Annotated in this window: 58 protein-coding genes and 2 tRNA genes (2 of these 60 only partly in view); 21 read left to right on the top strand and 39 right to left on the bottom strand. The window is 42.5% G+C overall.

Annotated features, from left to right (window positions below; genetic code table 11):
- Positions 1-866: the 5' portion of an FtsK/SpoIIIE family DNA translocase gene (locus AC5WJX_RS04600; RefSeq protein ID WP_494483550.1), read on the bottom strand. The gene continues 1,786 nt to the left of window position 1, outside the view; only the first 866 of its 2,652 coding nucleotides appear in the window; it begins with the start codon at positions 864-866; its stop codon lies beyond the left edge, outside the window.
- A 75-nt stretch (positions 867-941) separates the two neighbouring features.
- Positions 942-1,163 carry a PspC domain-containing protein gene (locus AC5WJX_RS04605; RefSeq protein ID WP_440430458.1) on the bottom strand — a complete coding sequence of 74 codons (222 nt, stop codon included), beginning with the start codon at positions 1,161-1,163 and terminating at the stop codon, positions 942-944.
- A gap of 483 nt (positions 1,164-1,646) precedes the next feature.
- On the opposite strand from AC5WJX_RS04605, the gene AC5WJX_RS04610 reads away from it, so the two are divergent.
- Entirely contained in the window at positions 1,647-2,087 is a 441-nt protein-coding gene (locus AC5WJX_RS04610; protein WP_440430457.1) for a GreA/GreB family elongation factor, read from the top strand.
- Positions 2,088-2,213: 126 nt separating this feature from the next.
- Here the strand turns inward: AC5WJX_RS04610 and AC5WJX_RS04615 are convergent, their stop codons facing one another.
- From AC5WJX_RS04615 to pyrF, 3 genes are read right to left on the bottom strand one after another with little or no spacing between them, the layout of a single operon-like run.
- On the bottom strand, positions 2,214-3,497 hold the full coding sequence (locus AC5WJX_RS04615; protein ID WP_494483551.1) for a DUF2851 family protein: 1,284 nt from the start codon (positions 3,495-3,497) through the stop codon (positions 2,214-2,216).
- A gap of 40 nt (positions 3,498-3,537) precedes the next feature.
- Entirely contained in the window at positions 3,538-4,440 is a 903-nt protein-coding gene (locus tag AC5WJX_RS04620) for a DMT family transporter (protein WP_440430455.1), read from the bottom strand.
- On the bottom strand, positions 4,437-5,267 hold the full coding sequence (gene pyrF / locus AC5WJX_RS04625; protein WP_494483552.1) for an orotidine-5'-phosphate decarboxylase: 831 nt from the start codon (positions 5,265-5,267) through the stop codon (positions 4,437-4,439). The genes AC5WJX_RS04620 and pyrF overlap by 4 nt, the downstream gene beginning before the upstream one ends.
- Before the next feature lie 269 nt (positions 5,268-5,536).
- On the opposite strand from pyrF, the gene rho reads away from it, so the two are divergent.
- The 3 genes from rho to purS are packed head-to-tail and all read left to right on the top strand — an operon-like array spanning position 5,537 to position 8,193.
- Entirely contained in the window at positions 5,537-7,228 is a 1,692-nt protein-coding gene (gene rho / locus AC5WJX_RS04630) for a transcription termination factor Rho (RefSeq protein WP_494483553.1), read from the top strand.
- A 5-nt stretch (positions 7,229-7,233) separates the two neighbouring features.
- On the top strand, positions 7,234-7,920 hold the full coding sequence (pssA, locus tag AC5WJX_RS04635; protein ID WP_440430452.1) for a CDP-diacylglycerol--serine O-phosphatidyltransferase: 687 nt from the start codon (positions 7,234-7,236) through the stop codon (positions 7,918-7,920).
- Positions 7,921-7,941: 21 nt separating this feature from the next.
- The gene (purS, locus tag AC5WJX_RS04640) at positions 7,942-8,193 is read left to right on the top strand and encodes a phosphoribosylformylglycinamidine synthase subunit PurS (RefSeq protein WP_440430451.1); all 252 of its coding nucleotides are present in this window, start codon (positions 7,942-7,944) and stop codon (positions 8,191-8,193) included.
- Here purS and AC5WJX_RS04645 read toward each other — a convergent pair.
- Together AC5WJX_RS04645 and folK are read right to left on the bottom strand one after the other, a co-directional pair.
- Positions 8,190-8,567 carry an Hpt domain-containing protein gene (locus AC5WJX_RS04645; RefSeq protein ID WP_494483554.1) on the bottom strand — a complete coding sequence of 126 codons (378 nt, stop codon included), beginning with the start codon at positions 8,565-8,567 and terminating at the stop codon, positions 8,190-8,192. The two genes, purS and AC5WJX_RS04645, sit on opposite strands and share 4 nt — an antisense overlap.
- Before the next feature lie 16 nt (positions 8,568-8,583).
- Entirely contained in the window at positions 8,584-9,078 is a 495-nt protein-coding gene (gene folK / locus AC5WJX_RS04650) for a 2-amino-4-hydroxy-6-hydroxymethyldihydropteridine diphosphokinase (protein WP_494483555.1), read from the bottom strand.
- 53 nt (positions 9,079-9,131) lie between these two features.
- On the opposite strand from folK, the gene sppA reads away from it, so the two are divergent.
- The 7 genes from sppA to AC5WJX_RS04685 all read left to right on the top strand — a co-directional run bounded on the left by sppA (position 9,132) and on the right by AC5WJX_RS04685 (position 16,682).
- The gene (gene sppA, locus AC5WJX_RS04655; RefSeq protein WP_494483556.1) at positions 9,132-10,901 is read left to right on the top strand and encodes a signal peptide peptidase SppA; all 1,770 of its coding nucleotides are present in this window, start codon (positions 9,132-9,134) and stop codon (positions 10,899-10,901) included.
- Positions 10,902-10,980: 79 nt separating this feature from the next.
- Positions 10,981-12,666 carry a helix-hairpin-helix domain-containing protein gene (locus AC5WJX_RS04660; protein ID WP_494483557.1) on the top strand — a complete coding sequence of 562 codons (1,686 nt, stop codon included), beginning with the start codon at positions 10,981-10,983 and terminating at the stop codon, positions 12,664-12,666.
- A gap of 218 nt (positions 12,667-12,884) precedes the next feature.
- Entirely contained in the window at positions 12,885-13,868 is a 984-nt protein-coding gene (gene rfaE1 / locus AC5WJX_RS04665; protein ID WP_494483558.1) for a D-glycero-beta-D-manno-heptose-7-phosphate kinase, read from the top strand.
- The gene (gene gmhA, locus AC5WJX_RS04670) at positions 13,868-14,422 is read left to right on the top strand and encodes a D-sedoheptulose 7-phosphate isomerase (protein ID WP_494483559.1); all 555 of its coding nucleotides are present in this window, start codon (positions 13,868-13,870) and stop codon (positions 14,420-14,422) included. The genes rfaE1 and gmhA overlap by 1 nt, the downstream gene beginning before the upstream one ends.
- Positions 14,423-14,574: 152 nt before the next feature.
- Positions 14,575-15,066 (top strand): D-glycero-beta-D-manno-heptose 1-phosphate adenylyltransferase, encoded by a 492-nt coding sequence (gene rfaE2, locus AC5WJX_RS04675; RefSeq protein ID WP_494483560.1) that lies wholly within the window; start codon positions 14,575-14,577, stop codon positions 15,064-15,066.
- An 82-nt stretch (positions 15,067-15,148) separates the two neighbouring features.
- Entirely contained in the window at positions 15,149-16,129 is a 981-nt protein-coding gene (locus AC5WJX_RS04680; RefSeq protein ID WP_494483561.1) for a glycosyltransferase family 9 protein, read from the top strand.
- 49 nt (positions 16,130-16,178) lie between these two features.
- Positions 16,179-16,682 (top strand): SixA phosphatase family protein, encoded by a 504-nt coding sequence (locus AC5WJX_RS04685; protein ID WP_494483562.1) that lies wholly within the window; start codon positions 16,179-16,181, stop codon positions 16,680-16,682.
- 70 nt (positions 16,683-16,752) lie between these two features.
- On the opposite strand, the gene AC5WJX_RS04690 is transcribed toward AC5WJX_RS04685, so the two are convergent.
- The 10 genes from AC5WJX_RS04690 to AC5WJX_RS04735 all read right to left on the bottom strand — a co-directional run bounded on the left by AC5WJX_RS04690 (position 16,753) and on the right by AC5WJX_RS04735 (position 26,951).
- A complete protein-coding gene (locus AC5WJX_RS04690; protein WP_494483563.1) occupies positions 16,753-17,613 on the bottom strand; it encodes an AMP nucleosidase in 861 nt (286 codons plus the stop codon).
- A 68-nt stretch (positions 17,614-17,681) separates the two neighbouring features.
- Positions 17,682-18,923 (bottom strand): ATP-dependent Clp protease ATP-binding subunit ClpX, encoded by a 1,242-nt coding sequence (clpX, locus tag AC5WJX_RS04695; protein ID WP_494483564.1) that lies wholly within the window; start codon positions 18,921-18,923, stop codon positions 17,682-17,684.
- Positions 18,924-18,927: 4 nt separating this feature from the next.
- Positions 18,928-19,617 carry an ATP-dependent Clp endopeptidase proteolytic subunit ClpP gene (gene clpP / locus AC5WJX_RS04700; protein ID WP_440430439.1) on the bottom strand — a complete coding sequence of 230 codons (690 nt, stop codon included), beginning with the start codon at positions 19,615-19,617 and terminating at the stop codon, positions 18,928-18,930.
- 158 nt (positions 19,618-19,775) lie between these two features.
- On the bottom strand, positions 19,776-21,122 hold the full coding sequence (gene tig / locus AC5WJX_RS04705; protein WP_494483565.1) for a trigger factor: 1,347 nt from the start codon (positions 21,120-21,122) through the stop codon (positions 19,776-19,778).
- Between the two features lie 71 nt (positions 21,123-21,193).
- A tRNA-Leu gene (locus AC5WJX_RS04710) sits at positions 21,194-21,275 on the bottom strand.
- A gap of 297 nt (positions 21,276-21,572) precedes the next feature.
- Complete coding sequence (locus AC5WJX_RS04715; RefSeq protein ID WP_494483566.1) at positions 21,573-22,475, bottom strand: glycosyltransferase family 8 protein; 903 nt, start codon at positions 22,473-22,475, stop codon at positions 21,573-21,575.
- An 84-nt stretch (positions 22,476-22,559) separates the two neighbouring features.
- Positions 22,560-23,357, bottom strand: a complete 798-nt coding sequence (locus AC5WJX_RS04720; protein WP_494483567.1) for an ABC transporter substrate-binding protein — start codon at positions 23,355-23,357, stop codon at positions 22,560-22,562.
- Between the two features lie 71 nt (positions 23,358-23,428).
- Positions 23,429-24,700 carry a glucose-1-phosphate adenylyltransferase gene (locus AC5WJX_RS04725; RefSeq protein WP_440430436.1) on the bottom strand — a complete coding sequence of 424 codons (1,272 nt, stop codon included), beginning with the start codon at positions 24,698-24,700 and terminating at the stop codon, positions 23,429-23,431.
- 10 nt (positions 24,701-24,710) lie between these two features.
- Positions 24,711-26,117 (bottom strand): glycogen synthase, encoded by a 1,407-nt coding sequence (locus AC5WJX_RS04730; RefSeq protein ID WP_494483568.1) that lies wholly within the window; start codon positions 26,115-26,117, stop codon positions 24,711-24,713.
- A 3-nt stretch (positions 26,118-26,120) separates the two neighbouring features.
- Positions 26,121-26,951 (bottom strand): alpha/beta hydrolase, encoded by an 831-nt coding sequence (locus AC5WJX_RS04735; RefSeq protein WP_494483569.1) that lies wholly within the window; start codon positions 26,949-26,951, stop codon positions 26,121-26,123.
- 181 nt (positions 26,952-27,132) lie between these two features.
- Here AC5WJX_RS04735 and AC5WJX_RS04740 point away from each other — a divergent pair, with 181 nt between their 5' ends.
- Complete coding sequence (locus tag AC5WJX_RS04740) at positions 27,133-27,957, top strand: hypothetical protein (RefSeq protein WP_494483570.1); 825 nt, start codon at positions 27,133-27,135, stop codon at positions 27,955-27,957.
- 2 nt (positions 27,958-27,959) lie between these two features.
- Here AC5WJX_RS04740 and AC5WJX_RS04745 read toward each other — a convergent pair whose 3' ends face one another.
- The 7 genes from AC5WJX_RS04745 to AC5WJX_RS04775 all read right to left on the bottom strand — a co-directional run bounded on the left by AC5WJX_RS04745 (position 27,960) and on the right by AC5WJX_RS04775 (position 32,451).
- Complete coding sequence (locus AC5WJX_RS04745) at positions 27,960-28,427, bottom strand: hypothetical protein (protein WP_494483571.1); 468 nt, start codon at positions 28,425-28,427, stop codon at positions 27,960-27,962.
- Positions 28,417-29,142 (bottom strand): DUF3891 family protein, encoded by a 726-nt coding sequence (locus AC5WJX_RS04750; RefSeq protein ID WP_494483572.1) that lies wholly within the window; start codon positions 29,140-29,142, stop codon positions 28,417-28,419. The genes AC5WJX_RS04745 and AC5WJX_RS04750 overlap by 11 nt, the downstream gene beginning before the upstream one ends.
- 65 nt (positions 29,143-29,207) lie before the next feature.
- Positions 29,208-29,456: a hypothetical protein gene (locus AC5WJX_RS04755; protein ID WP_440430430.1), complete on the bottom strand. Its 249-nt coding sequence runs from the start codon at positions 29,454-29,456 to the stop codon at positions 29,208-29,210.
- Positions 29,457-29,597: 141 nt separating this feature from the next.
- A complete protein-coding gene (locus tag AC5WJX_RS04760) occupies positions 29,598-29,801 on the bottom strand; it encodes a hypothetical protein (RefSeq protein ID WP_440430429.1) in 204 nt (67 codons plus the stop codon).
- A gap of 72 nt (positions 29,802-29,873) precedes the next feature.
- Positions 29,874-31,328, bottom strand: a complete 1,455-nt coding sequence (locus AC5WJX_RS04765) for an RtcB family protein (protein WP_494483573.1) — start codon at positions 31,326-31,328, stop codon at positions 29,874-29,876.
- Positions 31,329-31,439: 111 nt separating this feature from the next.
- Positions 31,440-31,757 carry an Mpo1-like protein gene (locus tag AC5WJX_RS04770; protein ID WP_440430427.1) on the bottom strand — a complete coding sequence of 106 codons (318 nt, stop codon included), beginning with the start codon at positions 31,755-31,757 and terminating at the stop codon, positions 31,440-31,442.
- 58 nt (positions 31,758-31,815) lie between these two features.
- Positions 31,816-32,451: an HAD family hydrolase gene (locus tag AC5WJX_RS04775; RefSeq protein WP_494483574.1), complete on the bottom strand. Its 636-nt coding sequence runs from the start codon at positions 32,449-32,451 to the stop codon at positions 31,816-31,818.
- 69 nt (positions 32,452-32,520) lie between these two features.
- Between AC5WJX_RS04775 and AC5WJX_RS04780 the strand changes: the two genes are divergently transcribed.
- Positions 32,521-32,594 (top strand) — tRNA-Ile (locus AC5WJX_RS04780).
- Between the two features lie 46 nt (positions 32,595-32,640).
- Here AC5WJX_RS04780 and AC5WJX_RS04785 read toward each other — a convergent pair.
- The 3 genes from AC5WJX_RS04785 to AC5WJX_RS04795 form a co-directional block, all read right to left on the bottom strand.
- Positions 32,641-33,363, bottom strand: coding sequence for a LytR/AlgR family response regulator transcription factor (locus tag AC5WJX_RS04785; protein WP_494483575.1), 723 nt, complete (start codon positions 33,361-33,363; stop codon positions 32,641-32,643).
- Positions 33,364-33,365: 2 nt separating this feature from the next.
- Complete coding sequence (locus tag AC5WJX_RS04790; RefSeq protein WP_494483576.1) at positions 33,366-34,385, bottom strand: sensor histidine kinase; 1,020 nt, start codon at positions 34,383-34,385, stop codon at positions 33,366-33,368.
- 252 nt (positions 34,386-34,637) lie between these two features.
- Positions 34,638-35,081: a winged helix-turn-helix transcriptional regulator gene (locus AC5WJX_RS04795; RefSeq protein WP_494483577.1), complete on the bottom strand. Its 444-nt coding sequence runs from the start codon at positions 35,079-35,081 to the stop codon at positions 34,638-34,640.
- Between the two features lie 94 nt (positions 35,082-35,175).
- Here AC5WJX_RS04795 and AC5WJX_RS04800 point away from each other — a divergent pair, with 94 nt between their 5' ends.
- The 3 genes from AC5WJX_RS04800 (at position 35,176) to AC5WJX_RS04810 (ending at position 39,318) form a co-directional block, all read left to right on the top strand.
- Complete coding sequence (locus tag AC5WJX_RS04800) at positions 35,176-35,919, top strand: SDR family oxidoreductase (protein ID WP_494483578.1); 744 nt, start codon at positions 35,176-35,178, stop codon at positions 35,917-35,919.
- Between the two features lie 173 nt (positions 35,920-36,092).
- Positions 36,093-38,468, top strand: coding sequence for a TonB-dependent receptor (locus AC5WJX_RS04805; protein WP_494483579.1), 2,376 nt, complete (start codon positions 36,093-36,095; stop codon positions 38,466-38,468).
- A 28-nt stretch (positions 38,469-38,496) separates the two neighbouring features.
- The gene (locus tag AC5WJX_RS04810; protein ID WP_494483580.1) at positions 38,497-39,318 is read left to right on the top strand and encodes a DUF4249 domain-containing protein; all 822 of its coding nucleotides are present in this window, start codon (positions 38,497-38,499) and stop codon (positions 39,316-39,318) included.
- Between the two features lie 274 nt (positions 39,319-39,592).
- Here AC5WJX_RS04810 and AC5WJX_RS04815 read toward each other — a convergent pair whose 3' ends face one another.
- Both AC5WJX_RS04815 and AC5WJX_RS04820 read right to left on the bottom strand, forming a co-directional pair.
- Entirely contained in the window at positions 39,593-40,201 is a 609-nt protein-coding gene (locus AC5WJX_RS04815; RefSeq protein ID WP_494483581.1) for a RagB/SusD family nutrient uptake outer membrane protein, read from the bottom strand.
- A 210-nt stretch (positions 40,202-40,411) separates the two neighbouring features.
- On the bottom strand, positions 40,412-41,470 hold the full coding sequence (locus AC5WJX_RS04820) for a bifunctional transcriptional activator/DNA repair enzyme AdaA (protein WP_494483582.1): 1,059 nt from the start codon (positions 41,468-41,470) through the stop codon (positions 40,412-40,414).
- 228 nt (positions 41,471-41,698) lie between these two features.
- Between AC5WJX_RS04820 and AC5WJX_RS04825 the strand changes: the two genes are divergently transcribed.
- Genes AC5WJX_RS04825 through AC5WJX_RS04835 form a run of 3 tightly spaced genes read left to right on the top strand, consistent with a single transcriptional unit; the run spans position 41,699 to position 43,110 of the window.
- Complete coding sequence (locus tag AC5WJX_RS04825; RefSeq protein WP_494483583.1) at positions 41,699-42,286, top strand: TetR family transcriptional regulator; 588 nt, start codon at positions 41,699-41,701, stop codon at positions 42,284-42,286.
- Between the two features lie 38 nt (positions 42,287-42,324).
- On the top strand, positions 42,325-42,780 hold the full coding sequence (locus AC5WJX_RS04830; protein ID WP_494483584.1) for a hypothetical protein: 456 nt from the start codon (positions 42,325-42,327) through the stop codon (positions 42,778-42,780).
- A 21-nt stretch (positions 42,781-42,801) separates the two neighbouring features.
- A complete protein-coding gene (locus AC5WJX_RS04835) occupies positions 42,802-43,110 on the top strand; it encodes a DUF3817 domain-containing protein (RefSeq protein WP_440430421.1) in 309 nt (102 codons plus the stop codon).
- Positions 43,111-43,580: 470 nt separating this feature from the next.
- Here AC5WJX_RS04835 and AC5WJX_RS04840 read toward each other — a convergent pair whose 3' ends face one another.
- Positions 43,581-44,381: an alpha/beta fold hydrolase gene (locus AC5WJX_RS04840; RefSeq protein ID WP_494483585.1), complete on the bottom strand. Its 801-nt coding sequence runs from the start codon at positions 44,379-44,381 to the stop codon at positions 43,581-43,583.
- Positions 44,382-44,415: 34 nt separating this feature from the next.
- Positions 44,416-45,294 (bottom strand): hypothetical protein, encoded by an 879-nt coding sequence (locus tag AC5WJX_RS04845; protein ID WP_494483586.1) that lies wholly within the window; start codon positions 45,292-45,294, stop codon positions 44,416-44,418.
- A 211-nt stretch (positions 45,295-45,505) separates the two neighbouring features.
- Between AC5WJX_RS04845 and AC5WJX_RS04850 the strand changes: the two genes are divergently transcribed.
- Positions 45,506-46,237: a helix-turn-helix domain-containing protein gene (locus AC5WJX_RS04850; protein ID WP_494483587.1), complete on the top strand. Its 732-nt coding sequence runs from the start codon at positions 45,506-45,508 to the stop codon at positions 46,235-46,237.
- A 28-nt stretch (positions 46,238-46,265) separates the two neighbouring features.
- On the opposite strand, the gene AC5WJX_RS04855 is transcribed toward AC5WJX_RS04850, so the two are convergent.
- Complete coding sequence (locus AC5WJX_RS04855) at positions 46,266-48,179, bottom strand: PAS domain-containing sensor histidine kinase (protein WP_494483588.1); 1,914 nt, start codon at positions 48,177-48,179, stop codon at positions 46,266-46,268.
- A 253-nt stretch (positions 48,180-48,432) separates the two neighbouring features.
- The gene (locus tag AC5WJX_RS04860) at positions 48,433-48,720 is read right to left on the bottom strand and encodes a hypothetical protein (protein ID WP_440430416.1); all 288 of its coding nucleotides are present in this window, start codon (positions 48,718-48,720) and stop codon (positions 48,433-48,435) included.
- A gap of 190 nt (positions 48,721-48,910) precedes the next feature.
- Here AC5WJX_RS04860 and AC5WJX_RS04865 point away from each other — a divergent pair, with 190 nt between their 5' ends.
- Positions 48,911-50,026, top strand: coding sequence for a Gfo/Idh/MocA family protein (locus tag AC5WJX_RS04865; RefSeq protein ID WP_494483589.1), 1,116 nt, complete (start codon positions 48,911-48,913; stop codon positions 50,024-50,026).
- 39 nt (positions 50,027-50,065) lie between these two features.
- Here AC5WJX_RS04865 and AC5WJX_RS04870 read toward each other — a convergent pair whose 3' ends face one another.
- The 6 genes in view from AC5WJX_RS04870 to AC5WJX_RS04895 are tightly spaced (at most 54 nt apart) and all read right to left on the bottom strand, a layout consistent with a single transcriptional unit that may run on beyond the window.
- On the bottom strand, positions 50,066-51,142 hold the full coding sequence (locus tag AC5WJX_RS04870) for a spore photoproduct lyase family protein (protein ID WP_494483590.1): 1,077 nt from the start codon (positions 51,140-51,142) through the stop codon (positions 50,066-50,068).
- A gap of 54 nt (positions 51,143-51,196) precedes the next feature.
- Positions 51,197-52,459, bottom strand: coding sequence for a sensor histidine kinase (locus tag AC5WJX_RS04875; protein WP_494483591.1), 1,263 nt, complete (start codon positions 52,457-52,459; stop codon positions 51,197-51,199).
- Positions 52,460-53,830: a sigma-54-dependent transcriptional regulator gene (locus tag AC5WJX_RS04880; protein ID WP_494483592.1), complete on the bottom strand. Its 1,371-nt coding sequence runs from the start codon at positions 53,828-53,830 to the stop codon at positions 52,460-52,462.
- Positions 53,831-53,847: 17 nt separating this feature from the next.
- Positions 53,848-55,032, bottom strand: coding sequence for an ABC transporter permease (locus AC5WJX_RS04885; protein WP_494483593.1), 1,185 nt, complete (start codon positions 55,030-55,032; stop codon positions 53,848-53,850).
- Positions 55,033-55,056: 24 nt separating this feature from the next.
- The gene (locus AC5WJX_RS04890) at positions 55,057-56,298 is read right to left on the bottom strand and encodes an ABC transporter permease (protein WP_494483594.1); all 1,242 of its coding nucleotides are present in this window, start codon (positions 56,296-56,298) and stop codon (positions 55,057-55,059) included.
- 8 nt (positions 56,299-56,306) lie between these two features.
- Positions 56,307-56,566 carry the 3' portion of an ABC transporter ATP-binding protein gene (locus AC5WJX_RS04895; protein ID WP_494483595.1) on the bottom strand. 406 nt of this gene lie beyond the right edge of the window, so 260 of the gene's 666 nt are visible here — the last part of the coding sequence; the start codon falls outside the window, past its right edge; it ends in the stop codon at positions 56,307-56,309.

The following is a 56,566-nucleotide window of genomic DNA, read 5'->3' on the forward strand; positions in this document are numbered from 1 at the left end:
AAAGCCGGTTTGGGCTTTTCAGGGTTAATCACCACATTCTCTGCTCTTCTTGTCTGCTGTGCCCTACTGGTATTCACGTTGAATTCTACAGGTCTGGAAGGTTGCTCTTCTTCCAGACCTATATTTTCCGGCACCTCAGGTTCATTATCGTCCTTATCACTTGCGCGACGTTTAAGCTCCGGAATCTTGAAGTCGATATTATATGCTATGATCAAAATTGATAAAGCTAAAAAGGCTATTAAACCTGCAACACCTGCCACCCCGATTTGAGCGGTAAGCAATTCGTTGGTCCAAAAACCAAATTCGCCTTCCAGGTAATGAGGCGCATTGCCGAAGAAAGCATGACCAAATCCAAGGCTTAAAGATATGAACAGCAGAAAAAACAAGCTGTAACCAAAGGTTTTTTCAAGCCCGAAAATCTTAACCTTGAACAGCAAACGGTAGCCGATTACAAAGAAAACAAGTACAAAAAGGAATGAGGCGATGCCGAACCACTCATAGATAAATTGGTGTGACAGCAACGCGCCAAACTTACCAAGCCAGTTCTGTACCATTGGAGCAGCTTTCGATACTTTCAGTTCTTCCGCAGTCTTGAATAAGTTACCCCAACCGCCATTTGCATCAATGACATAGCTTTGATCTTCCTGCCAGGTAAACAGATACGAGGTAAAGGCAATCAAAAAATATAGTGAAAGTACAACGAAGAACAGTCCAAGGATCTTGATAAACCTTCCATCCTGAAGATCAAGTGAAGGCAGCACACTAAGGCGGGACTTCTTCTCTCCAGCAAACCGGTTAGAAAACTGCTTATTTGAAGAATCGTTTTTGAAGGAATTAGACTTAAATTGGTTTGCCCTTTGCGCCATTTTAGGTAAAAAGTAATATGATCAACAAATATAAAAGATATACTTGTATGTCTGGGGAATTAATATAGACATTAACTATAGATCCCAAATCCTGAGCCTGATCTTCTTGACGTAATGCCTGATGTCTAAGACAATCGCAGCAAGCACATAGAAAACAATTGGAAATCCTACAGCAAGGAACGAAGCGTAGATAAAGAATAGCCGTATTTTGCTGATTGACATGTCAAGTTTGTCAGCAAGATAGGTGCAAACACCAAAGCTTTGTTTTTCAAAAAAGGTAATGAGCTTTTGAAACATTGTGATCTTATTAATGCTTAACGTCCGCCTGCATGGTTTATTAAATCTAACAAAAATAATTCCAACATCAAACATCCAGATTTATCTTTTCAAGTAAGATAAAGGGAAAACAAGCGAGCGCTGAAATTTGGTATAAACCTGATTATAAGCACATTTCCGTTTTAAAATTCGCTTTTTAAAACTTTATCCCTTATCTTGGCATTTGTGAGACCAGAAAAGCTATATATCCCAGATACCTTACACTATGCGCAATCCCTGCGCATGGCCCTGGCTATGTACTGCCGTGTACTTGTCCTAAAGCACGGTTTAGGTGACTCATTTCTTAAAAGCAGTAAAGACTTTATTAAGTAAACCCCGGCCTTAACACAACCTGGCTTGGGGTACATACTCAAGCATTTTTGTTATGGCTAAGTTTTGCTGTACCACAAATATTCATTTGCAAACCGGACAGCTGCTGTCCGAAAATTATTAATCTAAAATCTTATGAAAAAGGAACCTTTGATGATTTCCAGGAAAAACCTGGACCTTCTAAAAACACACCTAAAATCAAGCACAAACCTATCCGCATTCAATCAGCTTAAGCTAAAAGACGAGTTGAAAAATGCCATCGTCCTAAAATCTGAAGAACTGCCTGAAGATGTGATCACTTTATATTCTGAAGTGCGGTTCAAAGACATGGAAACTGGACAGGAGTTCAACTACCAGCTGGTAAACCCAAATCAGGCGAATATGCGGGAAGGGAAACTATCAATTTATGTACCCATTGGCATAGCACTTTTCGGCTACAGAACAGGTGCCGAGATACAATGGGAAATGCCTAATGGATTAAGAACCTTTAAAGTGTTAGAGGTGAAAAACGCAAGCCAGTTGAGCAATTTGACCGCTGGTGCTAAGCAGGCGACCCAACTCAATTCCCGAATATAACAAGATTCGATATTCCCGAGGTATTCACAGGGGGTTGACAAGGGGTTAACAAGGTTTTAGCCTTGTCAACCCCTTGTCAACCCCCTGTTAACCCCTTGTCAACCCCACGATAACAGGATTGCTGGTCTACACCTTTTTCAAGATTGATACGCCGATCCCACACTGCAAACATCGCATCTTGCTGCAGTAATTTCTATTAAGCTGAAGTATGGCTTGCGAGGCGAACGCCGATTCGATTTTCACACCGGCAGTCTTATACTGCCGCAATATATGGTTGTTCTCTGGTGCCAGCTGCTCCAGAAAATGCAAGGCTTTATTCATGTAGTGTTCCTGATCCATTAGGCGACCATAGCTGAACATGATCAGGCAAACTGCATTGATGATGATACTTTCAATCGAAGCCATACCCAACTGCGGCACAAAGGCAGGTGCCTGCTTTTCAAAATGATAATGTCCATGCCAATAGGAATGTATTGGAAGCTGGATAAAAATACTTTTCATATAATCGAGATCGCCGCCATGCAGCACTTTTGAAAACAAATGTTCGGACCGGTTCATTAAGGCCGCAAATTGGGCTATACGTACCGTAGGGAAACCTGTGGGTCGCATTCTTAAAAACTTCCATAGGGATTGCTCTATCGGCTGAAGATTCAGTTTCTGCTTCAAAAACAGGTACTCCCTGCGCAGTTGTGCCGGGTATGGATCGGAGAAGGGACGATTTAAAAATCCTGCTTGTCCAAAGATTAGTGCTTCGGTTTGAAGCGGGGCATCGCGGTATTTGGAATAAAGCTGCATATCAAAAGATGTAGCCAGTAATTCAAAAGGAAGCGAATTTACTTTGAAGCCAAAACTTCTTGCCAGAAAGAAGTTGAATGTAGCTTCCCAATCGCCTTTATGGTGTGTTAATTTGTCCTGAACTTCCCGCGACTTAAATTCCATTCGCTCTACTAAGGCTCTTGAAAAGGCACCTTGCATTACAAGTTGATCCACAGATCCCATTTGTGCATAACAGGGAAAGGGACGACGTACCTCTACCAAACCATTATAGTTCTCTAGAATATGCTGGTGAAAGATGGATTTGAGTTCGAGGGTAGGCATAAAGGATCCATCGGCACGTTTTACCGGTAGATCATTTTCAAGCACAACATGTAAAATCACGTTATTGTAGGCCTGGTCCTGTTCATGACCGTGGCCATTCCACTCCGAAGATCGGACATGTATCTCCACGTTTCCACTCCAGGTGGTACCTGCCACGATGATTTTCGCATTAAAGAAATCAGGTCCAGCGTGTTTGTTCGGTTGCCCGACCTGTAACACCTGCAGCAGCTCACCTGCTGTTGTGGCCAGGTTCTGTGCGGCATATTGCCTGAACTGCCAGATAAAGCTTAGAAAGTCTTCCTTTAAATCCATAAAGGTAAACTTAACTGAAAAGAATTAATTATTTACAAGGTTAATTATTTTCCCTCCTGGTGTAATTTGTAATAAACACACCGGTGATGATTAAAGCTGTTGCAAATAGTAGATCAATGGTGATCTCTTCATTTAGAATTAACCATCCAAGGAAGATCGCAATAATGGTGTTAAAGTAAGAGAGTATGCTGGCTTGAATGGCAGTTACCCTTTTCAGAACATAATGGTAGCAGAAAAATCCGATTACCGAGCCAAACACCCCGAGGTATAACACGGCGGCTAAACCTTGTATTTCCCAGGTCCGGAAATCCGTATCACCCGAAAAGACAAAGGCAAGCAGGAGCTGAACTAAGGCAGAGAAGGCAAATTGATAGAATAGATCCAGGAAGATATTTGGCGTTTTATGCGTGTGTTTTTTGATGTAAATGGTGCCAATGGACCAGCCGGTAACCGCAAAGCCCATGATCATAATGCCTTGGCGGTAGTCGGGATCAAGCAGATCTTTTAAGCCATCGCGGAAAATAAACGCAATGCCCAGAAGACCGAGTATTACGCCTGCAATTCCCTTTGCGGACGGTTTTTGGATGCCGACCATGACGCTGCCGACAAAGACGAATAAGGGTGAAAGAGAATTGAGCAGTGAGGCAAGGCCCGAGGAGATGTTCTTTTCCGCAACCGTTGTGAAGCCATTTGCTACGACAATCATTAATATGGAAAGCAACATTTGTCGCCGCGCATGTGCCCAGCTTATCCAGGCCAGTTCCTTTCGTTGCAGCAGATAGACAAGCAAAATAATGGAAGCGGCACTCTGGCGTATCGCTGTAACAAACCAAGGCGGTATGCTGTGTACGGCAATGCGGATACCGAGGTAGGTAGTTCCCCAAATCACCGCAACACCGAGCATCGCAAATGCCAGTTTGACATCTAATTTTGTAGAGATCATAGGATATTGGCACGGCGCAGCCATGCTTCCATTTCAATTTGAAGTTTTAGTGCTTCCTCACGGGCCTTTTCGGCGAAATCTTCACCATCACCGGCGTATATAATACCTCTGGACGAGTTTATAAGCAATCCACACTGATCGTTAAGACCGTTTTCGCAGACTTCATCCAAGCTTCCTCCCTGTGCACCAACACCAGGAACAAGCAGGAAATTATCTGGCGCGTATTTGCGCACGTTCTTAAATTCAGCACCCTTAGTTGCACCCACAACGTACATCATTTGTTCGCTATTGGCCCATGTTGAGGCGGTTTGAAGCACATTTTCATATAGCTTCCCTTCTGCCGCCTGTTGCTGCTGGAAATCATTACTGCCGCTATTAGATGTTAGCGCGAGCAAAATCACCCACTTGTCTTCAAATTTTAGGAAAGGTTCTACGGAGTCCTTTCCCATATAAGGAGCAACCGTAATCGCATCGAAACTCATCCCTGATTGTGCCAGATTAAAAAATGCTTCAGCATACATGGCAGAAGTGTTACCGATGTCGCCTCTTTTCGCGTCGGCAATACTAAAGATATCCTGGGGAATATATTTCCAGGTTTCAATCAGTGTTTCCCAGCCTTTTAAACCCATACACTCATAAAAAGCAGTATTTGGCTTGTAAGCTACACACAAATCTTTAGTAGCATCAATGATCTCTTTATTGAACGTTAGTACAGGATTTTCGTACTTTAATAAATGTTTAGGAAGCTTTTCAAGTGCCGGATCAAGGCCAATGCACAAAAAAGATTTCTTAATTTTTATCTGCTCAAATAGTTGATCTTTATTCATATGAGGTATTTTGGGCACAAATATGACAATTTATCTATGTAAATTGGCACTGAATTGGTGGTAGAACGAGAAAAACGTACCTGTTAATTTGAGTTTTTTTTGGAGAATAGATAAGTTATACATACAATTGCAGCATAATTCTCTATAGTTCATCTGAACAATCAGAAAATCTCGATTTTTAAAACTGTACTATTTTACCTTTTTAATTGCATTTAATTGCTTTATACAATTGAAAACTTCCTTTATACAAATTTCTCTACAACCATATAATGTTTAACAAAACAGAATTAAATGAAAAGCTTACGGCTGAACTGCGTGAGCTTGCAAAAGCTAATGGCATTTTAAATACAGACACTCTTCGCAAACCAGAATTAGTTGAAATTATATCGCAGATTGCTGAACAGGAAACCCTTGGTGCTCCTGCCGAAGCAGTGGCTGAAGTAAAAGCCCCTAAAGCCCGGTTAACCAAGTCTGCAACTTTAGATAAACCGGTTCGCAAGCGTACCAGAATAGCCGCAAAAGACGACAATGCGCCTTCTGCTGGCCTTTTCGCCCCTGAACTGGCCCGGGAAAATGACGTGCAAGTGTTGCCTGAAGTAGAGCAGGTAACCGAAGCAGCTAGCCCGGTAGAGAACGTGGAAGCAGTGCCTGAAGTAAGCACAGCTGTCCCTGCAGAACAAGCTGCAGCCCGCACAGAGGAAAAACCTGGGCAGCACCGTAACAAAGTTGACGGTAACCAGAACAGACCTGCGAAACAGAAAGAGGCAAGACCCGCCCGCGAAGAAAACAGGCCAAAAAACCCTAATCATACTAAACAAGCGGAAAATAGCTACTCGAATCTTGATTTCGATAATACCATCACCAATGAAGGTGTATTGGAGATCATGCCCGACGGTTATGGCTTTTTAAGATCTGCAGATTACAACTACCTATCCTCTCCGGATGATATTTATGTATCGCAGTCGCAAATAAAATTATTCGGACTTAAAACCGGTGATACTGTAAAAGGTAGTATCCGCCCGCCCAAAGAAGGTGAAAAATATTTCCCATTGGTTCGCGTGGAAACCATCAATGGTCGCACGCCGGCAGACGTAAGGGACCGCGTTCCTTTCGACTATCTAACCCCGTTATTCCCACAGGAACGCTTAAACCTCTTCACCGAAACGAACAACTACTCTACCAGGATCATTGACCTTTTTACACCAATTGGTAAAGGTCAGCGTGGTTTGATTGTAGCGCAGCCGAAAACAGGTAAAACGAACCTGTTAAAAGAAGTTGCAAATGCAATTGCTAAAAACCATCCTGAAGTTTACCTGATCATTCTTTTGATTGATGAGCGTCCGGAAGAGGTAACTGACATGGCACGTAGCGTGAGAGCAGAAGTTATTGCTTCTACTTTTGATGAGCCTGCTGAAAGACACGTTAAGATCGCCAATATCGTGCTTGAAAAAGCAAAGCGCCTGGTTGAGTGCGGACATGATGTAGTAATACTGTTAGACTCCATTACCCGTCTGGCCAGGGCATACAATACTACTGCACCAGCATCAGGCAAGATCTTATCTGGTGGTGTGGATGCAAATGCCCTTCATAAACCAAAACGCTTCTTCGGAGCAGCACGTAATATTGAAAAAGGTGGTTCATTAACCATTTTAGCTACGGCACTTACCGAAACAGGTTCTAAAATGGATGAAGTGATCTTTGAAGAATTCAAAGGAACCGGTAACATGGAACTTCAGCTAGATCGTAAGTTATCGAACAAACGTATCTTCCCTGCAATTGATATTACCGCTTCTAGTACCAGAAGAGACGATTTACTACACGATAGAGATACGTTACAACGTGTTTGGATTTTACGTAACCATTTAGCTGACATGAATGCGCAGGAAGCAATGGAATTTGTTCAGGCTCAGATCCGAAATACCAAGAGCAATGAAGAGTTCCTTATTTCAATGAATAGCTAAATAGAATGATAAAAAGACATATCCCCAATGCATTAACATGTGCCAACTTATTATCTGGTTGTATTGGGGTTGTTTTTGCTTTTAATAACCGGCTGGACGTAGCGGCTTATGCCGTGCTGATTTCAGGGATTTTTGACTTTTTCGATGGCAATTTGGCTCGCATGCTGAATGTGAAATCGCCGATTGGCAAAGAGCTCGACTCCCTTGCGGATATGGTAAGCTTTGGTTTTTTACCAGGTGCTGTGATGTTTAAGTTGCTTGAACAGACACAAAGCGACATCGCGTATTTACCTTACTTCGGATTTTTAATTACCATATTCTCTGCATTACGTCTGGCAAAATTCAACATCGATACGAGACAAACAGAGGACTTTATAGGTTTAAATACGCCAATGAACACCCTGTTTATTGTATCCCTGCCCTTCATTCAGTTGCAATACCCCGGACTTATTGGCTCTCCCCTGCTGCTGGTTGGTATCACTGTACTGGTGAGTTGGTTGCTGATCTCTGAGATCAGAATTTTCTCCCTGAAGTTTGGAACAATGGCCTGGGCGGATAATAAAACGAAATTCGTTTTTCTGATTATATCGGCAGTATTGATTGCTTTTCTTAAATTTGTGGCCATACCATTTGTATTGGTGCTCTACATTTTGAGTTCTTTTGTTCATTTTAGAAACAACCCATATAACTAACATCATTTAAAAAATAGACCAATGAAATTTATTGCACAGATCGACGTAATGCCAAAAAAAGAGATTCTTGACCCTCAGGGAAAAGCGGTAACTGGTAGCATGAAAAATATTGGTTTAGGCGAAATCACCAATGTGCGTGTCGGTAAACACATCAGCCTGGAAGTTGAGGCGGAAAGTGAAGCAGAAGCGAGCGAAAAAGTTGATCGTGCTTGTAAGCAATTATTAGCCAACCTGATTATGGAAAGCTATGAATTTAAAATAGCAGCTGTTTAAAGCTGCTTTTCTAATTCTGACTTTGCAGTATCAATCTGCACATTGAGGATTGCAATAAAGCTGTTTAGTTCTTCAAGGGCTGCCGGCAATGCTTCCAGATCTTTCTGATCGCGTGCATTTACCTCCATAAGCTGCATATGATTTTTAGCATCGTCACGACCCACGTAAGCAAACGTGGGTTTTATTTTATGCGCACAACTGGAAACCTTTGGCCAGTTCTTTTCTTCAAGTGCCCGGGATAGGTCGTCTATGTAGATTGGAGTTTGCTGCTTAAACATTTCAAGCATTTCAATCATGAATTCTATACTATCACCCGACATATCCCTTAAATAGGATAGGTCTAAAGGTTCAGCATTTTTTGCTTTATCGATCATAGTGCAATATTAGAAATTATATTTTTTTAACGGCTGTATCATCATGTAAAGATTGCAACAAATCTTCTACTTTGCTGTTGAGCACCGGATGGATGTATGTTGCGGCAATTTCTGCTAATGGCTCGAGCACAAATCTGCGGTTTTGCATCTCTGGATGCGGAATGGTGAGTTTACCTTCAACATTTACAATCGCTGATGCATAGAAGATCAGGTCTATATCAATGGTTCTGGAGCCCCAGCGCTCTGTGCGTTGCCTGCCAAGTTGCTTTTCAATGTTTAAAGCCTTTTCTAGAACTTCTAAGGCGCTTAAAGAAGTTTGCACCATAATTGCCATGTTGAGGAACGCGGGCTGCGCTGTGTTGCCCCAGGGCGCGGTTTCGTACAACGATGAACGCAAACATACATCACCAATCTCTGCTTCAATCCTTTCAATTGCCTGCCGCATCATTAATTCACGGTCGCCCAAATTACTTCCCAGTAACATATAGACCTCTTTGTACTCTAAAACCATATTAAACCGAAGTCCTTATTACTATATTTACAAATTAAATACTAAACCTTCACATGAGAGAATTTTTTAAGTATGTTTTTGCTACGGTTGTCGGATTCGTTATCTCAATTGTCCTAGTGATTATCTTCTGTTTCGTCATTTTAGCGGGTATGCTGTCCACAATCAGCAAGGATAAAAAAGTAGAGACGACCAGTAATTCTGTGCTCATTCTGAACCTGGATCAGGCAATTCTAGAACGTACTCCCGATAATAAATTCGATAATCTTCCATTCCTCGGTTCCATGTCGGGTAAGTCGATAGGTTTCTACGACCTCATCAAGGCATTGAAAGAGGCTAAGACAGATGACAACATCAAATGTATCTATCTGAATGTTTCTGCTCCGGCTACCGGTAAAGCAACATTAAAGGAAGTTCGGGACGCATTGCTTGATTTCCGCAAAAGCAAAAAAACCATTGTGGCTTACAGCGAACTTTATAACCAGGATGCTTATTACCTCGCCTCAGCAGCAGATAAGGTTTATTTAAATCCACAGGGTGCTATGGAATTTAAAGGTTTCAGTTCTGAACTGATGTTCTTCAAGGGCGCCCTGGAGAAACTTGGCGTGGAGGCACAAATTATCCGTGTGGGTAATTATAAAAGTGCGGTTGAGCCATTTATAAATGAAAAGATGAGTGATTTTAACCGCAAGCAGGTAAATGCATACGTTGGCGGTTTGTATGATGTATTCTTGTCTGCAGTTGCTGAATCGCGCAAAATTGCAAAAGACAGCTTATATGCTTACGCGAATGACTACAGAATACAGCTTGCTGATGATGCACTAACCTACAAGATGGTTGATGGCTTACGTTACAAGGATGAAGTAATTGAGGAGTTGAAAAAACTAAGTGGCCGTGCAGGCAAAAAGACCTTGAATACCGTTTCTATCAACGATTACGCAGAAAATGTATCATCCGCTGACTACTCAACCAAAGATAAAATTGCGGTGATTTATGCTAATGGCGACATCATTGGAGGCGAAGGTTCTGATGAATCGATTGGCTCGGAACGGATTTCCCGTGAAATTAGGAAGGCCAGACAAGATAGCAGTATTAAAGGGATCGTTTTGCGTATCAACAGTGGCGGTGGAAGTGCACTGGCCTCAGATGTAATGTGGCGTGAGGTCGAATTGAGCAAGAAAGTAAAACCCGTTATCGCATCTTTTGGTGATGTGGCAGCTTCTGGTGGCTACTACATGGGTGTTGCAGCAGATTCAATTTTTGTACAACCTAATACCATTACAGGATCTATAGGGGTATTTGGTATCATTCCCAACTTCCAGAATCTGCTTAATGATAAACTGGGTATCACATTCGACAATGTTAAAACCGGGAAATATGCAGACATCATGAGTACCTACCGTCCCCTTACCCCTTCTGAAAGACAATTAATTCAGTCTGACATCAATCATGTATATGATACTTTCCTTAGCCGCGTAGCTTCTGGCAGAAACAAGTCGAAAGCTGCCGTTGATTCTATTGGCGGCGGACGCGTTTGGGTTGGAACAGATGCGGTGAAAATCGGACTGGCTGATCGTTTGGGCAACTTCCAGGATGCGATAAATGCTGCTGCAAAGAAGGCGGGGTTGAAGAACTTCAGGGTTATTGAATACCCGGACAAGATCGCGCCTTTGAACCAGTTTTTATCTAATGCTGAAGATAAAGTACGCGTGTACTTTGCCAAGGAAGAGCTTGGGGATAATTACATGATCTATCAACAGATGAAAAAGGCAATATTAAACTCTGGTTTACAAGCACGATTACCCTACGAAATTCGAGTAAATTAAGCTTTGATAATGATTGAAAATCCCCTTCTGTAATGCAGATGGGGATTTTTTTATGCCTTTTTTTCTAATTTAGCGGTTCATGGAAAATAAAACCATATCTCGTACTTTCCGCCTGCTTTCACAATTGATGGAGCTGCAGCAGGAGAATTCTTTTAAGATCAAAACGATTGCAAATGCTGCAATTAAGATAGATAAGCTCCCCTATCCGATCAGTAGTAAGTCGCTGGAAGAAATAAGCCAGATTGAGGGTTTGGGTAAAAGCACGGCTGCGAAAGTCTGGGAAGTGTTACAAACCGGTATGCTCTCGGATATTGAACGCTTATCGGCAGAAATCCCCGAAGGTATTATTGAAATGCTAAGCTTAAAAGGCCTTGGCCCGAAGAAGATTCTGACCATTTGGAAAGAACTAGGCATTGAAAACCTGGGTGAACTTTACTATGCCTGTAATGAAAACCGCTTGATTGAGGCCAAAGGCTTTGGTTTAAAGACACAGGATGAGGTAAAAAGGCTTATTGAATTCAATATGGCGGGAACGGGCAAATTCCTATACGCTCAGGCTGAGCCACTTGCTACGGAGATAAAAGAGGAACTGGCGCTCTGGCTGAGTAATCTGGAACCAGCCGCGCTTATTGAAATTGCAGGCGACTATCGTCGTTACTGCGAGATCATTGAAGATCTAGTGTTTGTAGTGGGTTCAGACGATCCAGAGCTGGCTTGGAAGCAGATCAGCGGATATAGTCCGCTTGTTTTTACTGCGGAAAGCGAAGGCGTTTTTGTCGCCGACAGCCCCTTTGGTTTGAAGATAAAGCTACACATTGTTACCAAGGCAGCATTTGCCTTAGAGTTTTTTACACTGACCGGTGCAGCTAATCATGTTACCCAGGTTTTAGCGCTTGTTGGCGAGGGGCCATTCTCGACTGAAGAAGAAATCTATGAAAAAGCAGGCCTGAGCTATATATTGCCGGAATTGCGTGAAGGTCTGGACGAGCTCACACGTGCACAGCAAGGAAGTTTACCAGCTTTAATCACCTATTCGGATTTGAAAGGCAGCCTGCACAATCACTCGACATGGAGTGATGGTGTACACACGCTTGAGGAAATGGCGCTATACTGCCGGGATGAACTTTCTTTGGAGTACCTCGGCATTTGTGACCATTCCAAGTCGGCTTTCTATGCTAAAGGTTTATACGAACCCCGTGTAGAGGCGCAGCAACGGGAAATTGAAGCGCTTAACGAGAAGCTGGGACCTTTCAAGATTTTTAAAGGGATCGAAAGCGATATCCTGAACGACGGGTCGCTGGACTATAGTGACGAGGTATTGCGCTCGTTTGATTTTGTGGTTGCCTCGGTTCACAGCAACCTTCGCATGGATGAGCAGAAAGCAACAGCCAGATTGATCAAAGCAATTGAAAATCCATATACCACGATCCTGGGCCACCCTACTGGCAGATTGCTACTCAGTAGAAAAGGCTACGATATTGACTACGCAAAGGTGATTGATGCCTGTGCTGCAAACAAGGTCGTGATTGAGATTAATGCAAACCCACTGCGTCTGGACCTGGATTGGAGATGGCATCGCTATGCGCTGGAAAAAGGCGTGCTGTTGTCGATAAATCCTGATGCACACAGAATGGAAAAGTTCAGGGATATGCATTATGGCGTTTATGTTGGTAGAAAAGGTGGACTTGAGGCAAAAAGCTGTCTCAATGCACTCAGCCTTGAAGAGATTACCAGATATTTCGACAAGCGCAAGGCCATGATCTAAATTTTTATGCACCTATTATCCCTTTGAAATAGATGGCCTGGTGCAGTTGAGGAAGGCGAAGACTGATATTCTTCAGGATTTTTAATAAAATGGTAGTCCTAGAATGTTAGCAATTTTTGCCTCTGCTTAGTTACGGGACGCACCCTGAGTAGCGTTTGCACGACCTTAGCATGCTTTTCAGCTTTCTAATCTCTATATTTGAAAATTAACAAAATTGCATGCTTGCAGAGAAACTACACGAAGCACATTTAAACAGACCTAAACCGAACATCCTGGTTATCGGTGACTTGATGCTCGATGATTATATATTTGGAAGTGCTACGCGCCTTTCTCCGGAGGCCCCGGTTCCTGTCGTAAACGTACAACGGGAGCGGAAAATAGTCGGTGGAGCAGCGAATGTTGCTTCGAATCTGGTTGACCTTGGCGCTAAGGTAACCTTGGCTGGTGTGCTGGGTGATGATATTTTTGCTTCAGAGATTATTACGATTCTTCAGGAGAAGCATATCAATACCAAGCTGATCATAAAGGACGATTCCAGGAGCACCACGGTTAAAACCCGCGTTATTGCTGGTACGCACCAGATTGTACGGATTGACAAGGAAGATACCCATGATATTTCTGATGCGTTAAGTGAAACGTTTCTATCAGGCTTAGATCAAGCGATCCAGGATGCTGACATCGTAATCTTATCTGATTACAATAAGGGACTATTGACGCATAACTTGTCGCCCGCGATTATTGCACGTTGCCACGATTTTGGTAAAAAGATTATAGTCGATCCCAAAGGGCTTGATTATAGCAAGTATCAAGGGGCATACCTGATAAAACCTAACCGCAAAGAACTGGCCGAAGCCGCAAAGACCGCCAGGGTAAATACTCAGATTGACTTGGAGAAAGCTGCCGCAGTGATTTTCGAATGCACATCGTCTGCGTACCTTATTGTAACGCTTTCTGAAGGTGGCATCGCAATCATCACACCGGATGGGTCGAAGATTTTACCCGTAGTAGCTACAGAGGTTTATGATGTTACTGGTGCAGGTGATACCGTAATGGCCACACTTGCCTACTGCCTGTCCTTGGGATTCGACATCGAAGATGCCTGCAGATATGCTAACTTTGCTGCCTCCATTGTGATCAGGCAGATTGGTAGTGCCACCACGTCTATTGAAGAAATTATAAATGCAATAAAAAACACCAAATAATGATCGCGGAAGAACTGCAAAGCCATCAACAAACCCTTACACGCGTTATAGAACAGCTGATACCGGCAATTCAACAGGGCACGGACATGTTAACGGAGGTACTACAAGCGGGATCAAAGGTGCTTATCGCCGGAAACGGTGGCAGTGCAGCTGATGCACAACACATTGCGGCAGAGCTAACCGGCCGGTACGTAAAGGAACGTAAGGCCCTACCTGCTATTGCACTTACCGTGGACACTTCGGCTTTAACGGCGATTTCAAACGATTACGGTTATGATCATGTATTTTCCAGACAGATAGCAGCACTAGCTCGCCCTGGAGATCTGTTTATCGCAATTTCTACAAGTGGGAATAGCAAAAACGTCATCCATGCGCTACATACGGCCAAAGAATATGGTTGCCTTACCCTCGGACTCTCTGGCAGAGATGGTGGTGAAATGAACGAACTGTGTGATCTGAATATTGTGGTGCCGGATGATACAACAGCAAGGATCCAGGAGATGCACATCCTGATCGGCCACATTTTTTGCAAGGCTATTGATGCAGCGTATTAAAATATAACCCTTTCCAGCTAGCATCATCCCCGCCCTTATTGCTGTTTCGATAAATTGCTACAAGGGTTTGCAACAACGATGAAGCTTACCCGAGGCAAGAACGCGTCTTGAAACCTCAGGCCAGCTTTTTTTTATTAACTTGTATAAAGCATATGAACACAGCGGAAATTTTAAAACACAAGATACTAGAGAGTGAATCTCTGAATGCAAAGCTGGCCGAATGGAAATCTGCAGGCAAAAAGATTGTATTTACAAACGGATGCTTTGATTTGCTTCATGCAGGGCATATTGCCTATCTGTCCGAGGCTGCAAGTCTGGGCGATATCCTGATTATCGGATTAAATAGCGACAGCTCCGTATCGCGGTTAAAAGGACCAAATCGACCGGTTAACAATGAAAGCAGCCGTTCTGCTATGTTGGCGAGTATGTTTTTCATCGACGCAGTAGTACTTTTCTCAGAAGACACTCCACTTGAATTAGTCAAATCAATAAACCCTCATGTGTTAGTGAAAGGCGGCGACTACGAAGTGCATCAGATTGCCGGCGCCAGGGAAGTTCTGGCTAATGGTGGTGAGGTTAAAATCCTTAGCTTCTTACCTGGTTACTCCTCTAGTGCGATTATTGAAAAAATCAAAGCTGGTTAGGACGATTGAGTACTACCGTATCCGGCGCCTTAACAGGAATGACAATGTTTTTATAACTTTGCGTTAAGCAAAACTTCTACGATTGAAACAGCCCAAGAAAATTCTGGTAATCAGGTTCAGCTCCATGGGAGACATCATCTATACTACTCCTGTGGTTCGTTGCCTTAAGCTGCAACTTCCTGGGTCTGAAATTCACTTCTTGACGAAGGAACAGTTTAAGTACATCTACGAAAACAATCCATACCTGGATAAACTGCACTTGCTTAAGCCAAAGTTGAAGGATACCCTATCCGACATTAAAGGAGAACGATTTGATCTTATCATCGATCTTCATAACAATTTACGCACAACCATCATCAAACTGGCTACGGGCTTACCTGCATCTACTTATAAGAAGGATCGTCTTAGAAAATGGCTTGGCTTGAAATTCAAATGGACCAGCCTTTATCCAAAGGAGCACCTTGTTGATCGGTATCTCAAAGCAGTAAAGTTCTTGGGTATAAAGAACGACGACAAACCTATCGACTATCGTGTGGCTAAGTCATACAACATTGAAGAGCTACTGCCTCAGAGCCATTCAGAAGCTTACGTAGCATTTATTATTGGTGCAACCCATTTCACTAAACGTATGCCGGTGGAAAAGGTGATTGAAATTTGCCGTGATATCCATGATCCGATTGTTCTTCTGGGCGGAAATGATGTGCTGGAGAATGCAAAAATTATACAAGATGCCCTGGGGGACAAGGTTTACTCGACATGTGGTAAGACCAACCTGGATCAATCTGTGTTCATTGTTTCAAAGGCTAAAAAAGTCATCGGTTTTGACACTGGACTTACGCATATCGCTGAAGCATTTAACATGCCCCTAGTGTCCATCTGGGGAAGTACTGCCCCAGAATTGCTTGGTGTTTTTCCATATAAAATAACACATTCGCTCGAAGCCGGCATCGAGCTGCCCTGTCGCCCCTGCTCTAAGTTTGGCCGTGAAGCTTGTCCACTAGGACACTTCAAATGCATGAAAGACATTCCAAATGGGATGATAACAGACTTCATCAATAACTAACGGCGCATTTTGGTACGCTATTGGTGTTAGGATAGAAAGATCCTAAAATATGAGCAAACAACTTATCCTTATACGACACGCAAACGCAAGGAGCGGCACTCTTGGACTAATGGATTTTGATCGGACACTGGACAGCGTTGGGGTAAATGAGGCTCAAGAAATGGCTTTTCGTCTTCGAAATAGAAAGTTGATCCCAGATCTGATGGTAAGTAGCCCGGCCATAAGGGCGATTTCAACAGCAAAGATATTTGCTGGTATTTGGGATAAGGAACACCACAGCATAGTAGAGAAATCAACACTCTACGATGCGAGCATTCCGGCACTTTTAAGTGTTGTAAATGGGTTGGATAATGGTGCTGACTCGGCAGCGATCTTCGGCCACAACCCGGAAATATCAGCATTAGCGGGATACCTTGCCGATGAGGGTGTTTATACCATGCCGACCTGCGGGATAGTGGTGATTACCTTTGAGATAGAAGCTTGGAGTTTGGTAAGCAAAGGTCAAGGAAGCATGTTGTTATTTGACTATCCTGGAGCAGCTTCTGCTCAATAGATCGTACAAAAACAACATGTTTAATCAACTTCAGTCCCTACCCAGTTGATATCATTGACTTACTGATAACCTAGAATTTCAGGTGTTTAACGGTAAGTCCATTGTTGATCAGCTGCTTCAAGGAATCAATTCCGATCTTCAAATGTGTTTCCACATAAGTGTTGGTCACATTGCTATCGCTTTCAGCGGTTTTAACACCCTCAGGTATCATCGGCTGATCCGATACCAGTAGTAAAGCGCCCGTAGGTATCTTATTGGCAAAGCCCGTCGTGAAGATCGTCGCAGTTTCCATGTCTACCGCCATTGCGCGAAGTGTTTTAAGATATTTTTTGAATTCCTTGTCGTGCTCCCAAACCCTGCGGTTTGTGGTATAGCAGGTTCCGGTCCAGTAATCTCTCGAGTGATCCCTGATCGTGGTCGAAATTGCCTTTTGCAGTGCAAACGACGGCAATGCAGGAACTTCAGCTGGAAGATAGTCATTTGATGTACCCTCGCCTCTAATAGCGGCTATTGGCAAAATCAAGTCACCAAGTTGATTCTTCTTTTTCAATCCACCGCACTTTCCAAGGAACAACACGGCTTTTGGCTGAATCGCGGACAGTAAATCCATCATAGTTGCGGCAAGGGGACTGCCCATTCCAAAATTGATGATGGTTATGCCACCAGCAGACACGCTCTGCATAGGCTTGTCAATACCCATAATCGGCGCATTGTCATTCCACTCAGAAAACATCTGGAGGTATTTGCTGAAATTGGTCAGGAGAATGTACTGCCCAAAATCTTCAAGCGGACGGCCAGTATATCTTGGCAGCCAGTTCTTGACGATCTGATCTTTAGATTTTAAGCCTGACTTAACAGGAGATTCTACCTCCTTTGGTTTTTTCACCTTCGGGGTTCCGGAATTCTTTTTTACGTCTATTTCTTCATTCATATACATAAGCTATTAATGGTTTAAAAAAGTTTAGTGTAAAAAAAATCCCCTATTCAGGGGATCTTTTTTTAAGCAGCTTTTAGCTTTTTAAAATCCGCCTTTTCAAATTTCTCAACCGCATAATCTAGTGAGATATTCAATTCTTTTATATCCGTGTCTGATGGAATGTCGAACATGGCATCAAGCATGATCGCTTCGCAAATAGAACGTAAACCTCTGGCGCCAAGTTTATACTCCATCGCTTTATCTACGATGAAATCAAGCACCTCGTCGTCGAAAACCAGCTTTACACCTTCGTATTCAAATAACTTCACATACTGACGTAATAAAGAGTTTTTCGGCTCGGTAAGAATATTCCTAAGTGCTGCTTTATCCAGCGGATTTAAGTGCGTTAATACAGGCACACGTCCAATCAGTTCAGGGATTAATCCGAATGATTTTAAATCTTGAGGTGTGATGTATTTATACAGATTCTTAAGATCTAAATCTGCTTCATCTTTTTTCACCTTGTAACCAACAGCCTGCGTACGAAGACGGTTAGCAATTTTCCTTTCGATACCGTCGAATGCACCACCGCAGATGAAAAGAATATTGTTGGTATTTACTGGAATCATCTTCTGATCAGGGTGTTTACGACCACCTTGTGGTGGAACGTTAACCACAGTACCTTCCAGGATCTTCAACAGTGCCTGTTGAACGCCTTCACCGGAAACATCACGAGTGATCGATGGATTATCGCTCTTGCGGGCGACTTTATCAACCTCATCAATATAAACGATACCGCGTTCAGCAGAAGCCACATCGTAGTCAGCTGCCTGTAGCAAACGGGTAAGAATACTTTCAACGTCTTCCCCCACATATCCTGCTTCAGTTAAAACTGTTGCATCGCAGATACAGAATGGAACATGGAGAATTTTTGCTATAGTTTTTGCCAGAAGCGTCTTGCCAGTTCCAGTTTCTCCAACAAGCATGATGTTCGATTTCTCAATTTCTACCTCATCATCCTTGTTCACCTTTTGGCTTAAACGCTTGTAGTGATTATAAACCGCCACCGACAAAACTTTTTTCGCATCATCCTGACCAATAACATAATGGTCAATATGTTGCTTTATTTCAAGCGGTTTAAGCAACTTCAATGAAGCATCAACGTTCCTGCTTTTCTGGTTTCCAAATTCCTGTAATACCAACTGATTTGCCTGCACCACGCATTTATCGCAGATATACGCATCAAGCCCCTCAATCAGCATTAAGGTATCCTGTTTACTGGAACCACAAAATGAGCAACGAGATTCTTTTGTTTGTTTAGCCATTTTATTATTTGTTGTGTCCTATCAATACCTCATCAATCATTCCAAAATCTTTCGCTTCTTCAGCTTTCATCCAGTAATCACGATCTGAGGCTTTCTCAACCCATTCGTAAGTTTGGCCTGAATGGTTTGAAATGATATCATATAGTTCTTTTTTCAACTTAAGCATCTCTCTCAAATTGATCTCCATATCTGATGCTACACCTTGTGCACCACCTGATGGCTGGTGAATCATCACACGCGAGTGTGGTAATGCAGCACGTTTTCCCTTAGCACCTGCAACAAGCAATACCGCCCCCATTGAAGCTGCCATACCTGTACAAATTGTTGCTACATCCGGGCTGATGTACTGCATTGTATCATAAATTCCCAACCCAGCGTAAACTGATCCGCCTGGTGAGTTAATGTAAATCTGAATATCTCTGTTGTTGTCTGTGGATTGCAGGAACAGCAACTGCGCTTGAATAATGTTTGCATTGCCATCGTGAATAGCATCGCCTAAGAAGATAATACGATCCATCATCAAGCGAGAGAAAACATCCATCTGAGCTACATTCAACTGACGCTCTTCGATAATATAAGGTGTCATGCTTTTCGGATTGTTATTGGTTCTGCCAATGAAACGATCCACATTCAACCCGTTAATACGATGATGCTTTACAGCATATTTTCTAAATTCATCTTTGTCTATATTCATGTGTAAGTTTTTCTATGTGTCCTTATCCAATAGTACTAATACTAAATTGAAAATTAATTGTTGCAATGTAAAATTTGATTTCTGGTATATAAGTAAGGCGGCCTTGGATAAGGCCGCCTTAAATAAATATTATTACTAGAGATTTTGTTTTTAAACAACTAGTTCATCTCTATAAATTTATTATAAGCAATTTCTTCTTCATTGATCGTTGCTACAGATTTAATGTGGTTAAACACTTTAAGTGCTTTTACCTCTTCAAAAATCCTGTTTGCATTATCTCTCTCCTGAAGGAAGGTTGTTGTATACTGCGTCAGTTGATCGTCCGGCATAGGCGCGGGGCTATACATTCTAAACTGTGCATCCAAGCGCTCTTTAGCAGTTGCAAACACCTCATCGTATTTAATTTCGATGTTGTTGTCTTTAATGATCTTGTTCTCAATCAGAGTCCATTTAAGGTTTTTAGCAAAGTCATCATAACCTTCAGCTAACTCCTCGTCAGTTAATTTCTCGTTTGTAGCTTTCAACCACTTACGTAAAAACTCATCTGGAAGCTCCATTTTGATTTCTTCAGTAAGCTTAGTATACATGTCATTCTGAAGTTTCCGGTCAGCGTCCTGTTTAAACATGCCTTCAATTTCTTCAGTAATCTTGGCAGTAAAACCAGCTTCGTCGGTCACAACTCCTTCTCCAAATATTTTATCAAAGAACTCCTGGTTCAAATCAGCTTCTTCCAGACGGTTAACATTCTTAACAGTTACCTGGAAGGTAGATTTTAATTCTTTTGCAGCTTCTTCATTAATATCTAACAACTTAGAGATAACGTTCTCATTATTGCCAAAAGCTTGTTGAAGATCCAATTGAACGACATCATCTTTCTTTAGACCGATCAATGATTTTTTTACATTTTCGTCAGTAACCTGATCTAAACGGATCGAACCAGTATGGTTAATGCCACCTTCAAAAACTGAACCATCGGCCGAAAGCTCTGCTAATTCAGCATATAGCACATCTTCGTCTGCCGAAACTTCCGGGTTTGTCATTTTGCCATAACTTTTACGGATGTTTTTGATCCTTGAAGCAAGCGTTTCCTCGTCAGCTTTTACCTGGTAAGCTTTAAACTCGTCAGCAGCGCTGATGTTTACTTCTACCGCTGGTGCCAAGCCAATTTCGTATTCGAATTCAAATGCGTCAGTAAAGTCCCATTTAAACTCTTTAGAATCGTCCATTTTAGGCAGAGGCTGACCTAAAATTTCTACTTTATTTTCAGAAAGGTAATTATTCAATGTGTCGGAAAGCATTTTGTTGATTTCTTCAACCAGGATGCTTCTTCCGTACATTTTTTTGATGTGTGCTACTGGAACCATTCCCTTACGAAAACCAGGAAGGGTAGCTTTTTTAGCTTGATCTTTTATTGTTTTTTCAACCTTCTCTGTATAATCCTCAGGGGCAATGCTAATCTTGATAACAGCATTTAGGTCGTTGATTTTTTCCTGTGTAATGTTCATTTTTTCAGAATCAGAATTTACAATCTTTTTAATAAAAAAAATCCCCCGAAATACATCGGGGGAATCATTAGTGCGGATGAAGGGACTCGAACCCCCACGCCGTGAAGCGCCAGATCCTAAGTCTGGTGCGGCTACCAATTACGCCACATCCGCATCATTTAGGAATTGTTTTGTTCTGCAAATATAGAGATTACTTTAGTTTATCAAAAAGCTATCAGAATTATTTTAGCATTTATTTAATAACGGCTTAAATATCAGAACAATAATTTTCATCATTTAATGCTAATCACCCAGGCTCAGGGCCAAGTGAGGTTCCGATTGACTGAAAGTTGCAGATAATCCGAGAGAAAGGAAGGTAAAATATGCGTCGATCCGCGAGGAAGTTTTCCAGTTTCACCATAGTTTTGTCCAATAAAGCCAGACAAGGCATGGTACCAGACAACACGCATGTCACGAAATAGAGAATTTAACCAGCTTTTTATTTATTTTGTTTGCGACTTTGCGAAACAGAAGATGACTATGACCGATAACTTTGAAGTTCCTGAAAGGCGTTTGTTTCAAATAGAAATGGAATATATCAAAGTATGTAGGCTCGGAATTATATGACTTAAAGATCGGTTTTATATTAAGATAATGTAATAGAAAAGGATCATCATACAGCTGATCTACAAAAGCATTCCAATTCGGATCAAGCATTAGCCACCGATTAGCTAAAACAACATTCAAGCCATATTGATCGGGCCACTTTGCAAATTTGGTATTTTCACTTACCACTTTTATGACTTTGCTCGCGACATCTAGTTCCCGCCATTTTGCAGGATCAATTAACAGAAGTCCAGAGTTAAAGTATGGGTCGTCAGCTCTCAGACCTAAGGCCTCGTAGTTTGCAACTCCGCCCCAGCCGCTTCGCATTGTTAAACAGCGATCTTGGACAGCTGCAACAATCTTTTCTCCAAGTTGTACATTCCAAAGCGACGAAATATCCTTCAGCATGATCATATCTACATCTAGATACAACAACTTTTTTGTTTCTGCAGGCACGAGATAAGGACCAAATAATCTCAAATACATCGTAACTGGCAGTGCAGAAACATCCCTTGGAAATTTAAAGCCTTTCGGTACAACATCAGCAACCTTATGCCAAGAGAAAGTGAATAAGTCTGGGCTGACCGTCTGAGTGATACGGGAGATATTTCTGGCTGAAATGCCATCATTAATAACATGAACATGAATTGGCTCTTCAGATACATGATTTTGTTCTATCGACTTCAACAGGGCGGAAAGTAGGATCGCATAGAAGTTGTCTGTTGCAACAACAACCGTGATCGGTTCCTGGTTCGTTTCTTTGTTCATATATCATAGGGTTGATACTTGTACTACAACTGCAAGTTACGAACATGAAAATACACAAGTTGCTCATTTTGAAGTCAATAATATTCACAAATATCTCATTCTCAGCTCAAAAAGGTATCCTATTGCCTTTACCAACCTGCTACCATACCACGAAAACATCTCCCCATCAACAACGAGCACCCTACTATCAGGAAGTAACTGCTTGAATTCTTCTATATTTTTCTGCTTAAATGGATAAGGCTCGCTCGATAGCAACACCAGATCTGGCTTCAAGCCCGAACATTCCTCAACTTCTAACATTGGATACCTGGTGCCTGACAAGACATTCTCTAATCCAATCCGTCTAAGCACATCATCGATAAAGGTATTGCGCCCTGCCGCCATATATGGTTTTTTCCATATCATATATAGTACCTTTTGGGAAATTCCCCGCTCGAGCGCTAGCTTTTGTAAATCTCCGAAGCCGGCATTTATCAGATGGATCAGGTAACCCGCCTCCGGTGAACGGTCAGTAAGTTCCCCAATATGGTGGATCATGTTCGTCGCGTCATCCAGCGTGTAGATGTCGCTCATCCAAACCGGAAACTCCTTTTGCAGTGCCTCAATGTCCGCTCGTTCATTCTCCTCTTTATTCCCGATGATCAGATCCGGTTTTAACGAGCGTATTTTCTGCAGATCCAACTTCTTTGTGCCACCGATCTTGGTTTTCGATTGCACCTTTTCTTCTGGATGGACGCAAAACTTTGTCACCCCTACGACCTCGTTGTTCAGGCCAAGATCGAATAGCAACTCCGTTTGAGACGGAACGAGTGAAATGATCCTTTTAGGAGGAAAGTCTAACGTAATGCTGTCACCAAGCTGATCAGTAAAAGTTTTCTTCATAAAAACAAAGGTAAATGATTCCTGCTGTAAAGCAGATCACATTTACCTTTATAATAAGCAAACAATCTAGTTTAAATCGAGGTACCTGAAGGCACCACAGCACCTTTCTTAACCACCACAATGCCGTCTTTCACCGCGTAGAAACCAAAATCTCCATCTGGGAGATGCTCACCACCTTTAATCTGAACATTATTTCCGATCCGGCAGTTCTTATCAATGATGGCGTTAGAGATCTCACAGTCATCTCCGATACCGATCAAGGGATGTCCCGCGTCGTTTTCTTCTTGTATCTGCTGCAGCGTTTGGTACCGGTCACTACCCATAATATAGGCATTTTCAATTTTTGTACCTCTACCAATTCTCGATCTGATTCCGATAACCGCATGGCTAATAAATTCCGCCTGCAGAATACAACCCTCAGCAATTACTGCTTTATTTAATGTTGTTCCCAGGATCTTAGATGGCGGCAACATCCTTGGTCTAGTGAAAATACTCTGATGACTATCAAACAAGTTAAACTTCGGAATATCATCTGTTAAGCCTAGGTTGGCTTCAAAGAAGGATGATATATTACCAATGTCTGTCCAGTAACCTTCATACTGATAGCTCAGCACCCGAAATTGGTTCAAAACCATCGGAATGATTTCTTTACCGAAATCCTTCTCATTTGGATTTTCATCAAAGATCCGGATCAACAAATCCCTGTTGAAAATATAGATGCCCATTGAAGCCAGATAATTTCTTCCCTCTGCCTGCATTTCAGGACCAGTGTCAGAGCTCCATTCTTTGATAAGTTCAGAATTTGGCTTTTCGGTAAACGAAGTGATGATATTTTCTTCGTTTGCTTTTAAGATCCCGAAATCCGTTCCATCTTTTGCTGTAACCGGAATTGTCGCTAAGGTCACCTCAGCCTTACTCTCGATATGGGCATTTACCATTTCGTTGAAATCCATTTGGTAGAGTTGATCTCCTGATAATATCAGCACATATTCAAACTCGTGGTTCAGCAAATGGTGCATCGTCTGGCGAACCGCATCTGCCGTTCCCTGAAACCATGTTGGATTTTCTGGGGTTTGTTCTGCAGCCAGGATATCGACAAAAGCATCACTAAAATGACTGAAGTGATAGGTGTTTTTGATGTGTTTGTTTAATGAGGCCGAATTAAACTGTGTAAGCACAAACATCCTATGGATGCCCGAATTTAGACAATTCGAAATTGGAATATCAACTAAACGGTATTTTCCCGCAATAGGTACTGCCGGTTTTGATCTGGTCTGAGTGAGCGGTGACAACCTGGAGCCCTGGCCCCCGCCAAGAATAACTCCCAATACTTTTTCGGTCATATACTTAAGTTTATATTTGGTAAAAATTAATGTAGTCCTGAGCTGATCTGTCCCAGGAATGGTCAAGTTTCATAATAAATTTTCTAATGTCTTTTAGCGCCTTTGTATTCTGATATAAATGATATGCCCGTCCTACGGCATGTTCAACGTCACCTACAGTGGCCTGATCGTGGCAGAGTCCAAATCCCCCATCCCCAATATCGGTAACGGTATCCTTCAGTCCTCCAACCCTACGCACAATTGGAATTGTTCCGTACCGAAGCGCGTACATCTGATTTAAGCCACAAGGTTCAACCCTTGACGGCATCAACAGAAAATCTGCGCCGGCATATATTTGGTGAGACAACTGTTCATGGTACCCGATGTAGGTATTATATACACCTTTATACTTCTCCTTCAACTGCTCTAGCTGCTGCTCCACATGCCTTTCTCCCGAACCTAAAATCAGTATGTTCATGGCCCGATCGCTTTGTGTAAGTACATTATCAAAGATCGCCGGCAGCAAGTCAGCACCCTTCTCACCCACCAATCGCCCGATAAAAGTAAATAGTGGTTTAGCAGGATCCAGATTGAAAACATCGCATAATGCCTGTTTGTTTGCCTTTTTTCCGGCTTCAACCGTACGCAGGTTAAAATTCTTAGGGAGCATCGGATCGATTGCAGGATCCCAGACATCATTGTCAATACCGTTTAAGATCCCCTGCGACTTTGCCCTTTCACGTTGTAATAAAGTTTCAAGCCCATTCGCCTTATAGCTTATTTCCTCCATGTAGCTCGGCGAAACGGTGGATATCTTCCATGCACACTTTATGGCTGAAGCCAAAGGATTGATCGCTCCATCCCACTCCAGCTTACCCGAGTTCCGCAAGTCGAAAACAGGGATCAAGTGAAGCTTGTCCCATCCAAACTGCCCCTGGTACTGCGCGTTGTGTATAGTAAGCGCTGTAGGCACGTTATTTAGGCGCCAGAATCTGGCACAATTTGAAGCCATAAAAGGGATAAGACCAGTGTGGTAATCGTGGCAATGCATTACGTCTGGTTTGTGTTGCCACTGATGTATCCAGTCCAATGCAGCAATCTGAAATGCCAGGAAACGCTCGGTATCATCCTCGTAGCCGTAAACCTTAGGCCGGTTCAGTAGCCCCGGAATATGAACGAGGTATAGATCGAAGCCTAGTTTATTTGTCTTCTCCCGGAGAATCCTTACCTGAAAGTTCCTGGTGCCAACTTCTACCCAGCCATCGTAAACACCTTCAAATTCATTTTCATGAAGGAATTTGTTCTCGTAAGCAGGCATGACAACTTTAGCAATATGGCCGATCTTATTTTGATACTTCGGTAATGCACCTACTACATCGCCTAATCCACCGACCTTCGCAATAGGGTAACATTCAGCACTGAAGTGTATGATTTCCATCTTTTAAATTTTGTTGAAAGAATTGCTAAAATATAACAACTGAAAGGTAATGGAATTTGCCCAATAATCCCAATTATGTTCCCCCGGGCGAATGATAAAATCGTGTGCAACATTCTGGTACATCAACTTATCATGGAGCGCAACGTTCACCCGGTAGAAAAAATCATCCCTGCCACGGTCGATGATCAAAGCAAGGCTCCCAGGCTTAATGAGATGTGTCATCTCAATAACCGAGTTTGCCGACCATCTGTCTGGAAATTGATCATAGGATCCTAAACGTTCTTTGATCGACCAGCTGTCGGGAAACGGTCTTAAATCTACACCGCCACTCATACTGCCTGCTGCAGCAAAAAGATCCTGATGTTTAATAGCGAGGTATAAAGCACCGTGCCCACCCATACTTAATCCTGTGATTGCCCTTCCCGTTCTATCTTTGATGGTCTTATACCGCTTGTCGATCTCTGGTACAAGCTCTTTCGTGATATAGCTTTCGTATTGCCATTTTGGATCAACAGGACTGTCAAAATACCAGCTCGAATAATTGCCATCAGGACAAACAATGATCAGGTTCAAGCGGTCTGCCTGATTTTTTATAGCTGGAACTGTATTCACCCACTTTGAATAACGGTCACTATAACCGTGAAGCAGGTAAACCACGGGATACTGCCCGCCTTTACTATATTGCTCGGGCAGAATCACAACCGCATTAATGTTCTTTTTCATCAATCCACTATAAGTAGAAAGCGTATCTACCTTGGCAGCAAATACAGGCAAGGTAAAGACCAGCAGCAACAATAAGGCGAATAGTTTTTTTGACGAAATGCCAGAATTCATTGTAACACAATTTAAAGTCTGAATATAGATAAATTTATTCTCAGGTATAAACATGCATCAAAATATCCAAATTGATGAAATTGTTTTCTTAAAACACAAATTTCAGTCGGATTTCAGTTAAAGCATTGATAATGTTCCTGTTTAAATTGAGATTGATACAAACCGACCTAAACCAAATCAAATGAAAAAGCCGAGTAGTACTCTAATTCCTTTCCTTGCATTGTTGTTTCTTCTTGCAATCGCATGTAAGAAAAAAAATAGCCCAGCTAGTCCAGAAGGCCCGGAAGCAGTTCCTGCGGTGCCAACAAAGCCCATAAGTCCCGGTGGAGAGATAAAAGCACTCGTACCCTCAAGTATCAGCACCGAAAATTTAAAAATTGATCTCCAATATGCGACTACCGGAAATTATCTCAGCGAAATCCGGCAGTCGAATGGTACACGGGAGATGATCTTATACAATGACAAAAACCGACTCAAGGAATATAAGCGTTATCTAAAGGATGACCTGCTATACCATGTTTACTATGTTCTGAGTCCCGATGGTCTGGTCACTAAAGGTATACAGTATAAGGTTGAGGCCGGTGGCAAATTGATCAGCCCCATAGGTTTTTATGAGGTTAACTACAGCGATGCTAAACAAATTGAAACCGTAGATTGGTACGATTTCAGGAACATGCTGATCAAATCCAAAACATTCAGTTATAATGATAAAGCACAATTCACAGGGCTGAAGACAAGCGGAAGCCAGGCGTCAAGCCAAACCTACACCTATGATGAGCATGCTGGAATTTTCAAACAAGTACCACAACTTCAAATACTATCTCTGGAGCATGAGGCATTCTATATGCTAAACACAAATGCAAATGTCAAGACAATAAAAACCGAAGATCAACCTGCTGTAGATCTGAACTATGAGTTTCAATACAATACAAACAACTATCCAGCTACTGTTACCCAGAACGATGCCGCCGGTAAAAGTAAGATCTACAAGATTAGTTACCGTTAGCTTTATTTAGATACAGCCTGGTAGACCATTTCAAGTGTAAAGCGTACCACTAACAGCATGGCAGACACGAATAAGCCAAATACAAAAGGGTGGCCGAAAGTTCTGCCTTCTGCTATGAGTTTCTTGACAATAAAGCCACCGGCAAAAAAGTTCAAGAGAATTACAAAGGCAACACCGCTGTAGTTTTTTGCAATTAGTTCATAGATAAACAGAATGATGCAGAAAGACAAAATGCCCCATTTAGCCGACTTCCAAAGTGCTTCCGCGTTGGCCGCACGAGGATTTGCATGAGCAGCACGCCTTTGAAGCATGCTTTGTGACAATTCAGGATTAGCCACTACCCGCTTATACATTTCGCGGTCTGCCGCAGCTAAAGCATTCGCTTGATAGTGCGATCTTTTGTCGATGATGATGTCCATCAACTCATCGTCCGTAAGCGATTGCATCCGTGCGCTAAAATCATTTTCCATTGTTCTTCCTTATGGTTAGCTCATGATTGCTAACACTCGCCAAATCTACAGCTTTTTTAAAAGAGCGCACATCTTTAAACGACAATTGCGAAAGGGTTCGGGATTCATAAAAAATCTTGAATTCGTTGGGTTCAAAAGGCCAGCTTTCCACTACGAGTGCACCATCCTCAGCCATAAAGAAAGTATAGGAACTCCCATCCGGCCCATTACTGATCTCTATTTTACGTTGTTCTGGCTGAATAAGTCCCTGGCAAATCAATAGTGAAAAAGCATCACAAAATTCCAGCAGCTCATAAGCAGCATCAACTTCCTGACTGGTAGATCCCGATTCCAGCAGCCATGCCTTTTCCATCTTTTTAAGCGCCTGACAAAATTCCTTAGCTGCCGGATCCTGTCCGTGCACAAAGTGAATATGCCTTGCAATTAAAAGCGCAATGTACCTGCTCTTGGTGAGCGCCATGGTCAATTGCCTTTCACAAAATTCCCTGCGGAAGCCAGTCATCTTGAAATTTACAGGGCCGCCATTAGCATTCAATAAGTTATCATCATCAAACTCATTATAAACATCATCATGCTCAGCCGTAGCAATCAGTGTCTCCAGCCATCGAACAGGTTGTAGAGCATGCTTCCAGCGTGCACAGATCTGTGCCGCAACCAGTCCATGTGCGCGCTGTGTAATGATCTGCCAACCGGCATCTGTGTAGTTTACAATCATATTTAAACATAAAAAAATCCCAAATGAGCATTTGGGATTCTGATATTAGAAATCATTAAAATTGTCTAGCTCTGGTTATCGTGACCTTCAAGTTTCACAAGTTTATTGTAAATACCTAAAAGTAAAAATGGAGCAGCCCATTGTCCAACGAAAAGTGCAGTATGTTTCTGGCCTAGGCATTTAAGTGTTAAGGAAACACCCATAGAGCCTAATGCAGCCCATAAGAATAAGTCTGATGGAAGTTTAGCAGTTTGTTCTTCAATTGTTCTTGCAACAGGTCCTTCTTTGTGTTGCGGATTGTCTTGTAATTCCATAGTTTTTCCTCCGATTAGATGATTAATTAATTTGGTTCTTTTGCTATATATTACAGGGTTTCAGGTATTTTGTTTATGAATTTTCGATTAACAGTATATACAACATGAATAAAAGTGTTAATACGGTTACACACCTATAAGCTATACTTGCTCATCTCGAAGCTGCTGGATTTTTAGTTTCCCCAGTGCAGTTAAAACAGCATAATGCTGAACGTGCTCCCGATGTATCGTCACATAGCCCAGGCGCTCCAATTCCTCATATTCATGCTCCATTCCACCCAGGATCGACGAACTTTCCTGATGTTCAATGGTCTCCAGCATTTCTAGCATATATTCTCTTTCCATAATCATATATTTAGTTAATTAGATAACAACCAAATTATCAGTAGGTTTGAATTATTTGATTGAGAAAAAAGATTAATCCTCCGGGCGCTCCCGGGGATCTGCCATTTTAACTATTCTGGGCATAAAGGATCCTAAAACCTCTACAAGGCTTTCCTGCGCTTTCATCACCGCGTGAATATCTTTATACACCATTGGGGCTTCATCTAACCCCGAGCCTAGCAGGCTAATACCATGTTGCTTAAGAAGTTCTTGCACAGCTTCGTGCTTAATCTCCTTGAATGCACGATTTCTACTCATTAACCGGCCGGCGCCATGAGATGCGGAATCAATAGAAGCTGGACTGCCCTTGCCGCGAACCAAAAACCCGGGCGTTGCCATCGACCCCGGTATTATACCAAGTACACCTTCCCCTGCGGGTGTTGCACCTTTCCGGTGCACCATCACCGATCTTCCATCAGGCAATCGTTCTTGCCATGCAAAGTTGTGGTGGTTTTCGATGCGCAAGATTGGCTGCGCCTGTAACTTGGTTGAAATCTTATTATGTATCTCGTGGTGATTTGCAGATGCATAGTCGCCAGCCAAATTCATAGAAATCCAATATTCCTGCCCCTCGGCGCTATCCAGGTCAAGCCATGCAAGTTCCTTTGCTTCTCTGGGCAGGATCGTTTTTTCCATTGCAAGCTTTGAATAATAGTTAGCGATGCTGGCTCCGAAGCCCCGTGAACCGGAATGCGAAAGTAGCGCCAGGTAATTTCCAGCTGGGAGATCATCCAGCATACCATCCTTAATGCTAAATGTGCCCCACTCTACGAAATGATTACCAGTTCCAGATGTACCCAGCTGCGCATAGGCTTTATCCTTTAAGCTTCTAATCAACTTCGTGGCAGACCACTCATGCCGGTCAAAGATACTCGTATCATAGTAGTTTTTGCTCTTTGCGCCCATCCCAAAGACCGTGTTTTCATTTAAGATCGACTTCAAACGACTGCCGTCCTTGTCAAAGGCGCGATCCGAGATATCGTAAATGCTCAGACACATTCTGCATGCAATGTCGACCCCTACCGCAAATGGAATTATGGTATTGCTATCTGTTGCAAGCACCCCTCCGATAGGCAGCCCGTAACCTGAATGTGCGTCCGGCATTAATGCGCCAGCAAGGGAAATCGGAAGACGCATCGCGGCATTCATTTGCCCAATGGCCTTCTCGTCAATGTTTTCTGCGCCATAAATTGGAAAGTCCGGTACTTGCTCTTTAAGATCGTAAGTCTTAGCATCGGTCTGTGGTGCTGCCTCCTGCCTTTTTTTCGCGAGTAATAGTTCTGCAAGGAACCGAAACTTACTACCCTTTTCTTCCGCAAAAACGAGTGGATGATCTACAACTTCTTCAAGCTTAGAGAGTAGTTCTGCCTTCGAGATATCATTCTTCTTCAGTAAGCCATTGCATACCTGCTGAAACTTCGTCTGTAACTTAGCATCATTAATGCCAAGGGCGTTAAAGTCTTCTTTATTGATCCAGGGTCTTTTCATACAAGTTTAGCTAGTGTATTGTGATCGTACTAATGGACGGCCAGCAATTCGATTGGTTGCTAAACTTTCAGCAAAAAGCGTACTAATCTAAATCAGGACCAAGGATTTGGACTATTTAACCCGGAAGGGCTGTTTGCCAGATAGCAAATCCCAAAAAAGGATGAAATCACTAGCCAGGCTAAAGCGTGGATATTTAAAAGTCGCTGGCTTGTTTTTTTCAAAGAAGAAATGTCCCACCCAGGCAAATCCATACCCAACAACGGGCATAGCTAGCAAGAAGTAATAGGTATGAAATAAAATCGCGGTTATAAAGCAGAGAATTACTAGACCAGTGCCGATAAAATGTAAAACCCTGCTGGTTAAATTTCGATGTTCTGAAAGGTAAAATGGGTAAAATTCGGCTAAGGTCTTGTACTTCTTCTCTTCCATAGGTGTATATTAACTTCTTGCAAAATTAAGCGATATCGCGAATGTCTTGGTCCGGGAATTATAATATTCCATGTTTTTTGAGAAACGAACCCAGTTCACGCGGGTGAACATCCATCAACAACGTATGAAATCCCGCTTGCTTCGCGCCAACCAAGTGTTGTGGACTATCATCAATAAACAACGTTTCCTCCGGCACGAGATCATTTTCTGCAATCACCTTCTTAAATATTTCCACATTCGGCTTCCTCAAGAACATGTCCTGGGAATAGTATGTTTTTTCAAAAAGACTGCTGTTATCCGGCATCCCGAATTCACGATCCAGATAGCTAATGATGTATTTATAATGAATAACGTTATTATTGCTTAGCAGAAAAGTGCGGTATTTGGCTCTGACTTCCAGGAGTGTGTCATGAATCGTTGGAGGAACACCAACAAGAAGGCTGTTCCATGCCGCATCAATTTCTTCATCGGTTAAATTCTGATTGTTCGCGGCAGCTCTTATCCCCGCTCTGAATTGTGCTTCTGAAATCGCGGCAGTTTCAAAATCATCAAATAAGGTATTATGTGTTTTGTGGGCAAAAAAGTCTTCAATGTTCGCAATACCTAGCTGAGCAAGAGCTTCCTGCGCTTTTTTAAAGTTTATTTCGAAGATAACATTACCGTAGTCAAATATGATATTTTTAATGTTTTGCATAAAAACTGTTTTAAAAATTGAATGTAAATATGTAACATTGCACTCGCAAAATCAACATAGATTTTACGCGGGCCTATAGCTCAGTTGGTTAGAGTAGAAGACTCATAATCTTTTGGTCGCTGGTTCGAGCCCAGCTGGGCCCACAAAAAAAACCGCCTAACGAAATTCGTAGGCGGTTTTTTTGATTCATTACCTATTCAGAATCTTTTTGGTTACAAATTCATTGAAAAAGAAATCCCTGTAGATATTACCAATCGGTATTTCAGTCTTTCCGATATATACCGTGTTGTTGTCTACAGAATCAATCTTGTTTACATTAATGATGTATGATTTGCTAACCCTTACAAAGAAACTTTTCGGAAGCAAATCATGGATAGTTTTGATATTCATGAGTGTGACCACCTTTTGATTTTCAATGTAAATTATTACATAATCTTTCAGGCCTTCAATGTAAAGAATATCACTAAAATGCAGTTTGAACATTCGTCGATCTGCCTTTACGAAAATATAATCATCGGTTATGTTTTCTATATTACTGTTTGTACAATCTGTATGGAATAATTTACAATAGGTCTGCGCTTTTTCAACCGCTTTCTGAAAGCGCTCTAATTTTACAGGTTTGATCAAATAATCAATAGCGTCGACCTCATAACTCTCTGAAGCAAATTCATGAAAAGCGGTTGTAAACACCACCAGAGTTGTTTTAGGAATAGTTTTGGCAAATTCAATTCCATTCACTCCTGGCATTCGAATATCAAGAAATATTAGATCAACAGCGTTTTTTGCCAGAAATTCTCTTGTAGTATCTACTCCGTTAAATGAAGCTATAGATTCCAGATTTTCAGTTTCATTAACCAGTTTTTGGATGGCTATTCTTGCTAATGGCTCATCATCTACTATTATGCAGTTCATTTCTACAATTTTAAAGTTAAGGAAATGCAGTACGTTTCGGAATTGTCTTCAATTTTCAAATCATGTGAAGCAGGGAACAAGAGTTCTAATCTTCTCTTAATATTGACCAGACCTAATCCGCCTGATCTACTGACCGCTTTCACCGCCGGCTTTGAGTTTATGCATTTGAAATAAAGCTCAGTATGGCGGACATCCAAAAACAAATTTACATAGGATAGTTTCGCTGAATCATTATTGTGTTTAACAGCATTTTCGACAAAGGAGATAAATAACAAGGGCGGAACCTGCACCCCATTCAACTCACCTTCCTTGGATATTAAAAACTTAAAATTATCCCGTCTAACTTTTTCGAGGTTTAAAAAGTCTTCTAAGAAATGGATTTCTGAAGTCAATAACACTCGATCTCTCGAGCTGTCATACAGCTGATAACGAAGTAGGTCGCTTAATTTCATTAAGACCTGCGAAGCTTTCTTAGGATCATCGTCAATTAAAACATTAGCGTTATTGAGCATATTAAAAAGGAAATGCGGATTGATCTGATTCTTGAGCTGCTCCAATTCAGCATTAGTTTTGGCCAGATCCAGATCATGAATCAGCTGGGCATCCGATATCCACTGCTGGAATAATTTGACTGCTGCCGATGCGATAATCAGCATCATGATCATGAAGGAGAAGGTAAAGAAGTTAATACTATCATCCTCGTAAGGCAGTAAATCAGTTTTAAAAAACCAGGAAAAAACTTCATGAATGTAAAACGAAAGAATCGTGCCTGAAAGCACGAAAAGACCATAATGCAGGTATTTTTTCCTAAACAAAAATTTAGGCACAAAAAAATACATGTTACTGTAGGCTAATAAGATGATCTGAAAAAAGACAACGGCTCGATTATAGGTCTCAAAAGGTTCTACATAGTCCGGTGGACTATAATATAAAACAGCAATACAAAATGCGATCAGTAACAAATGACGTTGAAATCGGTATTTTTCTGATACAATTAACTGAAGCATCCAATTGGCGTCCATAGTTTTTCTGTGTAAAATTTTATTCATGAGCCTGTACTAGATTCGAGCAAATGTATCAACCTCTAAAGTATAGATATATTTAATATACGAAAGCCCATGAATTATATACGAAAGCACCATCTGAATATACCTCCTTTTCTAAGCGTTGAATATGCCGCACCAGTTGAATCTCCCGGGAACGAGGGAGCCGATTTAAAAACACCGAAAATCTCGTAAATAGGTGAACTGAATGTGGAATTCGCGTTAACTTCTTTAGAAAGCGTTGATTCCGTTTTCTATAAGGGCATGTCGCTGGCTCCTTAGTTTCTCCTGTAGCTCCGTGATCGCTTTCTTTTTATTTTTCTTAAAGTCTTCAAGCAATGATTTGGGACCGCCATCGGGGTTGTACCTGGAGCCCCAGTTAAGAATCTCCACCATGAAAGGCACAAGTTCGATACCCTTGTCAGTTAGCAAATACAGGAATTTAGAAGCATTTTTCGGAGAGGTTACTTTAGATACAATCCCCTCATTTAAAAGCGTATTGAGCTTTTCCGTAAGTACAGCCGAAGATATTTTCTCGTCCGATGCCCGAAATTCCAAAAAGGAATTTTTCCCGTTAAACATTAAATCCCGCAAGAGCAACAACATCCATTTATCACCGAAGATTTCCACTGAATAATTTACTGGGCACGTTGATCTTCTCTCCATTGTTTTCATGATGTCAAATTTAAAAGCAGTTCGTTTTTAAAACTACTTTTCTATACGTTTGTAGTTCAAAAAACAGAGTACAAAAATAACTAAATTTTTAATTATGGACTTTACAAATAAAAACGTCGTCATTACAGGCGGAAGCACAGGTATAGGCCTGGCAACAGCAAAAGCGTTTATTGCTGCAGGTGCAAATGTTTGGATTACAGGCAGAAATGCCGAAAATCTACAAAAGGCAAATGCAGAAATAAACAACCCAAGATTATTTACTGTAGTTTCAGACACCTCCAAACTCGAAGGCATTTCGATCCTGGAAAAAGAGGTCGCAGAAGCAGGAAACAAATTAGATGTGCTCTTCTTGAATGCGGGAATCGGCAAATTTGAGCCAATCGAACAAGTAACCGAAGCAAATTTTGATGCACAATTTAACACCAACGTCAAGGGCCATTTCTTTACGCTGCAGAAATTACTTCCTCATCTGGCAGATGGAGGGGCAGTATTGTTCACTTCTTCAACTGCTGCCACTGCCGCAAATGTGGGGTCCATTGTATATTCTGCAACTAAAGGAGCTCTGAATAAAATCGCCCAAATTGCTGCAAATGAACTGGCTGGAAGAAAGATCCGCGTCAATATTGTTAGTCCAGGACCTATAGAGACACCAGGCTTAAACACGGTGATACCTGCTGAAGCAAAAGAGTTTTTGGCTGGTGCTACAGCGCTGCAAAGGTTTGGAGATCCTAATGAAATTGCGAAAACGGTTTTGTTCCTGGCCTCTGATGCGGCAAGTTTCATCACAGGAACTGAAATCATTGCCGATGGTGGTTACCTTAATTACGCACTAAAATAATGTTCTATGAAACGGGCGGCCGTCACATGGCTGTCCGTTTATGTCTTTATGCAATTGATTTACTATATGCAAAAGCTGCTTTAATATATTAAGTAAGGCATTTTGTATATATAAAATATGCGGGTTCGGCAAAAATCTACTTTAGCCAAAAATGTCAAATAAAACATTATAAAATGAAAAGTAGAATCCTATCCTTGCTCGCATTCTTTTTTGCTTATGTATCCCATGCATACCCGCAAGAAAAAGTTACCCTCAGCGGCACAATATCGAATCAATCCAATACTGAAACATTGATTGGCGTGACTATTTACATTCCGGAAGCGAAAGTAGGCATTGCTACCAATTCTTATGGATTTTACACAACCACATTGCCAAAAGGAACTTACACCATTATCATAAGCCACCTCGGTTTTGATAATATAGAAGAAACGATCACGCTGACCGAAAACACAAAAAGGAACTTTGCGCTGAATGAAAACAGTAAAACATTGGGTGAAGTCATAGTAAATAGCAATTCAGGAAAAGAAAACATCCGAAAACCTGAAATGAGTACCAATAAACTGTCTATTGCCACGATAAAAAAGATGCCGGCCGTTCTGGGTGAGGTAGACGTCCTGAAATCAATCTTACAGCTCCCTGGGGTTACCAATGCCCAGGAAGGTGCATCGGGTTTTAATGTCAGAGGAGGTTCTGTTGATGGAAACTTGGTGTTGCTTGATGAGGCCGTTGTTTATAATACCTCGCATTTATTCGGATTCTTTTCTGTATTCAATTCAGATGTAATCAAAGATTTAAAACTCTACAAAGGAGGTATTCCTGCCAATTTCGGAGGGCGTATATCATCAGTACTGGATATTTATCAAAAAGAGGGAAATAACAAGGAGTACCATGTTAACGGGGGTATCGGATTAGTCTCAAGCCGCTTGCTTGTTGAAGGGCCTATTGTCAAAGAGAAAAGTTCCTTTGTAGTTGCGGGAAGAGGATCTTACGCACACCTCTTTTTGAAAATGGCAGATGAACCAAATTCAGCCTATTTCTTTGATTTGAATACCAAGTTCAATTACAAATTCAATGATAAAAATAATGTTTTTGTTTCGGGCTACTTTGGTAACGACCACCTGAACTTCAATAACAGTTTTATAAACGTCTACGGTAATAAACTGCTTAATCTACGATGGAACCATATCTTCTCTGATAAGATCTTCTCTAATGCATCTGCTATTTATAGCGATTATGACTACCAGATCAAAATAAATTCCGCTGGTCTTGACTGGCAAGCAGAGGTTAAAAATTACAATTTCAAATATGATTTTAAACATTATGTTTCCAATAACCTGACTTTAAACTATGGTGTAAATTCAATTTATTACAATTTTAATCCAGGAACGATCAGGCCATATGGAGTGAGTTCAGGTGTAAATCCAGACCAGTTGGCCAAAAAATATGCGTTTGAAAATGCCGCGTATATTTGTGCGGAACAAAACCTTTCTGAAAAATTATCCCTCACTTACGGACTTCGCTACAGTAATTTTCAAAGATTAGGCGCACAGGAAGTATACACCTATGTCAACAATCAACCGGTTATATACGATAAGGAGCTCCACATTTATGAAGAGGCTACGCCAACAGGAACAATAAACTATTCAAAAAACAAAAAAATTGCAAGTTTTGACAACCTGGAACCAAGACTTGCCATAGCTTATTCGCTAAACAATGACCAATCCGTCAAGGCTAGTTATAATAGAATGAGCCAATATGTTCATCTAATATCCAATACTGCCGCTGCAAGTCCGCTTGATATATGGGCGCCTTCCGACCAGTACCTCAAACCAGAAATTTTAGATCAGGTAGCACTGGGGTACTTCCGCAATTTTAAGGATGGTAAATATTCACTGGAAACTGAAACCTTCTATAAAAAAGTAAAGAACAAAGCAGATTACATTGACGGCGCAGATCTACTTGGAATTGATGCTATAGAAAGCGTGCTTTTAAACGGAGAAGGAAGAGCGTACGGTCTGGAAATGATGTTCAAAAAAAATACAGGAAAGCTGACTGGCTGGGTCTCCTATACGATTTCTAAAGCACAACAAAGAACTCCAGGCAGAAATGCAGAGGAGCCGGGCATAAATGACGGAAAATGGTACAGGGCAAATTATGACAAATTACATAATCTATCTGTTACAGGCGCTTATGCTGTAAGTCCAAAATGGACATTTGGCGGGATTTTGACCTTCCAAAGCGGAAAAGCGGCAACATTTCCAAATGGAAAATACCGGTATCAGGGCGTCAATGTTGCGAGTTACGGAGCAAGAAATGAAAATTCTTTAGCCGCATACCACCGTGTAGATGTATCTGCAACTTATACGCCTAAACCCGACAAAAAAAGAGGATGGCAGGGTGAATGGAATTTTAGCATCTACAATCTCTACAACAGAAATAATGCAGCATCGTACTCCTTCAGGCAGAATGAAGATACAGGAATAAGTGAGACAAGAAGAGTATCCATATTTGGTATCGTCCCTAGTGTCACCTACAACGTAAAATTCTAAAAGCAAACACCCACTAAAAAAATATAAAATGAAACTACTACAAAAAATTATAATACTGTCCGTTGCACTGTTTGTAACAGGATGCGAAAAAACTATCGATGTGCCGCTTAAGACTGCACCGCCAAGACTGGTTATAGATGCGTCTATAGATTGGGCTAAAAATACAGCCGGCAATGAACAAAAGATCATATTGTTAACAACAACAGGATACTACAGTTCCGAAGTCCCGGGCGTTTCAGGAGCACTTGTTACTGTAACAAATGCATCAAATACCGTTTTTAATTTTTTAGAAACTCCCGGAACGGGGCAATATGTTTGTCAGGATTTCCTTCCTGTTATCGGCGAGACTTATAACTTAAAGGTTGTTTTAAATGGGGAGACCTATACTGCATCAGAAACATTGACCCCTGTTCCACAAATTGAAGAGACTATTGATCAGAATGACCAGGGTGGTGAAATCGGTGATGAAGTTGAAATAACCTTTTACTATAAGGATAATGCAAGTCAGGCAAACGCTTATCTAAGCAGTATCACCCAGCCGCATTCGCCCTTCCCCGAGCTTGAAGTTGAAGATGATGAACATACTAACGGTAATCTAATGCAGGAGTCCTATTCGAATGAAAAGTTTAAAGCTGGGGACCAAGTAGATATTAAACTCTACGGCATTTCAAGAAGCTATTACAATTACATGTTCAAATTAATACTGGCTACAGGCAATGATGGCAACCCTTTCCCTGTGACACCAAGTGCTGTCCGCGGTAACATTATCAATCAGACCAATAGCGAAAATTACGCTTTCGGCTATTTCAGGCTGGCAGAAATGGATACCAGAAGCTATAAAATTAAGTAATCCAATTGAAGCGATGCCACAAAGCATATGGAACAACATCCTTCGTGTTTATTTGAACAGTATAAATGAATAAGATAATAATTGTACCTTTTTTATTTAGAATAGAACCATGATTAACTATTGAAAGGCAAATAGGTGAAGCGAGTTAATTTTTCTTAAAACTAATCTTTATACAAAACAAAAAGAAACAAAAAAGTCTGAACTTACTTGCATGTTCTTCATTGAAAGTTCAAATGCAGGTAAGTCCAGACTATTTTTTTGAATCGAATATCAACTAGTATCCTGGATTCTGAGCCAGGTTGTTATTTCCGGATATTGCTTCAGTAGGTACAGGGAACCTGTTCAAATGATTTGAACCGGATGCCTGATGATCCCACCAGTTTGCAGAAGTAAACACCTTCCACCGAATGAGGTCGGTTCTTCTTCTACCCTCAGCAAGGAACTCGATGCTCCATTCATCCAGAAACCGGTTTTGATCCAGGTTTGCCGCAGTTGCTGGATTGGGATCAACACCGTTCGGGAAGTTGCGTTTACGAACGGTATTGATCAAATCAGCAGCGCCTGCCCGATCCCCTGCACGCCACTTGCACTCCGCAAGCATGTAGTAGATCTCAGCAAGGCGGATTACCGGATTATCGGCGCCCCAGCGCAACGTGTTTTCCGCCAATGGTGGAATTGGTACTTTCACTGGCCTTACGCCTGTATTCTCCTCGCCCGAAGACATCTTAGATTCTAATTGAGCAATGGAGGCGTACTTTTTACCAGGACCAACTTCAGAGAATCTGGCAACCTGATCCCTGAATATAAGCGGCTGATCTTTGTATTCCTCCCCGCCATTGATCACTGCACCAGCGGGCGTGGTGTGCAAGCCGTTCAAAAACATGCCTTCATAATTGCCATTACCTAAATAGCGAAAGGGCTTTTTACGAAGGTCGGTATTTTCAAATTTTTCAAACGGTGATCCAAGTTTGAAATCAGCGGAATAAAGTGTGCTGTCCGGCTTCCTGGATGGCAGCCATGCAATATTCTTCTTACAAAGAGTCGCTGAGGCTGAGCTAGTTCAACACGCTATTGTTTAATTTTTACAACCCAATTAAAATAAACCAGGTCTGGTCTTCTTGCTTTCCAGATCAAGCAACCAGCGCTTTCTCCAAAGTCCGCCGCCAAATCCAGTTAAACTTCCATCGGTACCAATTACCCGGTGACAAGGAATCAAAATACAAAGCCGGTTCATCCCATTGGCGTTCGCCACGGCTCTAACCGCAGCAGGCTGATGGATGGCCGCAGCTTGCTGTGCATAAGATCTGGTCTGCCCATAAGGAATCTTTCGTAAACAAGCCCAAACCTCCTGCTGAAAGCTCGTACCCGGACTGAAGATTGGAACCGTAAATTCCGTTCGCAATCCTGCAAAGTATTCAGCCAACTGCTGCTTCAATACGGTGAAATGTGGATTGTTTCCGGGAAGGATATGTGCATTCAACATTTTCGCAAGGGTTTTAAACTCGGTTTCCAGCATCTTACGATCTGTAAATTCAAGCAGGCAAATACCTTGTTCCGTTGCACAGGCAAACATGGTCCCAAGAGGGGTTTCCAATCGGCAAAGATCGACGATGGTCTGTGCTTTACTTAGCTTAGGGGAAACGCCGAAGATCGCCTTAAAGGAATCCCCAAAACCGCTTAAAGAATCGAAGCCTACATCAAAGGCAGTGCTTGTTACTCCTTCTCCATTTTTAATGCGTTTAAAAGCCGAATTAATTCGATAAACCCGCTGGTAGGCATGGAAGGTAATACCGTGATGTTTTAAAAACCAGCGCCGCATCATAGCTGGATCAATACCTTGCTGACGCAGATCCCAATCTTTAAATTTCCTGGAAGGATCAGCAGTCAAAGCATCTAAAATCTTTTTGATTGCCAAAGGTGTCTCACCCAACTGCTCTAAAGGCCTGCAGATCTTACATGGTCGATAACCCTTTAGCATGGCCTCCTTTGTTGTTGGGAAGAACTCAACATTCTCCCGTTTAGGCTTCCTGGCGGTGCAGGTCGGACGGCACAATATACCGGTCGTTTTTACACCAACAATAAAGCTGCCCTCATATCGGCTATCCTTTTCTACCAATGCTTTGTAATAAACATCATCTAAAGTCTCGTTCATTGCCATTAATTTAAGATACAAATTCTTTTACGCTAATTCATGGTACAAAAGAACAGGCTCCAGAGTCATTGAACAACCGGAAACTTTACAACTATTTTCTTATTTCGTCTAATCTTTAGTTATCGCTAAATCTTAACCCTTCCAAATAGCTTGACGAAAACCTGACATGAACATTAGGACTGCATCCAAACTTTTTCTACTTTTGAAAAACATACCAACTAGTATCTTATGTCAAAGGCAGCGGCAACGCGAAACCATATTCTGGAAAATGCATTTAAGTTAATTTACCTAAAAGGTTATCAGGCAACTAGTATCGATGAAATCATCGCAAGCACGGCGGTAACTAAGGGAGCCTTCTTCTATCATTTCAAGAATAAAGAAGAGATGGGCCTGGCAATGATAAAAGAAGTTATGTATCCAGGTATGGTGCCTTACATGATTGATGTGCTGGGGCGTACAGACGATCTTATACAAGACATTTACAACATGATCAAAGCATTACTCTTGTACAATCCCTTTTTCAAAGTAGAATATGGTTGTCCGGCAGTTAATCTGATTGATGAAATGGCGCCTTTGAATGAATCGTTCCGAAAAGCATTGATGATCATCATGGTCGAATGGCAGGCGGCAATTGAAAAAAGTCTTAAAACTGCACAGGCAAATGGGCAATTAAACCCGGCATTTGAGCCCAAGCAAATTGCACTTTACATCACAGCAAACTATAGTGGCGTACGAAACATTGGTAAAGTGTTCGGAAGACCTTCCTACGTTGAGTTCCTCGAGCAGTTTAAAATTTACCTGAAAACCCTTAAATAATTTTTTCAGCAAAAACATACCAACTAGTATTTATTCTTATGTATTCCTCTCTCCTACCACTTCATTCTATATTTCGATGGCTCGTACTGCTCATGATGTTGACTAGTATTTATGTTGCCTACAATGGCTGGAAGCTTAAACTGGCCTTTACGCCTTTAGCAAACAGCATCAGACACTGGACTGCAACATTTGCTCACATCCAGTTGATGCTCGGTATGGTGTTATATTTTTACAGCCCAATATTGAAGTATTCTATGCCTGTTAGCAGCAGGGCACTGATGAGTCAACATGCATTTTTCAAGTATCTGCATATCGCTTTCATGCTCCTTGCTATCGTGGTGTTAACCGTAGGATCTGCAAAGGCAAAACGGGCTTCAACCGCTTCCGCTCAGCATAAAACCATTCTGATCTGGTATACAGTGGCGCTGATCCTGATCCTGATCGCCATTCCCTGGCCTTTTTCGCCTTTCGCAAGCAGACCTTTATTCCGCTAATTTGATCAAACACGACAGAATATGTTTTCAATTTTCAAATCCCAACTCGGGCGTTTACGAATTATAAGTTATCTGGAAGGGACCTCCTTGCTGATATTGTTATTCATTGCTGTACCCTTGAAGTACTTTGGCCAGAACCCTGCACTCGTCAAGGCAGTCGGACCTGTTCACGGTGCCTTGTTTCTGTGGTTTATTCTAAACACATTAATGGTTGCCATTGAACAGCATTGGAAATTTAGAGAGACCACCTGGAAGGTGCTTCTAGCGTGTATGATTCCTTTTGGCACCTTCTACATTGACCATCAGGTATTGCGAAAAGTTAAACTTTAGTTTCACACTAAGGATGAATTAGGCAGTAAATAGGTCAAGGGCTTGAAGACGAATCCATACTTCGAGCCTTCATGTAGAAGCGCAGGCTGCTCAAAAAACTGCTTAATTGCAAATGAAGCCTCCTCTAAAGTATTTACAGCCCTGAAGTAAATTTTCTTGCTTGCACTGAGGTAGTATAAGGCATACCGGGATGCTCAACGGTGATCGAAGGACAAGTAAGCTCCACGGAAGTCAGATGCCGCTCGCGCTACCCGTGGAAAGTTTAATAGCAGTTCCTGCTTATCATCGAGACTACGCAGAGCGATTTCGTGAAATTCCCCCTTTTCACAGGTTTTATATTGAACTTTTGAGGTTAATTTTAGCAAGACGGGAATGCAATTTACCATTGAAAATAAAAAATTGTTTCCCTTAACAAAATACCAAGCTTGGGAACCTGGACTTTATATGTGCATTTAACACAAGCTGTTTGATCATTTGTCTAGAAAATGTAGAATCAAAGGAACAACCAACGGAGTGAGGTTTGAGCCCAGATGCAATGTCGTAATCTCACCGATATACTCACCATGTATCCCTGGGATTATAACTAACTCCGCGTTTTCCATTTGCCTGAACATTTTAATTGCATGCTCTGGCTTAATAACATCTTTGTCTCCCACGATGATCAACGCAGGCGACTTTATTACGCTGATATTTTCATTCGGGATGTCTTCAAAATTAACCATGCGTTTTGCGTCCCGATTGTGCATAATCTTTAGCTTTTCAGTATCTGGCACGACTGCAAGGAACGCATTTTGCAATTGTTGGGGCATATTCTCCAAACTGGCATGTTTCATAAAGTCCCAAAAGCTGGGCGCTACCCCATCACGGGTACACAACGCAGCGGCTAAAACAAGTTTAACCACGAGCTTCGGATGACGAATTGCCATCTGAACTGCAGTTGTCCCTCCATTACTAAAGCCAAAGATCTCAGCCTTTTCAATATTCAAATTTTTCAAAAGCCCTGCGACGTCATCTGCATCTTGCTCAAAGCTCGAGTCTTGATTGCGGTCCGAAGTTCGTCCGTGTGCCTGCAGCTCCATTGCGATGACATTCCTATGCTTGACCAGCAGGGGAATGATCGTACCAAAAGTGGTTTGAATTGTTGATCCACCGCCATGTATTAAAACCAGGGGTTTACCAGTACCATATTTCTCATAATACATGTTAATGCCATTAACAGAGGAATACCCTTTTTCGTAGGGATGACTTGATGAATCTATTAAGGTTTCCATTGTTGCGATATAGTAGTAACACCTTTTTAGGTTTCTAGCCTTTGCTTTTTGGTCCTGCAAGGATCTTCCTGGCATTCTCGTTTTTCGGGTTCAGCTCCAGTGATCTTTTGTAAGCTTTAAAACCCTCATCTTTTTTACCTAATAGCAACAGACACTCCCCTAAACTGTCAAAGGCGTTATAAGCTTCTGGATACAGCGCTGTGTTCAACCTGAATATTACCAATGCATCATTAAGCTTTTTAGCGTTTAATAATTCATAAGCAAATATGTTCAGCCCATCTTCACTTAGGTTATACGCGGAGTCCTCCTCTCTTTTCTTTTCAGATTTGATGAAATCGAGCGTCTTGCTTATGGAGTTTCCTTTAGCATGAAATTCGGAGATTGATTTAAGGTTCATATTCCGTTCTTTCACAAGCTGTTCCGCCAGTGTCTCTACGCCGTATTGTTTTCGTTCTGCATCTGTGACCTTCGTCGTATCAATCTCGTATCTTCTCCATTTGGTTTCGCCATTGTTCTTCACATATTGTGTCCCGTATATCTGCGGCTTCTGCCTTCTCATCAGATCTCTATCAATCGCTGCCGCAAGGAGCCACTTGTTTATTGTCGTATCTAATTCAATTGCTTTTTTCATCTGTTTAACAGCCATTGAAGATGCAAGTGTGTCGTTACCATGTTGAAAGATCATGGCAGAATTATAGTAGTCTTTCCCAGTGACAATCTTTCCACTTTTAATCAACTCATATACTCGCTTTTCCCTTTCCATATCTTGCTTTGACAAAATGGACCAATCAATTTCCTTTACCATTCTTGAACTTTGGTCTTCATTATACATCTTTTGCAGTTCAGCATTATCCGTCTGGGCATGAAGGCCTAGTGGAAAAAGGAAAATTAAAAGGAGCTTAGGTAATTTCATCTTGAATTTTGTTAAATGATGTATAGAAAATGAGTTAAGTTGCTTCAGTTAAGATACTCTAAACATAGTCTAAAATCAGCACAATAGTTTAAAACCTACACAACGGGCCGTTCAGATTCTGGTAATTGGAAATGACAGCTTGTGGAACTAAGGTTGCTTAAGTGTTTAACTTCAGCAAACAACCTGGAGAAATTGGTAATTTTAGCGCCAAATGAAGAATGAAGAACACAACATTGTGCTCATTACATCTGGTACACTGGAGCTCAGTGATCTGAAAGGAACAATGAGGTTTCAATCCGGCGATCTGTGCTTCTGCAGCGGCAAAAGCCTCATTAAACAGCGCAGCTACCCGGACCCCTCAGGCAAATACCAGGAGATCTCCATTGCACTACCGCAAACTGTACTTAAAACCTTCGCACATGAATTCAACCATGCCGAACAGCGTTCCACTACGGAGCGCGGTTTTTTGAAGCTGACGGAGTGTCCCTTGTTGCTCAATTACATGGGGTCTTTATTGCCTTACCAGGAAATCTTTAAACAAGAAAACTCAAAGGAATTGCTTATTGTAAAAGTGAAAGAAGCCATTATAACATTGCTCATGGAAAATCCCGAAATGAAGCAGATCCTTTTTGACTTTTCAAATCCGCCGAAAGTTGAGCTGAAACCTTTCATGCTGCAACATTATCACTTCAATCTTGAACTAAAAAGATTCGCTTACCTCAGCGGAAGAAGCCTCTCTACTTTCAAACGGGATTTTGAACGTACCTTTCAAACAGCCCCAAGTCGTTGGTTGATGCAAAAGCGATTGGAACAAGCCTACTACCTCATCAAGAAAAAGCGAAGATCCGCATCAGCAGTATATCTGGAGGTCGGATTTGAAGACCTGTCACATTTCTCCTATGTTTTCAAAAAACATTTTGGTCTACCACCCTCGCAGCTCTGAAATGTGGTAAAAGATCCCGACCTCGGAGCTAATCAGCAGCCGGCAAAGAGAATGTAAAAGTGCTGCCCTTGCCGGACGCACTTTCCACCCAGATCTTGCCCGCATGGCGCTCTACAATTTCCTTAGACAGGTAAAGTCCAATGCCGAAACCGGAAATGTTCTCGCGGTGAGAGGTTGAAATCCGGTAGAAACGCTCAAAAAGTCGTTTCTGATCTTCTTCTTTGATACCCATGCCCTCATCTTTAATGCTTACCTGAATATTTGCGCCAATGGATCGGCAGCTTACCTCGATCATTCTTCCATGTGGAGAATACTTAATCGCATTGCTTATCAGATTTGAGATCACAGAAGATATCTTTTCACGATCTGCATACAATCTGGCATGTTCGCAGGTATGTAGCATAATCTCATGTGTATTTGTAAACATCCGGAAGTCTTCGATAAGTTCCTGCAAAAGCATCCTCAGATCAAAAGTTTCTTTTTTCAGCTTAATCTTTCCGGATTCCAGATTCGAAATATTCAAAAATCCATTGATCATGGAGGTCATTTTTCGGATCTGCTGATTGGATTTATCCAATGCCACTTGTGTAAATTCATCCGTGCTACCCTTCAGTTTTTTCCGTAGAATCTGCTGATAGGCAAGCATCGACGTCAAAGGGGTCTTCAGTTCATGGCTTACCATACCGATGAAGTCATTCTTACGCTCTTCATCCATCTTCTGTCCGGTAATATCCAGCACAGAGCCAATGAATCGTAAGGGCCTTTCCGCATCATCAAAGTATAATTTGCCGATGGCCCGCACCCAGCGGATGGTACCATCTTTGGGCGACACTGTCCGATATTCCACATCATACCGGTCGTCTGGCATTTGATGTCTCATTAACTGAGCAATAATTTTTAACACCCGCTCACGATCATCTTCATGCAAGTTCCTGACAAAATCTGCTTCATACTCCACTGGTCCGGAATGATCAATACCAAACAAGATTCTGGTTCTTTCATCCCAGATCAATTCATGGTTACTCATGTCCATATCAAAGGTACCGAGCTGTGCTGCCTGCTTGGAAAGCCGGAGCTGCTCAAAGGCATTTTCAAGATTTTTGTGGCCCTGAAACTGGTCAGTTACGTCGTTCGCTATAATTAGAATTACTTTCTTTGAATCATCATAGTCTGGCATCAGATGAAAGACAAAGTCTATATAAACGGTTTCTTCCCGGCCATTGCGAATCAGGTTTACGGCACGTCCTTTAGCATGATAGGCCTCACCGGTTCGGAACACTTCCTCAAAGATGGGTTTGTACACCGCTTCCAATTCCGGATTTACCTCCCAGTAAGATTTACTAATTAAATCATGGTATGGCTTGCCGGTAAGTCGTACATGATAATCGTTGATTTCCTCCACAAAGGGTGGATCGCCCTTTAATATACACATGCCAACCGGCGCTTCTTTAACCATGCGCCTTATGTTTGCTTCACTGGCAACAAGCCGTTGCATGGCGGTTTTAGCCTCAGCAGTATTTGCAATAGCCTCTGTAATGTTCATGGTGGTGTTTAAGATGTGGGTCACCTGCCCGGTTTCATCAAGCAAAGGTTCCTGAAGGCTGCTCCAATACTGCATTTCCAGCTGTCCGGTTTGCTCATTAAGAACCTCATAGCCGTAGTTAGGCCACTCCACCCCCGCTTTTGTTGCGATAGTCTTCTCAAACGTGGCGATGACCATCTCCCGCTCCCTTCCCTCAATTAAACGATCCGGAAAGGCCGAAAACAAATCCTTCCCCAGGATATCGGCACGCTGTCGCTTGCTAATTTTTAAAAACTGATCACTCACCGCCAGTATGGTGAAATGCGGCGGGTTCGCTTTAATAATCAGGGAATTCGCAGACTTCTGAAAAAATCTTTGAAATTCCGCATTCTGGTAGAATTCGTCGGTATGGTCGGTCAAAACTTTACAGGGATTAAGTTGCTCTACTTGTATCAAATATGTGGAAAAATAACAGAAACAAAAAGGGACTGCCTTAGTTTTTAGCAGTCCCCTTTTTCCAATAATTAAGCATTCACAGGATCGTATCGAGTCTGTGTTTAATAATGACTTCAACATGCGCTGAGACACAGCTCAAACACACCAAACGCACAGCTTACGTGGCTGAGGTGTGGGTCAGGTGTGCGCGAGGTGTGTCTCAGGTCTGCGCTGATCACTAGTCATTATCATCCACGCCTGGGTCACCCAGGTCATTCGGTCCATCATCTACATTCAGGTCCATATCCATTTGCTCATCATTGCCATCATAGCCGATCATGGTATCCTCAATGGCCAGTTTATCGTCGTGACCATCCTCCCCTGCACTTACCGCATTTGTGGTACCCGCAAAACCGGTATCGTTATAATCTTCAGGTGGCATTTTGCCGAACTCTTTTCCGGTAGAGTCGTGCGTTGTGCCATCATTTTCCATATCCCTTTGTTGGTTTTCCTGTTGACTTTCCATAGTTCTAAATTTTAGTTTTTACTGAAATTCTGATTATCTTAACAAACCTGTTTAACGCTGGTTGGTTTTCATGGCGCTAAATTTCAGGTACTAACCGTAACCGATGTGATAAAGTGCATCAATAACAATTGAAAAACATTCGCAGTACTTAAACGGTTCTAAATGAAACAGTAATCCGAAAAAAAAACTTATGAACTCACGTCGTTTATTTTTACAGAAACTTGGAGGCAGCGCATTGGCCATGCAACTTGCGCCTATGGCCGCATGGGCATCAAATGCTAAAAAGGAAGAACCTTATCAGGGACCGGTGTTAAGAGTGGCCATCATGGGACTTGGTGGCTATGCAAACCGTGTTGCCGATGCTATGAAAGATTGTAAAAAGGCCAAGCTGGTTGGAGTGATCAGCGGTACGCCCTCGAAGATCAAGGATTGGCAAAGCCGCTTTAATATCCCAGAGAAGAACTGTTATAATTACGAGAACTTCGACAGCATCAAAAACAACAAGGACATTGATGCCGTATATGTTATTACCCCCAACGCATTGCACCATGATAACACCATAAGAGCGGCCCGTGCGGGCAAACACGTGATCTGTGAAAAGCCCATGGCCATTAGTGTTAAAGAGGGTCAGGAAATGGTAGATGCCTGTAAAAAAGCAAACGTGAAGTTATTGGTGGGTTACCGGATGCACTTTGAACCACAAACGCTCGAAGTGATCCGGATGAGAAAGGCAGGAGAACTTGGCAAGATCACCTTTTTTCAAGGCCTTACGGGTTTCACGATCAATGATCCAAATTTATGGCGTGTAGATAAGAAACTTGCTGGAGGAGGGTCTATGATGGACATTGGTATCTACTCCATTAATGGCGCCAGATATATGGTTGGTGAAGAGCCGGTATGGGTAACAGCACAGGAGACTAAAACAAAACCTGAAATTTTCAAAGAAGGTGTGGATGAAACGATACAATTTCAACTTGGCTTCCCAAGTGGAGCGGTTGCCTCATGTCTTTCTACTTACAACATGAACAACCTGGACCGCTTTTTCCTGAATGGCACAGACGGCTATGTGGAGATGTGGCCATCAACAAACTACGGTCCTATTCAGGGCCGATCGCATAAGGGGCCGTTGAACCAACCTATTGTAACGCACCAGACCGTACAGATGGACGAGATGGCAGATATTATTCTTAAGGGTAAACAGCCGGTGGTGCCGGTTGACGGCGAAGAGGGTGTCAGAGATTTAAAGGTGATTGAAGCGATCTACGCTGCTGTTAAAAGCGGACAAAAGCAAAAGATCAGCATATAAATTTGGAAGAACCGTCTATTCCGCGAAAATCAGGTATGCCTAGAAAGCATACCTGATCTTGCAATAGGGTAAATGTAACTCCACCAGATCTGTAAAGGTATCGACCAGGTCTTTCTTGAAACCTCTTTTGTAACGGACATTCCGGCCCCCGGTCTGACTGTATTTTACTTCCTGGATCTCGGGCCGCCACAATACTTCTTCGGCTTTTGGGTGCCAGTTCATATTCACTTCATGCAGCTGCTCATTGTGGGTCAAAAAGATGATCTCAGCAATGAGCTGCGCTTTCGTTTTTTCATTTAGCTTATCGTTTAGCTCTTCGAATAATACCACCCAATCATCTATCCAGCCTTCATAATAGATGATCGGCGAAAAGTTCACGTTCACTTCATATCCCGCTTCCACAAATTCATTCATCACATCAATGCGGTCACTGATCGGTGTAGTGCGTACATCGACGAGTTTGCTCATCTGATGTGGCATCAGACTGAAACGTAGACGCGTTTTTAGTTGCGGCTCATAGGTCAACAGCTCGCGGTTTACGAACTTCGTTGCAAAGGTGAGCTTACCATTAGGGATCTTGGTGAAAGCATGGATCATATCTTTTACGTTATCGCAAATACCGGCATCGGCAGAGCAGTCACCATTTTCGCCAATTTCATACACCCAATATTGCGGATCGATAAAATCGGGTTGAAGTTTCGGACCCTGCCGGGCTGCATGGCGCTGCAGGTAGCGGATGATCTGTTCAATATTGACAAAGATGGTGATCGGGTTTGCGAAGCCTTTACGCCGGGGTACATAGCAATACGAACAAGACATGGTGCAGCCATTTGACTCTGATGGTGCAATCCAGTGTGAGCTTCTGCTGTTTGCCCTTGCACTTAGTGACTTCTTAATGCCCAGGATCAGTACATTACGTTTATTGCTGATCCAATCCTCTACCGAACCTTCGAAGCCGAACAATTCAGGGATCTTCCAATGAGAAGCTACCTCTATGTGTTTAGCATCAGGATATTTGGCCAGGATCTCCTTGCCACGTGGCATCTGGTAAACTGCGGGTTCGAGATAAATCTCTTTGATTTGAAGCAGGTGGTCTATGGTCTTTTCGTGCAGCATCGTAAACTTTTTTAAGCTAACACCCTGCTGGTGACATTGTTTATAAAAGATCCACTAATGCAGCTTGATGCTGAATACCGTTTGATTGGACGCAATCGTTTTGAGGGAGAAGTCAAAGCCGTGGTTCAGCAGGATTTCCCTGACCAGGGTGAGTCCTATTCCCTGTCCATCTTTTTTGGTGCTGTAAAATGGGCTGAACAGCAAGTCACGATCTGTGTCGGGAATCCCAGGTCCGTTATCAATGATCTTTAACTCGGGGACTGCAGGATCAAGTACGAGCTTTATTTTCCCATCCTGACCGATCGATTCGCATGCATTCTTGAGCACATTGATCAATGCCTGTTCGAATTGTTGCGCATCAGCAGGTACTAAGAAAGGTGTTTCGCCAAGTTCGAGTTCAAAATCGATGTTCCTGGCCCCGGCGGTAAATTGCATTAGTGAAACGACCGACTTCGTGATCGCGGTGATATCTACCTGTTGCTTATTAACCGGAGGCAACTTAACGAGATCTGCGAAGTTACGCATGAAGTGGTTCAGATTCTGATTCCGATCGATAGCCACCTGTAAGGCCTGTCGCAGCAGTTCCGCATCCGGATTACGCCACATATCCTTACTCGCAAGTGCGGAAGCGATAATCGAGTTCACCGGACCTACCGTATTATTGACCTCATGCGCCATCATCCGGATCACCTTACTATAGACATTTTTTTCTGCTTCGAAGATTTCTGCGGTCACCTCCTCCATCATAATGAACCGGCGCTCAAATCCGGTGTCTATAAACTTGGACTTCTGGATCTTGTAAGTCCGAAGTCCATCTATCCGGATAACCTTGGTGGCTCCGGTATCCAGCGCACGTAGTTCTGATTCCAATGCAGGTGCCGATTTCAGAATTTCCGCGGCTTTAGGATTCGTTTGTTTCAGGTTACCATCGAAGTCCATGATGATTATGGCTGTTGGTGAAGTCTGAATCAGTTTTTCAAGAAAGAAATGCTGCTCCTGCTGCATGGTTCGCTCTACCCGCAACGCATCGATCATCCGGTTATAAACCTCCACCAGTTCGTCAACTTCCGGTTGACCAGTAGGGCGAAATTTAACATTGAAGTCCTGATCTTTGATTGCTGTGATCCCTTGCTGCAGGTTTGTGAGTGGCTGAATGAGTTGCTTGTAAAGGTTAATAGCCAGGACTGCACAGCCGATGATCAGCACTTCAGAAAGGATGAACAACATCTTCTGTTCCTCAAAGATAAAATAGCTTAACACCAGGCAGATGGCGAGCAGAGCTGAAATGAACAGGATATATTTTACCTTCAGCTTCATCTAGGATTCGTTTTCATCGTAAGGGATCTGGTATTTCTCCAGGCGGCGATATAAAGCATTTCTCGTAATGCCTAGGGAGGCTGCAGCACGGGTGATCCTGTTGTTGTGGTACTTCATCGCCTGCCTTACCATTTCTGCTTCTACCTGCTCCAGCGTCATGACCCCCACTTCGGGCAGCTTGTTCCTGTTTTCTTTAGGTGCAGGATTCAGCTGCGACTGAAAGTCTTCAATGGCTAGCTCGTCCCGGCGACTGATCAGCACGGTACGTTCAACAAGGTTTTTCAACTGCCTGATGTTGCCTGGCAGTGGTAAGTTCTTCAACCATCGCATCGCCGCGGCGTTGACCTTCAGCAACGGTCGATTGTATATTTCTTTGAGGTTATCAATGAAGAAATTAACCAGCAAAGGAATATCCTCTTTTCTATCACGCAATGCCGGCAAATGAATACTAATCAGGTTAATCCGGTAAAGCAGATCCTCCCGGAATAAACCAGAAGAGACCATTTGGTTCAAGTCTTTATTGGTGGCACAGACTACACGAGTATCTACCGTTTTTGTGCGACTGCTTCCGAGCACCTCATATGTTCGATCCTGTAGCACGCGCAAGAGCTTCACCTGGCTGCTGGCTTCAAGGTCGCCGATTTCATCTAAAAATATTGTGCCTTTGTTCGCCATCTCGAAACGGCCCATCCGGTCGATACGTGCATCGGTGAAAGCACCGCGAACATGCCCGAACATCTCACTTTCGAACAGCGAGGATGAGATGCCGCCTAAGTTTACTTTGACAAAGGGCTTAGAGGTGCGGGTGCTGTTCAGGTGAATAGCTTCCGCGATCAGCTCCTTGCCCGTTCCACTTTCCCCGGTGATGAGCACCGAAGCGTTCGTGGGTGCCACCCTTCCAATGGTTTCCAGAATATCGAGCAATCCCGCGTCCTCCCCTATGATCTGGCGGAAATTGTATTTACGATCGAGATCTTTCCTGGTTTTAGATACCTGCCGCTGATCCTTGAGTTTCAAGAGCGTCTCTACCGATTGCAGCACATGTTCGTTGTTCCATGGTTTGTTGACAAAGTCGTTAGCACCTGCTTTCATACCTTGCACAGCCAGTTCTATGCTTGCCCATCCAGTGATCAAGATAATGGGTACGCCGGTATTTACCTGACGTATCTTTTCCAGGAGCGACATACCCTCCTTCCCGGAGGTATCGTTAGAAAAGTTCAGGTCAAGGATAAGCAGCTGCGGATGCGCATTGATAACCTTCTGAAAAGCACCTTCAGCATTGTCGGCAGTATCAACAACATACCCCGCTGTTTTCAACAGCAGGGACATGGAGGTTCTTACCGCGATATCATCATCTACGATCAGTATCATTTTATAAAAGTATTGAATTATTCTTCATGTAAAGCAGTTGCAGGGTGTATTGCAGCAGCCTGGCGCCCCGGGTATACCGAGCAGGCAATAACCAGCAGGTAGATGAAAAGCATTGAAAGCACTATCGCATAAAGATATACATCCGCAGCAACATCAAAGACGTTCAATAGTGGGAACTGTACGGCGAAAAAGCATCCAACGATGATCGATAAGGTGGCAAGGATGAGCGACTCTGCCACGAGCTGACTGGAAACGGAGGTACCACTCGCACCGATGGCCCTCCGCAGCCCAATCTCACTCCGGCGTCGGCTGATGTTGTACCAAAGCACGCCGAAAAGTCCAAGTGCCACGTTGATGATCAGAAAGCCAGCAACGATCATGAAGATGATCATTGGAATGATCGTCATCTCGTTTTTGGCATCACGAAGATCATCCATATAGCTGATTTCAACCCGCGCATTATGGAATGTTTGTCCCAGGAACTTATATAGTTTGCCTTCGAAATTCGCATCTGCAGTTTCATTTACCTTAAGCAGAATGAAGCTGTTCCACTTCACGTCTGTGGTGTCCATCTGATTGTACATCGCCTTTCCTGCAGGCAGGTAGTCGCCGTTAACCTTTACATCCTGAACAACACCAACGACCTTGAGGCGGTCGGTTTTATCATGATTGTCAAAGTACTTACCCACAGCACTCTTGTTACCGAAGGCTTCCGCTTTTAGTGTCTCATTGATAACGATTGGTTTAGCATTAGCCACCCTATCTTCAGGTTTGAACCAGCGCCCTTCAACCAGTTTCATATTTAATACTTTATGATAGTCCGTTCCGGCCACGTATCGATTAACAGAATAGATCTCGCGGTTATCAAGGTTCAGGTTGGTATTCATATTACTTTCAGAATACGGGAAATTGGGGCTGGTATAAGCAACCTCTTTAATCTGGGGCATCGCTTTCAAAGACTTCTCCAGATTATCATGGAACAAAATAGCGGAGTCCACGTTTTTGGTTAAATGCCTGTTGTCGTATACGACCGACCATACACGTTCATGATCAACACCGGCGGGCTTTCGGTAATTTTGAAAATAGTATACGAGAAAGGAAGATAAGGCGAAGATCACCATGAAGGAGATCAGTATCTCGGAAAGCAAGAGGAAGTTTTGCTTCCGCTTGTTCCACATGAGTTTAAAAAGATGTTTAAACATGACTTTAGATTGAAAAGGTGAAAATTATTGAGCTTTCAAGGCGCTAACGACATTTAGTCGGGACATGCGCCAGGCTGGGTATACCCCTGAGATCAATCCAAAAAGCAGACAAGCCATTAGGCTGTAACCTATCACAATCGGACTTAAAGACAAGTGCATATTAGAAATCAGGTTGGCACTATTGATAAAGTAAATGGCCAGTGCGGAGAGGATTATTCCGAGGATACCACCGATGACCGTTAAAATAAGATTTTCTATAACGAACTGATAAACCAGGGTACTTGATGAAGCGCCAAATGCCTTACGTACACCAATCTCTGAGGAGCGCTCCAATATCCGGGTAATGTTGATGCTGACCAGGTTTATGGTGGGTAACAGTAAAAAAAGAAATAAGAGGCCAACTAATAACCTGATCACGCTACTGGCACCGGAGTTGTCGCCGTCGCCGGCTGGGCTGCGCCTGGTTAAGCTCTCAAAGAAAGAGTCTGCATGGGAGGAGACTTTGTCAAACTCCTTGTCAGGTGTTTTAACCTTAGTCATCATGGACTCAAACTCCCTTTTCAGTTTCGGGACATCTTCCGGACTGCGTGCCAGCAAAATAGCATTACAGTTTCCCAGCAATGCAACCTCATTCCAATCCTGCTTAGATACGGTGTAAGGGATATACATATCTCCGGCAAAGTTGTACAAGGTTTTTGAGACGTTCTTCACCACACCGATTACCCTATAGTTGATATTGTCGGCAGAAATGTACTTTCCAACGGCCGGAACATTCGGCCCGAAATAATCATCTCTGGTTTCTTCTGAGATCACCGCTACCATACTTGCGTTTGCGATTTCCTGCGGACCATAGGGCTTGCCTTCAATGAAGTCGTATTCCAGCACATTCCAGTAATCTGCGTTCGTGTACTTGTACTCGATCACGAGTTTTTTGTTGTTCACGAAGGCATTGGACGCCTCGGCTCTGGTGGAGATGGCCATTTTTTCGAGCGCCTTCAATTTTGATACGTAGTGATCAAGAAAATAAAAGGAGACATCACTTCTATTCAACCAGCCTTCTTTGGTATTTCTCATCTCCATCATAGCAACATACAGCGAGCGTTCCCGCTTATAATCCGGATAGTCTTCGTTGATGAGTTTGTTCAGAAAGGCCGCTGCTACCGTGATCACCATCAAGGTAAAGCTGATGCCAAATAAGCTGATGAAGGTGAAGAACTTTCTTCGTTTCAATACAGCGATTGCGATTTTAAAATAGTTCTTAAGCATGGCGATGATTATTGAACTTGTGAACCGTCAAATAAGCGCACAAGCCGATCTGTTTTATGCGCCATAGTTTCATCGTGGGTAACCATCACAATGGTGGTACCTTCATTTTTGTTGAGGTTGATCAGGATGTCCATGATCTCATTGCCCATGGCGCTGTCCAGGTTTCCCGTAGGCTCATCCGCGAGGATGATCTGTGGCTCGCCTACAATGGCCCTCGCGATAGCCACACGCTGCCGCTGTCCGCCGGAGAGCTGCGTTGGGAAATGTT

The sequence above is a fragment of the Pedobacter sp. NEAU-ZC8 genome, from assembly GCF_059278965.1.

What these genes read in the sequence shown, in the direction of transcription:
- AC5WJX_RS04800 (WP_494483578.1), top strand. Translation starts at nt 35,176, where the DNA reads ATGGACTTTACAAATAAAAACGTCGTCATTACAGGCGGAAGCACAGGT.
- AC5WJX_RS04835 (WP_440430421.1), top strand. Translation starts at nt 42,802, where the DNA reads ATGTTTTCAATTTTCAAATCCCAACTCGGGCGTTTACGAATTATAAGT.
- gmhA (WP_494483559.1), top strand. Translation starts at nt 13,868, where the DNA reads ATGATCGCGGAAGAACTGCAAAGCCATCAACAAACCCTTACACGCGTT.
- AC5WJX_RS04715 (WP_494483566.1), bottom strand. Translation starts at nt 22,475, where the DNA reads ATGAACAAAGAAACGAACCAGGAACCGATCACGGTTGTTGTTGCAACA.
- AC5WJX_RS04810 (WP_494483580.1), top strand. Translation starts at nt 38,497, where the DNA reads ATGAAACTACTACAAAAAATTATAATACTGTCCGTTGCACTGTTTGTA.
- AC5WJX_RS04770 (WP_440430427.1), bottom strand. Translation starts at nt 31,757, where the DNA reads ATGGAAGAGAAGAAGTACAAGACCTTAGCCGAATTTTACCCATTTTAC.
- AC5WJX_RS04850 (WP_494483587.1), top strand. Translation starts at nt 45,506, where the DNA reads ATGAAGAATGAAGAACACAACATTGTGCTCATTACATCTGGTACACTG.
- AC5WJX_RS04820 (WP_494483582.1), bottom strand. Translation starts at nt 41,470, where the DNA reads ATGAACGAGACTTTAGATGATGTTTATTACAAAGCATTGGTAGAAAAG.
- AC5WJX_RS04740 (WP_494483570.1), top strand. Translation starts at nt 27,133, where the DNA reads ATGAAAAAGCCGAGTAGTACTCTAATTCCTTTCCTTGCATTGTTGTTT.
- AC5WJX_RS04605 (WP_440430458.1), bottom strand. Translation starts at nt 1,163, where the DNA reads ATGTTTCAAAAGCTCATTACCTTTTTTGAAAAACAAAGCTTTGGTGTT.
- AC5WJX_RS04645 (WP_494483554.1), bottom strand. Translation starts at nt 8,567, where the DNA reads ATGATCGATAAAGCAAAAAATGCTGAACCTTTAGACCTATCCTATTTA.
- AC5WJX_RS04725 (WP_440430436.1), bottom strand. Translation starts at nt 24,700, where the DNA reads ATGACCGAAAAAGTATTGGGAGTTATTCTTGGCGGGGGCCAGGGCTCC.
- AC5WJX_RS04870 (WP_494483590.1), bottom strand. Translation starts at nt 51,142, where the DNA reads ATGCTGCACGAAAAGACCATAGACCACCTGCTTCAAATCAAAGAGATT.
- AC5WJX_RS04765 (WP_494483573.1), bottom strand. Translation starts at nt 31,328, where the DNA reads ATGAAAAGACCCTGGATCAATAAAGAAGACTTTAACGCCCTTGGCATT.
- AC5WJX_RS04840 (WP_494483585.1), bottom strand. Translation starts at nt 44,381, where the DNA reads ATGGAAACCTTAATAGATTCATCAAGTCATCCCTACGAAAAAGGGTAT.
- AC5WJX_RS04620 (WP_440430455.1), bottom strand. Translation starts at nt 4,440, where the DNA reads ATGATCTCTACAAAATTAGATGTCAAACTGGCATTTGCGATGCTCGGT.
- AC5WJX_RS04805 (WP_494483579.1), top strand. Translation starts at nt 36,093, where the DNA reads ATGAAAAGTAGAATCCTATCCTTGCTCGCATTCTTTTTTGCTTATGTA.
- AC5WJX_RS04880 (WP_494483592.1), bottom strand. Translation starts at nt 53,830, where the DNA reads ATGATACTGATCGTAGATGATGATATCGCGGTAAGAACCTCCATGTCC.
- clpP (WP_440430439.1), bottom strand. Translation starts at nt 19,617, where the DNA reads ATGAATATAGACAAAGATGAATTTAGAAAATATGCTGTAAAGCATCAT.
- AC5WJX_RS04610 (WP_440430457.1), top strand. Translation starts at nt 1,647, where the DNA reads ATGAAAAAGGAACCTTTGATGATTTCCAGGAAAAACCTGGACCTTCTA.
- AC5WJX_RS04885 (WP_494483593.1), bottom strand. Translation starts at nt 55,032, where the DNA reads ATGTTTAAACATCTTTTTAAACTCATGTGGAACAAGCGGAAGCAAAAC.
- folK (WP_494483555.1), bottom strand. Translation starts at nt 9,078, where the DNA reads ATGGTTTTAGAGTACAAAGAGGTCTATATGTTACTGGGAAGTAATTTG.
- purS (WP_440430451.1), top strand. Translation starts at nt 7,942, where the DNA reads ATGAAATTTATTGCACAGATCGACGTAATGCCAAAAAAAGAGATTCTT.
- AC5WJX_RS04815 (WP_494483581.1), bottom strand. Translation starts at nt 40,201, where the DNA reads ATGTTTTTGAACGGCTTGCACACCACGCCCGCTGGTGCAGTGATCAAT.
- AC5WJX_RS04865 (WP_494483589.1), top strand. Translation starts at nt 48,911, where the DNA reads ATGAACTCACGTCGTTTATTTTTACAGAAACTTGGAGGCAGCGCATTG.
- AC5WJX_RS04875 (WP_494483591.1), bottom strand. Translation starts at nt 52,459, where the DNA reads ATGAAGCTGAAGGTAAAATATATCCTGTTCATTTCAGCTCTGCTCGCC.
- AC5WJX_RS04830 (WP_494483584.1), top strand. Translation starts at nt 42,325, where the DNA reads ATGTATTCCTCTCTCCTACCACTTCATTCTATATTTCGATGGCTCGTA.
- AC5WJX_RS04890 (WP_494483594.1), bottom strand. Translation starts at nt 56,298, where the DNA reads ATGCTTAAGAACTATTTTAAAATCGCAATCGCTGTATTGAAACGAAGA.
- AC5WJX_RS04755 (WP_440430430.1), bottom strand. Translation starts at nt 29,456, where the DNA reads ATGGAATTACAAGACAATCCGCAACACAAAGAAGGACCTGTTGCAAGA.
- AC5WJX_RS04720 (WP_494483567.1), bottom strand. Translation starts at nt 23,357, where the DNA reads ATGAAGAAAACTTTTACTGATCAGCTTGGTGACAGCATTACGTTAGAC.
- AC5WJX_RS04735 (WP_494483569.1), bottom strand. Translation starts at nt 26,951, where the DNA reads ATGAATTCTGGCATTTCGTCAAAAAAACTATTCGCCTTATTGTTGCTG.
- sppA (WP_494483556.1), top strand. Translation starts at nt 9,132, where the DNA reads ATGAGAGAATTTTTTAAGTATGTTTTTGCTACGGTTGTCGGATTCGTT.
- AC5WJX_RS04685 (WP_494483562.1), top strand. Translation starts at nt 16,179, where the DNA reads ATGAGCAAACAACTTATCCTTATACGACACGCAAACGCAAGGAGCGGC.
- AC5WJX_RS04615 (WP_494483551.1), bottom strand. Translation starts at nt 3,497, where the DNA reads ATGGATTTAAAGGAAGACTTTCTAAGCTTTATCTGGCAGTTCAGGCAA.
- clpX (WP_494483564.1), bottom strand. Translation starts at nt 18,923, where the DNA reads ATGGCTAAACAAACAAAAGAATCTCGTTGCTCATTTTGTGGTTCCAGT.
- pssA (WP_440430452.1), top strand. Translation starts at nt 7,234, where the DNA reads ATGATAAAAAGACATATCCCCAATGCATTAACATGTGCCAACTTATTA.
- tig (WP_494483565.1), bottom strand. Translation starts at nt 21,122, where the DNA reads ATGAACATTACACAGGAAAAAATCAACGACCTAAATGCTGTTATCAAG.
- AC5WJX_RS04845 (WP_494483586.1), bottom strand. Translation starts at nt 45,294, where the DNA reads ATGAAATTACCTAAGCTCCTTTTAATTTTCCTTTTTCCACTAGGCCTT.
- AC5WJX_RS04745 (WP_494483571.1), bottom strand. Translation starts at nt 28,427, where the DNA reads ATGGAAAATGATTTTAGCGCACGGATGCAATCGCTTACGGACGATGAG.
- AC5WJX_RS04790 (WP_494483576.1), bottom strand. Translation starts at nt 34,385, where the DNA reads ATGGACGCCAATTGGATGCTTCAGTTAATTGTATCAGAAAAATACCGA.
- rfaE1 (WP_494483558.1), top strand. Translation starts at nt 12,885, where the DNA reads ATGCTTGCAGAGAAACTACACGAAGCACATTTAAACAGACCTAAACCG.
- AC5WJX_RS04860 (WP_440430416.1), bottom strand. Translation starts at nt 48,720, where the DNA reads ATGGAAAGTCAACAGGAAAACCAACAAAGGGATATGGAAAATGATGGC.
- AC5WJX_RS04795 (WP_494483577.1), bottom strand. Translation starts at nt 35,081, where the DNA reads ATGAAAACAATGGAGAGAAGATCAACGTGCCCAGTAAATTATTCAGTG.
- AC5WJX_RS04730 (WP_494483568.1), bottom strand. Translation starts at nt 26,117, where the DNA reads ATGGAAATCATACACTTCAGTGCTGAATGTTACCCTATTGCGAAGGTC.
- AC5WJX_RS04785 (WP_494483575.1), bottom strand. Translation starts at nt 33,363, where the DNA reads ATGAACTGCATAATAGTAGATGATGAGCCATTAGCAAGAATAGCCATC.
- pyrF (WP_494483552.1), bottom strand. Translation starts at nt 5,267, where the DNA reads ATGAATAAAGATCAACTATTTGAGCAGATAAAAATTAAGAAATCTTTT.
- AC5WJX_RS04825 (WP_494483583.1), top strand. Translation starts at nt 41,699, where the DNA reads ATGTCAAAGGCAGCGGCAACGCGAAACCATATTCTGGAAAATGCATTT.
- rho (WP_494483553.1), top strand. Translation starts at nt 5,537, where the DNA reads ATGTTTAACAAAACAGAATTAAATGAAAAGCTTACGGCTGAACTGCGT.
- AC5WJX_RS04660 (WP_494483557.1), top strand. Translation starts at nt 10,981, where the DNA reads ATGGAAAATAAAACCATATCTCGTACTTTCCGCCTGCTTTCACAATTG.
- rfaE2 (WP_494483560.1), top strand. Translation starts at nt 14,575, where the DNA reads ATGAACACAGCGGAAATTTTAAAACACAAGATACTAGAGAGTGAATCT.
- AC5WJX_RS04750 (WP_494483572.1), bottom strand. Translation starts at nt 29,142, where the DNA reads ATGATTGTAAACTACACAGATGCCGGTTGGCAGATCATTACACAGCGC.
- AC5WJX_RS04690 (WP_494483563.1), bottom strand. Translation starts at nt 17,613, where the DNA reads ATGAATGAAGAAATAGACGTAAAAAAGAATTCCGGAACCCCGAAGGTG.
- AC5WJX_RS04775 (WP_494483574.1), bottom strand. Translation starts at nt 32,451, where the DNA reads ATGCAAAACATTAAAAATATCATATTTGACTACGGTAATGTTATCTTC.
- AC5WJX_RS04760 (WP_440430429.1), bottom strand. Translation starts at nt 29,801, where the DNA reads ATGGAAAGAGAATATATGCTAGAAATGCTGGAGACCATTGAACATCAG.